52 protein-coding genes are annotated in these 57671 nt (G+C 44.3%); 31 read left to right on the top strand and 21 right to left on the bottom strand.

What is annotated here, in order from left to right; translation table 11 throughout:
• Positions 1-207 precede the first annotated feature (207 nt).
• From GVN20_RS27865 to GVN20_RS27890, 6 genes are all read left to right on the top strand, one after another.
• Positions 208-2016, top strand: a complete 1809-nt coding sequence (locus tag GVN20_RS27865) for an ABC transporter ATP-binding protein (RefSeq protein ID WP_166561489.1) — start codon at positions 208-210, stop codon at positions 2014-2016.
• A gap of 102 nt (positions 2017-2118) precedes the next feature.
• On the top strand, positions 2119-2457 hold the full coding sequence (locus GVN20_RS27870; RefSeq protein ID WP_114460824.1) for a phage holin family protein: 339 nt from the start codon (positions 2119-2121) through the stop codon (positions 2455-2457).
• Between the two features lie 306 nt (positions 2458-2763).
• The gene (locus GVN20_RS27875) at positions 2764-3447 is read left to right on the top strand and encodes a hypothetical protein (RefSeq protein WP_166561490.1); all 684 of its coding nucleotides are present in this window, start codon (positions 2764-2766) and stop codon (positions 3445-3447) included.
• 272 nt (positions 3448-3719) lie between these two features.
• On the top strand, positions 3720-4088 hold the full coding sequence (locus tag GVN20_RS27880) for a nuclear transport factor 2 family protein (RefSeq protein WP_166561491.1): 369 nt from the start codon (positions 3720-3722) through the stop codon (positions 4086-4088).
• A gap of 345 nt (positions 4089-4433) precedes the next feature.
• Positions 4434-5555, top strand: coding sequence for a serine hydrolase (locus GVN20_RS27885; RefSeq protein ID WP_166561492.1), 1122 nt, complete (start codon positions 4434-4436; stop codon positions 5553-5555).
• A 116-nt stretch (positions 5556-5671) separates the two neighbouring features.
• A complete protein-coding gene (locus GVN20_RS27890) occupies positions 5672-6040 on the top strand; it encodes a hypothetical protein (protein WP_166561493.1) in 369 nt (122 codons plus the stop codon).
• 84 nt (positions 6041-6124) lie between these two features.
• Here GVN20_RS27890 and GVN20_RS27895 read toward each other — a convergent pair whose 3' ends face one another.
• The 7 genes from GVN20_RS27895 to GVN20_RS27925 all read right to left on the bottom strand — a co-directional run bounded on the left by GVN20_RS27895 (position 6125) and on the right by GVN20_RS27925 (position 13356).
• Positions 6125-7996 (bottom strand): asparagine synthetase B, encoded by a 1872-nt coding sequence (locus tag GVN20_RS27895; protein WP_166561494.1) that lies wholly within the window; start codon positions 7994-7996, stop codon positions 6125-6127.
• Positions 7997-9994 (bottom strand): YcaO-like family protein, encoded by a 1998-nt coding sequence (locus GVN20_RS27900; protein ID WP_166561495.1) that lies wholly within the window; start codon positions 9992-9994, stop codon positions 7997-7999.
• Complete coding sequence (locus GVN20_RS27905; protein WP_166561496.1) at positions 9994-10131, bottom strand: hypothetical protein; 138 nt, start codon at positions 10129-10131, stop codon at positions 9994-9996. The genes GVN20_RS27900 and GVN20_RS27905 overlap by 1 nt, the downstream gene beginning before the upstream one ends.
• Before the next feature lie 253 nt (positions 10132-10384).
• On the bottom strand, positions 10385-10987 hold the full coding sequence (locus tag GVN20_RS27910; protein WP_162794133.1) for a hypothetical protein: 603 nt from the start codon (positions 10985-10987) through the stop codon (positions 10385-10387).
• 323 nt (positions 10988-11310) lie between these two features.
• Positions 11311-11847 carry a DinB family protein gene (locus GVN20_RS27915; protein WP_166561497.1) on the bottom strand — a complete coding sequence of 179 codons (537 nt, stop codon included), beginning with the start codon at positions 11845-11847 and terminating at the stop codon, positions 11311-11313.
• A gap of 5 nt (positions 11848-11852) precedes the next feature.
• Entirely contained in the window at positions 11853-12761 is a 909-nt protein-coding gene (locus GVN20_RS27920) for an alpha/beta fold hydrolase (RefSeq protein ID WP_166561498.1), read from the bottom strand.
• Between the two features lie 4 nt (positions 12762-12765).
• A complete protein-coding gene (locus tag GVN20_RS27925; protein WP_166561499.1) occupies positions 12766-13356 on the bottom strand; it encodes a TetR/AcrR family transcriptional regulator in 591 nt (196 codons plus the stop codon).
• Positions 13357-13516: 160 nt separating this feature from the next.
• Here GVN20_RS27925 and GVN20_RS27930 point away from each other — a divergent pair, with 160 nt between their 5' ends.
• The gene (locus GVN20_RS27930; RefSeq protein WP_206023391.1) at positions 13517-14833 is read left to right on the top strand and encodes an amidohydrolase family protein; all 1317 of its coding nucleotides are present in this window, start codon (positions 13517-13519) and stop codon (positions 14831-14833) included.
• Positions 14834-15022: 189 nt separating this feature from the next.
• Positions 15023-16309 (top strand): citrate synthase, encoded by a 1287-nt coding sequence (locus GVN20_RS27935; RefSeq protein WP_166561500.1) that lies wholly within the window; start codon positions 15023-15025, stop codon positions 16307-16309.
• 83 nt (positions 16310-16392) lie between these two features.
• Here the strand turns inward: GVN20_RS27935 and GVN20_RS27940 are convergent, their stop codons facing one another.
• The gene (locus GVN20_RS27940) at positions 16393-17736 is read right to left on the bottom strand and encodes an amidohydrolase (RefSeq protein WP_166561501.1); all 1344 of its coding nucleotides are present in this window, start codon (positions 17734-17736) and stop codon (positions 16393-16395) included.
• A 93-nt stretch (positions 17737-17829) separates the two neighbouring features.
• Here GVN20_RS27940 and hisB point away from each other — a divergent pair, with 93 nt between their 5' ends.
• Together hisB and GVN20_RS27950 are read left to right on the top strand one after the other, a co-directional pair.
• Complete coding sequence (gene hisB / locus GVN20_RS27945) at positions 17830-18951, top strand: bifunctional histidinol-phosphatase/imidazoleglycerol-phosphate dehydratase HisB (RefSeq protein ID WP_166561502.1); 1122 nt, start codon at positions 17830-17832, stop codon at positions 18949-18951.
• A 342-nt stretch (positions 18952-19293) separates the two neighbouring features.
• Positions 19294-19674, top strand: coding sequence for a DUF3127 domain-containing protein (locus GVN20_RS27950; protein ID WP_166561503.1), 381 nt, complete (start codon positions 19294-19296; stop codon positions 19672-19674).
• 88 nt (positions 19675-19762) lie between these two features.
• Here GVN20_RS27950 and treA read toward each other — a convergent pair whose 3' ends face one another.
• Together treA and GVN20_RS27960 are read right to left on the bottom strand one after the other, a co-directional pair.
• Positions 19763-21280 (bottom strand): alpha,alpha-trehalase TreA, encoded by a 1518-nt coding sequence (treA, locus tag GVN20_RS27955; RefSeq protein ID WP_166561504.1) that lies wholly within the window; start codon positions 21278-21280, stop codon positions 19763-19765.
• A 39-nt stretch (positions 21281-21319) separates the two neighbouring features.
• Positions 21320-22576, bottom strand: a complete 1257-nt coding sequence (locus GVN20_RS27960) for a sugar MFS transporter (protein ID WP_166561505.1) — start codon at positions 22574-22576, stop codon at positions 21320-21322.
• A 254-nt stretch (positions 22577-22830) separates the two neighbouring features.
• Here GVN20_RS27960 and GVN20_RS27965 point away from each other — a divergent pair, with 254 nt between their 5' ends.
• Complete coding sequence (locus GVN20_RS27965; protein ID WP_166561506.1) at positions 22831-23682, top strand: AraC family transcriptional regulator; 852 nt, start codon at positions 22831-22833, stop codon at positions 23680-23682.
• 22 nt (positions 23683-23704) lie between these two features.
• Here the strand turns inward: GVN20_RS27965 and guaB are convergent, their stop codons facing one another.
• Positions 23705-25177, bottom strand: a complete 1473-nt coding sequence (gene guaB / locus GVN20_RS27970; protein ID WP_166561507.1) for an IMP dehydrogenase — start codon at positions 25175-25177, stop codon at positions 23705-23707.
• 121 nt (positions 25178-25298) lie between these two features.
• Complete coding sequence (locus tag GVN20_RS27975) at positions 25299-25478, bottom strand: hypothetical protein (RefSeq protein ID WP_166561508.1); 180 nt, start codon at positions 25476-25478, stop codon at positions 25299-25301.
• Between the two features lie 69 nt (positions 25479-25547).
• Here GVN20_RS27975 and tyrS point away from each other — a divergent pair, with 69 nt between their 5' ends.
• The 5 genes from tyrS (at position 25548) to GVN20_RS28000 (ending at position 30470) form a co-directional block, all read left to right on the top strand.
• The gene (gene tyrS, locus GVN20_RS27980; protein ID WP_166561509.1) at positions 25548-26852 is read left to right on the top strand and encodes a tyrosine--tRNA ligase; all 1305 of its coding nucleotides are present in this window, start codon (positions 25548-25550) and stop codon (positions 26850-26852) included.
• Positions 26853-27078: 226 nt separating this feature from the next.
• Positions 27079-28533 carry an RNA polymerase factor sigma-54 gene (gene rpoN / locus GVN20_RS27985; protein WP_166561510.1) on the top strand — a complete coding sequence of 485 codons (1455 nt, stop codon included), beginning with the start codon at positions 27079-27081 and terminating at the stop codon, positions 28531-28533.
• 101 nt (positions 28534-28634) lie between these two features.
• Entirely contained in the window at positions 28635-29273 is a 639-nt protein-coding gene (locus GVN20_RS27990) for a hypothetical protein (RefSeq protein ID WP_229599217.1), read from the top strand.
• Between the two features lie 55 nt (positions 29274-29328).
• The gene (locus GVN20_RS27995; RefSeq protein ID WP_166561511.1) at positions 29329-30111 is read left to right on the top strand and encodes an enoyl-CoA hydratase/isomerase family protein; all 783 of its coding nucleotides are present in this window, start codon (positions 29329-29331) and stop codon (positions 30109-30111) included.
• A 65-nt stretch (positions 30112-30176) separates the two neighbouring features.
• Complete coding sequence (locus GVN20_RS28000; protein ID WP_166561512.1) at positions 30177-30470, top strand: putative quinol monooxygenase; 294 nt, start codon at positions 30177-30179, stop codon at positions 30468-30470.
• A gap of 4 nt (positions 30471-30474) precedes the next feature.
• Here GVN20_RS28000 and GVN20_RS28005 read toward each other — a convergent pair whose 3' ends face one another.
• The gene (locus GVN20_RS28005; RefSeq protein WP_114463510.1) at positions 30475-30993 is read right to left on the bottom strand and encodes an acyl-CoA thioesterase; all 519 of its coding nucleotides are present in this window, start codon (positions 30991-30993) and stop codon (positions 30475-30477) included.
• A gap of 215 nt (positions 30994-31208) precedes the next feature.
• On the opposite strand from GVN20_RS28005, the gene GVN20_RS28010 reads away from it, so the two are divergent.
• The 3 genes from GVN20_RS28010 (at position 31209) to htpG (ending at position 35330) form a co-directional block, all read left to right on the top strand.
• On the top strand, positions 31209-31508 hold the full coding sequence (locus GVN20_RS28010; RefSeq protein ID WP_114069652.1) for a muconolactone Delta-isomerase family protein: 300 nt from the start codon (positions 31209-31211) through the stop codon (positions 31506-31508).
• 66 nt (positions 31509-31574) lie between these two features.
• Complete coding sequence (locus GVN20_RS30075; protein ID WP_166561513.1) at positions 31575-33362, top strand: MutS-related protein; 1788 nt, start codon at positions 31575-31577, stop codon at positions 33360-33362.
• A gap of 129 nt (positions 33363-33491) precedes the next feature.
• Positions 33492-35330 carry a molecular chaperone HtpG gene (gene htpG / locus GVN20_RS28020; RefSeq protein WP_166561514.1) on the top strand — a complete coding sequence of 613 codons (1839 nt, stop codon included), beginning with the start codon at positions 33492-33494 and terminating at the stop codon, positions 35328-35330.
• Positions 35331-35427: 97 nt separating this feature from the next.
• On the opposite strand, the gene GVN20_RS28025 is transcribed toward htpG, so the two are convergent.
• Entirely contained in the window at positions 35428-35877 is a 450-nt protein-coding gene (locus GVN20_RS28025; protein WP_166561515.1) for a GNAT family N-acetyltransferase, read from the bottom strand.
• A 45-nt stretch (positions 35878-35922) separates the two neighbouring features.
• Positions 35923-36987, bottom strand: coding sequence for a ferredoxin--NADP reductase (locus tag GVN20_RS28030; RefSeq protein WP_166561516.1), 1065 nt, complete (start codon positions 36985-36987; stop codon positions 35923-35925).
• 179 nt (positions 36988-37166) lie between these two features.
• Here GVN20_RS28030 and GVN20_RS28035 point away from each other — a divergent pair, with 179 nt between their 5' ends.
• Positions 37167-37493 (top strand): iron-sulfur cluster assembly accessory protein, encoded by a 327-nt coding sequence (locus GVN20_RS28035; RefSeq protein WP_114069641.1) that lies wholly within the window; start codon positions 37167-37169, stop codon positions 37491-37493.
• Between the two features lie 121 nt (positions 37494-37614).
• Here the strand turns inward: GVN20_RS28035 and GVN20_RS28040 are convergent, their stop codons facing one another.
• Complete coding sequence (locus GVN20_RS28040) at positions 37615-38958, bottom strand: FAD-binding protein (protein ID WP_166561517.1); 1344 nt, start codon at positions 38956-38958, stop codon at positions 37615-37617.
• Between the two features lie 13 nt (positions 38959-38971).
• The gene (locus tag GVN20_RS28045) at positions 38972-39613 is read right to left on the bottom strand and encodes a DUF1080 domain-containing protein (RefSeq protein ID WP_166561518.1); all 642 of its coding nucleotides are present in this window, start codon (positions 39611-39613) and stop codon (positions 38972-38974) included.
• Between the two features lie 387 nt (positions 39614-40000).
• On the opposite strand from GVN20_RS28045, the gene GVN20_RS28050 reads away from it, so the two are divergent.
• The 8 genes from GVN20_RS28050 (at position 40001) to GVN20_RS29975 (ending at position 48411) form a co-directional block, all read left to right on the top strand.
• Entirely contained in the window at positions 40001-42970 is a 2970-nt protein-coding gene (locus GVN20_RS28050; RefSeq protein WP_166561519.1) for a 3-coathanger stack domain-containing protein, read from the top strand.
• Positions 42971-43266: 296 nt separating this feature from the next.
• Positions 43267-44070 (top strand): ParA family protein, encoded by an 804-nt coding sequence (locus GVN20_RS28055; RefSeq protein ID WP_114069637.1) that lies wholly within the window; start codon positions 43267-43269, stop codon positions 44068-44070.
• Positions 44071-44173: 103 nt separating this feature from the next.
• Positions 44174-45094, top strand: a complete 921-nt coding sequence (locus GVN20_RS28060) for a ParB/RepB/Spo0J family partition protein (protein WP_166561520.1) — start codon at positions 44174-44176, stop codon at positions 45092-45094.
• Positions 45095-45147: 53 nt separating this feature from the next.
• Positions 45148-45783 (top strand): DUF5683 domain-containing protein, encoded by a 636-nt coding sequence (locus GVN20_RS28065; protein ID WP_166561521.1) that lies wholly within the window; start codon positions 45148-45150, stop codon positions 45781-45783.
• 73 nt (positions 45784-45856) lie between these two features.
• The gene (gene dapB, locus GVN20_RS28070) at positions 45857-46576 is read left to right on the top strand and encodes a 4-hydroxy-tetrahydrodipicolinate reductase (protein ID WP_166561522.1); all 720 of its coding nucleotides are present in this window, start codon (positions 45857-45859) and stop codon (positions 46574-46576) included.
• A 39-nt stretch (positions 46577-46615) separates the two neighbouring features.
• A complete protein-coding gene (gene lepB / locus GVN20_RS28075; RefSeq protein WP_166561523.1) occupies positions 46616-47755 on the top strand; it encodes a signal peptidase I in 1140 nt (379 codons plus the stop codon).
• A 300-nt stretch (positions 47756-48055) separates the two neighbouring features.
• Complete coding sequence (locus tag GVN20_RS28080; protein WP_166561524.1) at positions 48056-48289, top strand: DUF433 domain-containing protein; 234 nt, start codon at positions 48056-48058, stop codon at positions 48287-48289.
• Positions 48286-48411: a hypothetical protein gene (locus tag GVN20_RS29975; RefSeq protein ID WP_255455474.1), complete on the top strand. Its 126-nt coding sequence runs from the start codon at positions 48286-48288 to the stop codon at positions 48409-48411. Before GVN20_RS28080 ends, GVN20_RS29975 begins: the two co-directional genes overlap by 4 nt.
• A gap of 358 nt (positions 48412-48769) precedes the next feature.
• Here the strand turns inward: GVN20_RS29975 and GVN20_RS28085 are convergent, their stop codons facing one another.
• Both GVN20_RS28085 and GVN20_RS28090 read right to left on the bottom strand, forming a co-directional pair.
• Positions 48770-49903, bottom strand: coding sequence for a hypothetical protein (locus GVN20_RS28085; protein ID WP_166561525.1), 1134 nt, complete (start codon positions 49901-49903; stop codon positions 48770-48772).
• Positions 49904-49980: 77 nt separating this feature from the next.
• Entirely contained in the window at positions 49981-52329 is a 2349-nt protein-coding gene (locus GVN20_RS28090; RefSeq protein WP_166561526.1) for a prolyl oligopeptidase family serine peptidase, read from the bottom strand.
• 225 nt (positions 52330-52554) lie between these two features.
• Here GVN20_RS28090 and GVN20_RS28095 point away from each other — a divergent pair, with 225 nt between their 5' ends.
• Entirely contained in the window at positions 52555-53841 is a 1287-nt protein-coding gene (locus GVN20_RS28095) for an acetyl-CoA hydrolase/transferase family protein (RefSeq protein WP_166561527.1), read from the top strand.
• Positions 53842-53918: 77 nt separating this feature from the next.
• On the opposite strand, the gene GVN20_RS28100 is transcribed toward GVN20_RS28095, so the two are convergent.
• Together GVN20_RS28100 and GVN20_RS28105 are read right to left on the bottom strand one after the other, a co-directional pair.
• The gene (locus GVN20_RS28100) at positions 53919-54710 is read right to left on the bottom strand and encodes an NIPSNAP family protein (protein WP_166561528.1); all 792 of its coding nucleotides are present in this window, start codon (positions 54708-54710) and stop codon (positions 53919-53921) included.
• A 145-nt stretch (positions 54711-54855) separates the two neighbouring features.
• On the bottom strand, positions 54856-55212 hold the full coding sequence (locus tag GVN20_RS28105) for a helix-turn-helix domain-containing protein (RefSeq protein WP_166561529.1): 357 nt from the start codon (positions 55210-55212) through the stop codon (positions 54856-54858).
• Between the two features lie 155 nt (positions 55213-55367).
• On the opposite strand from GVN20_RS28105, the gene GVN20_RS28110 reads away from it, so the two are divergent.
• Both GVN20_RS28110 and GVN20_RS28115 read left to right on the top strand, forming a co-directional pair.
• Complete coding sequence (locus tag GVN20_RS28110; protein ID WP_166561530.1) at positions 55368-56381, top strand: aldo/keto reductase; 1014 nt, start codon at positions 55368-55370, stop codon at positions 56379-56381.
• Positions 56382-56459: 78 nt separating this feature from the next.
• Positions 56460-57641: a PQQ-dependent sugar dehydrogenase gene (locus GVN20_RS28115; protein WP_166561531.1), complete on the top strand. Its 1182-nt coding sequence runs from the start codon at positions 56460-56462 to the stop codon at positions 57639-57641.
• Positions 57642-57671: the final 30 nt, after the last annotated feature.

Consider the following 57671-nt stretch of genomic DNA (forward strand, 5'->3'; position numbering starts at 1 on the left):
CTGTCAAACAACTACCCCAAAATTGTACTTTTTCCAACAATTTCAATGAACTTCAAAGATATGTGCGGCGGGCCGCTCGGATCCCTTTGGGCACACGGGTTTTCACGGATTAAATCCGTGTCATCCGTATGCCATTTAACAGTCTGAAAAAAGCAAAATAAGCTCAGTCAATACATTAGCAGTTAAAGCATAAAATTAACCCAAAAAATGGCAAAAGGAAGAGGAACGGGCGTGGAATTGTCGCCCGAAGATAAAAAGCGAAAACTCAACAAAGAAAGTCTGTCGAAAGCCCTCAAGATATTTCGATTTATTTTACCCTATAAAAACACATTTCTGGTAGGAATCCTTTTCCTGCTTCTCTCGCTCACGACCAACCTTATTTTCCCCAAATTGATTGGCGAAATTGTGGCGGTGATTGAAGGAAAATCGACTTATGAGCTCAATCAGGTGGTTCTTTTTCTGATTGGTATTTTGGTGCTGCAATCGCTCTTTTCGTTTGGGCGTATTTATTTTTTCTCCATCGTGAGCGAGAAAGGCATGGCCGATATTCGACGTACTTTATACGGCAAAATCGTATCGTTGCCCATTCCTTTTTTTGAACAACGCCGCGTGGGCGAACTCATGAGCCGCATCACCTCCGATGTGCAGGCGTTGCAGGATGTGCTATCATTTACCTTGGCCGAATTGTTTCGTTCATTGGCAACGGTGGTGGTGGGTATCGTAATTATCTGCTTTATTTCTTGGAAACTGACCATTTTTATGTTGGCTACGTTTCCCGTGGCTATCGTAGTCGCCATGATTTTTGGGCGCTACATCCGCAAACTCTCCAAGAAAGCCCAAGACGAACTGGCCAACGCCAACGTCGTGGTGGAAGAAACGCTCCAATCCGTGACAATCGTAAAAGCTTTTACGAATGAATTTCTCGAAATCAACCGCTACGGCGACGCCCTTTCTCGCGTTATTACGGCCTCGTTAAAAGCGGCCCGTTTTCGCGGTGGATTCGTTTCATTCATCATTTTTGCGCTGTTTGGCGGCATCGTCGGGGTGGTGTGGTACGGTGCTACGCTGGTACAAAGCGGTGAAATGCCCTTTTCTGAATTGATGACCTTCATTTTCTACACCATGTTTATCGGTGGTTCTATTGGCGGTTTGGGCGATATGTACGCCCAGATTCAGAAAACTTTGGGCGCTTCGGAGCGATTGCTGGAAATTTTGGACGAAAAATCAGAAGTGGATGTGCACCAACGGGTACAACCGATTACGGTAAACGGCAATATTGCTTTTGATAACGTACAATTTGCCTACCCTACCCGACCCGATATGCAGGTATTGAAAGGCGTCTCGCTCAACGTACCTGCTGGTCAGAAAATCGCGTTGGTAGGTTATAGCGGCGCTGGAAAATCAACCATCGTGCAACTTTTGATGCGTTATCATACCCCGCTGGGCGGCAAAATCTCGGTAGATGGGCAGGATATTCAGACCTTTGATATTACGGCTTACCGCCAAAACATCGCCGTGGTGCCTCAGGAAGTCATTTTGTTTGGCGGCACCATCCGCGAAAACATCGCTTATGGAAAGCCCAACGCTACCCAAGAAGAGATTCGGGAAGCCGCCCGCAAAGCCAACGCCCTCGACTTTATTGAATCTTTTCCCGACCAATTGGAAACCATCGTGGGCGAACGCGGCATCAAACTTTCGGGCGGTCAGCGTCAGCGGATTGCCATTGCAAGGGCCATTTTGAAAGACCCCAAAATCCTGATTCTCGACGAAGCCACCAGCTCGTTGGATGCCGAGTCGGAAAAATTGGTACAGGATGCCCTTGACCGTTTAATGCAGAATCGCACCACCATCATCATTGCCCACCGACTGGCCACTGTTCGCAACGTAGATTGCATCTATGTCATCAAAGAAGGCACCATCTTTGAGTCTGGCACCCACGAAGAACTGGCCCTGAACGAAAACGGCCTGTATGCGGGCCTGATTAAGTTACAATTTGAACTGGTCGACGGCGTTTAGTGGAAATACCCGACAATTGTCCTTTGGATTTTCGGGAGTATTTCTAATTTTACAACCGAAAATCTTTCCTTATTCATTTTCAAACCAAACCTTTCCTCTTTTATGATAAATCTGATTGTACGCCTCATTGTAAGCACTATTGTGGTGATAGCCGCCAGCCGCGTGCTCCAGGGCTTTTACGTTGACACCACCCAAACCGCCATTATTGTTGCCATCGTGATGGGATTGCTCAATACGTTTATAAAACCGATATTGCTCTTTTTCTCGTTGCCCATCACCATTCTAACCCTTGGTTTGTTTTATTTCGTCATCAACATCCTGATTGTTTATCTCTGCGATTATCTGGTAGACGGCTTCAGCGTTTCTAGCATTTTGGCCGCGTTATTGTTCAGCTTAGGACTGTCGTTGGCGCAAGCCATTGTTGGCATTTTTCTGGACTAAAAGCGTACGTTTCAATATAAAAAGGGCCTGATTTTATCGAAAATCAGGCCCTTTTGGTTGAACTTGGTGGGGTAGGTTTCTTAAAACCGCCCGTGAGGTTGCTCACAACCTTGTTTCTGATGGCGTAAGTAACTTTTGATGCCGTTGCTGGTGTTCACATCAAAAACTTATACGGCATATCTATTTGAGAATGTACAGCTTTTCAATGTTGGACTTTTGTAGAAAATTACTTGTTAAAGAGTTAGGCAGGTTTGTTGGTAATAACATTAATAATGGCTAATAACCTAATAAAATTACTCTATTTTTATGAACTATAATAATTCAAATTGGTACTTGATGCAATACTCAATAACTCCAACAATAGTTGGGGTTAAAGATGGAATGCCACAGGCAAAAATAGAAAAAGAGGGATTTGCCAAAGAATCAAGTTATGAAAATATAATTAACTGGTTCTCATCTTTTGAAAATAGATTTAAAATTCCAATCTATAGAATGTATTTTGAATGTATAAAAATGAAAAAATTTGCTAAATTGACCGATTTTATCTCATTAAATTACATTAGTACTTGTGTTCAATTTGCTGTAAGCCCTAAAGCCGTACATACATTAAAGCAATATGAAATAAATTTTGAGTTGTATGATTGTCAAATTTATTATCGAAATTCAATTATTAATGACTACAAGGTGCTTTATTTACCTTTTCTTGATTTAGATAATTTTGATATAGAGAACTCTGTTTTTTATACAGGTTCTTTTATAACGAAAGATAAACAATATTTAAAAATAAAAAATAAAGAAGATTATTTAAGTGTTAAATATGCAAAAAAAGCCGAAAAATTAAAGTTAGGAAAAATTTTTGATGAAAACACTGACATGTTTAATTCTATTTTCGGAGGCATAATTGTTTCTAAGAGATTAAAAGATGCTATTCTTAAAATAGGTATAACAGGAATAGAATTTAACTTACCTGATAAGCCAATGATTGAATAATTTAAAAGGAAAAATTATTTAATTCTGACTCTTTTGTTTGTGTTATCATAAACAACTTAAAACTACCGAAAATATATCGCTTTAAACGTTAAACTTTTGTAGTGCTTTACCTAATAAATACTGATAGTCAGGTTGTTGGTGATAACACCAACAATGGCTAAAATAAACAAGGTTTATCAGTTTGTCTACGAAGTATTGCGTATATACAGATATTAGCGGTCATTGTAACAAACGACAGATTGCCGACAAAAAACCAATTGACATTACAAACTATGACACAAGATGAACAAATAATTGAATGCGAAACAAGACTTTTAGAAGCATTAAAAACTGGTGACATCCAAGTTCTCGATGAACTGCTACACGACAATCTAATTTTTAATATTCCAACTGGACAGGCAATTACCAAAGAAATGGATATTGAAAATTATCGTTCGGGTATTATGACAGTTTACGATATTTCGACAAGTGACCGAACCATAAAGACAGTTGAAAATGTTTCGACCGTTGTAGTTACTGTTTATTTAAAAGCAAAATATGCTGACCAAATTATTGACGGAAAGTTTAGATATTTAAGAGTATGGAAATTGACTAATAATACTTGGAAAGTAATTGCAGGAAGCGGGTTTCAAATTCAATAGAATAACCGACACGAAATAACAACGAACCGCTAACACGGGTTTTGTGTCATGCGGGGTGTCGTGCTTAAATCCAATTTCAGTTTTCCAATTGGGTGCTGGGTTGACAGTTTTGTGCTCCGAAATCCCGCCAGAACGCAAAGCCCGAAAACGTTGGTGGTAATTTTAGTGTAAATCTCAGTAGATCAGTGGAAAACACAACAAACTCCTTTCAACACTAAAAACATACCGTTTATCACATTTTTAAATAATGCAAGATACTATGCAATGCAAGGTATCATGCTATCTTGTACCTTTGCTTTTCAACTACATTTATCTATTAAAGATTTAAAGCAAAAGTATAACGCAATGAAAAACTTATTTAGCGGTTTGAAAGTAAACATCGCATTCCTATTCCTAACAATAGGAAATATTTCCTTAGCCCAAACACGAATTCAAAAGATAGACAAACTACTTGATTCACTTATTTTACAGCAGAAATTTAATGGCAACGTTTTAATTGCAGAAAAAGGAGAAATTATTTACAATCGTAGTTTTGGACTTGCAAACGAAACAACAAAGGAAAAACTGACTCAAAAATCAATTTTTGAGCTAGCTTCTTGTTCAAAGCAGTTTACCGCTATGGGTATTATAATTCTTAAAGAAAAAGGCAAGTTAAATTTAGACGATAAAATTTCAAAATACATTCCCGAACTATCAAACTATAAAGGAATATCAATAAAAAATCTATTGCACCATACAGGGGGACTTCCGGATTATATGCCACTAATGGATAAAGTTTGGGACAAAACCAAAATAGCAACGAACAAAGATATTATTGATTTTTTCAGTAAGTACAACCCGAAAGCTTTGTTTGAACCAAATACTAAGCATGAATATAGTAACACAGGGTATGCTCTACTTGCTACGATAATAGAAAAAGTATCAGGACAGACTTATGCAGAATTTATGAAGGAACAAGTTTTTAAACCTTTAAAAATGAAAAACTCATTTGTTTACAACAGACGACTCTCACCAAAGAAAATTAAAAATTATGCTCTTGGATATTTATTTATAAAAAGTCAAAATAAGTATGTTTTACCGGATGACTATGAGAAAACAAAAATGGTATATTGGTTAGACGGGGTTGTAGGCGATGGAACTGTAAACTCAAACGTTATTGACCTTTTAAAGTGGGACAGGTCTTTATATACATCAAAATTGGTTTCAGCTGAGAGTTTAAAAGAAGTTTTTGCAAATGGGTTATTAAATGATGGTTCAAGCGGAAAACATGGATTTGGTTGGAGAATGTTAGACACAAAAGAATTTGGAAGAATTGCAAAACATAGTGGAGGTTGGCCAGGATATATGACATACATTGAAAGAAACATGGATAATGACAAGACAATAATAATCCTTCAAAATCATTATAATGTTACAATGCCAGCAGACGAAATAAGAAACATTTTGTATAACATTGAAAAAAAATAAACGATAAATATAAAAAAATGCCACCAATAACTAAGAGCTTGTTTGGAAATAAATAAGTGATGGGAATCGTCTCATCTTTGTTGTGACCAAACAACAAAGTGATTTAAATACTTAAAATGAAGCTCATACAACTTTTTAAAGGATACGATAATGTCTTGTATATTCATGCAGTATCTCCCTCAAAATTTGGCTTGGTAGAATCTGAGCCATATTATTCAATCAATTTAGATATTGAAATGGAGCAGAACTTAATATTATCATATATTAATAATGCATTGATAGGTAGCTTAAATGAGAAAATATTTGCTGAAGATGTTAATCCAAGAGAACTTGATAAATTACAGTCTCCTTTTGATGCCGTTGTTGGTGTTATCACCAACAATTTAAATCTATCTAAAACATTACGCTATCAAACGTTATGGCATATCTATTTGAAAATATATAACTTTTTTGATGTTAGGCTTTTGTGTAAAATCGCCTCATAAAGAGTGAGAAGTGGGTTGTTGCGGGGCCGCCCGGGCGGTGATAACACCAACAATGGCTAAAATTTTGAGTGGCAATAATTCTCATCAATAAGTTTGCAATTGATTTTTCCACATTTGAAGAAATAGCAGTCGTTGAAATTTCCTGATTTTGTTAAAATCAAAGTTTTGATGATTCATATTTTGCAGGCCTTTTTTGATGAGGAGCAATTTTTCTTTTGTAACAGCGTCAAAGTCATTTTCCTGCATACACGCGTTGGTCATGTCCGCAAGGATGAGCCAAATGGTTTTAGCAAAAAGTACCTTCGATTGCCTTAACCTGATTTTTTCGGGCAAAATCCCTGTCATTGCCCGTCGGAAATGATACCGCGTCATGGCTTGAGGGCTTATTCTCATTCTGCCGGGCACCATCAGACTCAATTCTATAAAATCTTTATCAAGAAAAGGATGCGCATATTCAATCCCAAAAGCCGCTCCGGCCAGATTAAGTATTTCGTTGGTATCAATGATTCCGGCACAGCAAATACGGCTGAAATGCTCCCGTATATCGCCCGTAAGCGTTTCTGGAACATAGTTTGTCAACTGCGCCGGGGCCTTCGTTCCCGTTCCAAAAATCATTTTTTTTACTTTGCCAAAACCGAAAGAGGCCATTATCCGCATTAAATCAACGAATGAAACGGTTTGATGATGCACAACTGCAACAAGCAATTGCCCTACCGCTGAAAGTCCGCCTTCTGCGTAATTTTTATGAAAAGCTCGTTTGACAAGGTACACTCTTCTGACGCGTGTGGTTTTACGGTCACCTCCGATGGTCTCTTCAAATGCTTTGAATTTTAAGTTAAAAATAAGCGAAAAAAGATAAAATAAGCCCGTATCCACCACGGTATCGCCTTCATGCCCCGTCAGAATGGTCGTCACTCCCTTCTTTTTGAATTCTATCAGCTCCGGAAGGATTTTGGCACACATTGGTATGGTGCTCAAATCCGGTCGGTCAATGTGCATTTGAACCTGATCTATGCTTGCTCGCGAAACAACACTTCGCTCTATCTGATGATGATTTTGGAGGTTGTTTTGGACAACTTCCATGGTATATTCTCTCTCATCGGCTTCATCAACTTTGGGATAAAAATGCACAGAGAACAGGTTTTCTTTGGATAAATATCTTTCGGCCACTTTATACACCGAGCTTGAGTCGAGCCCTCCGCTTACCTGTACGCCCGTGAGCGGTTGTAATCGCCTGCTTACCGCTCTTTCAAACCTTTTGCGGTATTCTTCAATAATCAAAGATTCGGTGTTCAAATGACTGAACTGTTCAGGGTCTATTTTCCAATAGAAGGTTTCTTTGGATTGGTGCAAATCCATGTCTATCTCTAAAACAGTAGCCGGAAGTACCGAAAAAATATCCTGAAAAAAAGTCGTTTTAGAATAACCCCTGTGGTCGCTGGGCCATTGAAGATATTCTTCAAGCTTTTCTTCATTGAGTTCCGAAGAAACTTCATTGAGCGAAAGCAGGGCTTTGGGTTCTGAGGCAAAAGCCATAAACTCCCCCTCCCGGAAGCTGTAATAAAGCGGACGTACGCCTAAATGGTCTCTGATGAGGAACACTTTTTGCCGAATTTCATCCACAATAAAGATGGAATAATCTCCCGCCAAACAGTCGACAAAATTGATACTTAATTTTGAATAAGCCCTGAAAATCAACTCATTCTCACTCATTTTCAGGGTCGCTGTAAGCCCGATATTTTCTAAGATTTCGGCTTGATTATCAATCCGGGCGTCAGAGATGACCGAAACGCCATCCTGATAATAAAGTGTAGCTCCCCGGCAACTACTAAGCTGTCCTATACTAAAGACATCATTGGTTTTGAAAGTAGCTTGCCCGCGGTGAGACAAACAACGGCTCATGCGCTCCAATTCATTGGACTTGATGCCTCCAACGATGCCAATGATGCCTTTCATTCAGAACAGATTAAAAGTCCTGAGAGATTCTTCGGCAGGAACGTAGCCGTAGAGGTCACTGACCACATCATACAATCTGCCAGGCGCAAAGCGAGTATCCAAATCCCTCATGCCGGGTACAATTGCCTTCACCACGGGCAATAAAACATCGCTCCGGGATAGGTCTTTATAGTATATATTCAGTCCTCTTTTTCTTATCTCCGTTTCTACAATTTTTAGCTCTTCGGTGATATCCAAGTTATCTTTTTCAAAAGACCAAACGGGTTTTTGCGGGGTATGATGATTCAATGCAGTGGCTATGTCCTGCATTTGTCCGTCGTCTAAACGGGTCTTTTTCGACAAATGACGAACATAGAGCTGATTGAGCTCGCCAAAAGCCTTTTCGCAGGCTTTCTCAAAACTGATGTTTGAAGCACAGGCCAATACATAGGTGCCATCGAGATAGGCTGACACTACCGCGACCGTCGGGATGGAAATATCTTGGGTAATGTCAAATAAATATACTTTTTTGCCCAATCGCTGGTGCTCCGCAAGGGCCAAACTCACTATCTCCAAATGGTCAATATACGCAAGATCAATGCCCTGGCACGGCAATCTATTGTACCACCATATCGCGTAGGCATCTCTTTCAATCAGTTCATAGAGCGCATACAGCTTTGCCATATCAAGGGTAGAACCTGCCGCAGTACCGTTGGTGATCCATTTAAAAAACGTTTCAGAGGCGGTATCTTCAGCGGGCCGTCCCAGATACAGCAGGAAAGTAGGTATGCATCGGGGTGTGTCATCGACGCTGTCCGTTACATTACTCCACGCAATGGGGATATTTTCATCAAATTCCACTAACAATTCGTCCGCATGACTGCGGGCATTTTTCTGGCGGTATTGCGTCGGGCTGTAAAGAAGTATCTCGTTGGGGTGAATGGCCCTGTGCTTCAAGTCGTTGTAAGCGGCAATGATATACTCATCTTCATGTTCACGAAAAACCTGTGCGTATCTTTCCAACGTCTCACAAAAAGCTTTGGCTTCGGCCTCTTCTTTAGTTAAGCCATTGCCGCTTGCCCTTGTTCTTGAAAAGAATATTTCAGCATTTATTTGATTAGACCTGAAGATCACCCCTCCAGTACTTACCCACCCTCCCAGGGGTGTTTGTTGCGATGTGAGCTTATCAACCAACCCCAAAGGTGCTTCAAGGTGAAACGAAAGTTGCTCAAAAACAGCCTGAATATTAGCCGGCTTTTGGTGGGCATCAAGTATTTCGTACGTTCCTTTGGCAAATGAGCGAAAGAGCGGAGGCGATAGATAGGCGCGTTCGATGGTCAATCTTTCGTGGTCGAAAATCAAAAGGGTATTTTGGGATTCATTGGAATCAATAAAGGTAGGCAGGTAATCCAAAACCATCACCAATGAAGCCGTAGACAAACAATCGTTCAGCGAAAGAGGATAGTTGCGCAAAGTCAGCAATTGACTGAAAAAGACTCTTTTGATTCTATGAAGAAAACAGAAAAAAGCCCCCGTTTCTGAAGTATCAAAAACGGGGAACAGTTTCAATTCATTGGCAAAAGCCCAAACAACGGTAAACTGTTTACTCTTGATTTTTGCAAATTCAACACTTTGTAAATGATATACATCCGAAACAACAAAAACCGTCAATGCATGCTGGTCAGCGGTCATCTGAACCCTTTTTAATTCAAGCTTTGCCATTTTCTCTCTGAGAGATGTGTCTTCGGGAAATTCGATGGCAATCGTTAAAAAAGCGTTGTCAATGATAATTTTATCCTGCACAAACCCATAAAAAGCGCCCAGTATTTCGGGCAGTGAGTACGTATTTTGATAGGCTTTTCTTAACCCGTCGAGGGTGACTTCTTCACTACCGAAAAAATCACATAAAATACGATACTGTACAGAATTGCTGTATGTTTTTTGGGTATGACCATCATACAGTACAAAGGACTTGTTGTTGAATCCCAATAAATAAAAAGAGGAATTCCATTTCATCATCAGCAAACTGATAAACCTGTCATTCCATCGGCATCGCCACTGCCAGTGGCTGAAGTTAAATTTTTGACGTTGCCTAATTTTTTCAACTTAGGAGTTTGGTACTTCTTTTTTGTGTTTAAGGTTTTGCGGGTTTTCATAACAAAAAATATACTTATTGGGATATTAACTAACTAAAACCGTAAATATAGGTATATTCTCTCTTATAAACCATAAGAAGTGTACAACTTGTTTTTGATAAAATTATCTATAAATGATTTACGAAAGACAATAGGCAACTTTATAGGCTATAACAACAAAAAACCCGTCAGATATTCTGACGGGCTCTCGCAAAATCGAATTGTCAAGATGGAGTGGTTATAGTAATTTGTTGATGAATGAAGACATTATGAGTTATTTCACATTAACGAATTGCTTGAAAGATTTATCGGCTACTACAAATTCAAAAGAATACTCGCCGCTTGGCAAATGTCCCAAATTGAAACGTGATGCGGTAGATAAATAACCTTTGTAAACAACTTCTCCCGCACGGTCAGCAATGATTACTTCCATGTCGGCTACGTTCTTCACCACGGTTGATACTTCAAAACGGTTGATTGCAATCATTTCAACTTTAGGAGCCAACGACTCTTTGTAGCTGTTTTCGTTGATTTCAATGTTACCGTTTGAGATCGAAAGTTGCTGAGAAGACCAGAAATTGTTGTTGAAGCAATTCAAGGTATACTCACCGCTTGGCAAAGCGTTCAGGTTAAACTGAGTCGCTACGTTTTCGCCACCTTTGATCTCGCCTTCGTATATCAGTACTCCTTCTTTGTCTCTTAACTCTACATCCAGAATTCCAACGTTAGGTTGGTTGACGCGAACTTCTACTTTCTTAGCGTCGCGTTTTACGATTTTCACGTCTTTTGTGAAAAGGTGACTCTCGGCCATTGCGTTTCCTGTGCTTACAAAAAACATGGCGGCAAATATTGACAGAAGCATTGTGTTCTTTTTCATTGTTTTATTGTTTTTGTACCATCTTGTCTCACCAGCTGTGATGACTTCGTTTTGACAATGCAAAGGTGTGAGGTTTTAAATTACAAAAAAATAGGGCAAAAACCCCCTCTTGTTAAATTCATATACCCAATTTCAACCTTTTCTCAGAATAGTACAAATCTTAAAATAATACAACCAGAAAATTCAAACCTCGCTGTGTTCCGTCCAATTATTTTTTTTGCAAAAATGAAAAGTTCTTTAAATAGTACAACGAAAATAGAAAAAGTACAACTATTTAAAGTCCTGTTCACTAACCAAAATGTGCAAAAACGTCATTTTGACAATTAAAATTGAGGCGCCAAGTTCACCCTACTCACCATAATTTGGTGATGGTGACGGATATGATAGGCCGTAAAAAGGAGCATCTCCCGCACCGTAAGGGGTCCCATCAAAGGGTGCGGAATCACGTGTTCTTCCAATGCTTGCTCATCCCACTCGGAAAGGTGCGCAATGAGGGAGAGATAATCCTGCTTAAATTCACTCGCCAGCGCCACGGCGTCGGGCGTGGGAGTCAGGGGCGCAAACGCCCCTGCGGCTCCTTGGCGGCCGTTCAATGCCGCATGATAGGCCCCAACAACCTCCTCGTAGGAGCGCGAAGGATGAGCGGCAGGCCCCCATTTTTCTAGAAAATAGGTTTTGGGGCGACCAAAAAGGCGGTTCAGGGGCTGAACCGATTGCGATAAATGCTGCACATTCTCGGCCGCCGACCACACATTTTCGGCAGGCTTAAAATAAAAAGCCTCAGCAGGGCTGGCATAGGCAAAAGCGACAACTTCGTTTACGCCTTCGTTCAGGAAATCAATCAAGGTAGTTTTGTTCATGGCCGTTAAAGAGTAGTTTTTTTGAATGCGGGATTGTTATAGGTAAGTGTCGTGGAGACCATTGCTTCCAAATCTGCCACGACTTTGGTCCAAAATTGCGTTTTTAGTTTTCGGGAAAACAACCCGAAATGACCGATTTGCTTCAACCCAAAATCAGCGGGACGAATGGCTTCGGTCATGATGTCAGCTTTTCGAAAATGGCGAAGCAGAGCAGGCACTGTTACGGCGTTGGCAATCGGGTCGTCGGTGGTCCAATAGGCCTTGATGGGTAAAGCAAGTTTGTCGTAAGCATTATAAGGAATACTTTTGTCCAGAAAATCAAACAGATAGTTTTCGGAATTGCACCATTCACGCCATTCCAACATCAACGCTCCTGGCAAATCTTCCATAATTTTCATTTTTTTGACTGGGACATACCCCAGAAAAGGAACCGTCAACGCGGGCAAAATATTAAAAAAGAAATACGACTTGAGGCGATACGGAAAAGTATGACGCCACCAAGTGCCCGTCGAAGCCGTAATCATGACCATTCCTTTCAGAACGTGGTGGTTGGGCATCAGGCCTACAAGCTGCCCCCCAATGCTGTGGCCTATCATCAATTTGGGCCAGTCGGGATACCTTGACTCCAGAAAATCAAGTACGGCCCGCATGTCAATCGCCCAGTCTTGCATCGTAATGGCGGCAAAATCTTCTTTATCAGACGGCCTCGAATCTCCCATGCCACGGTATTCCCAGAGGCAAACGATGAAGCCGTTTTCGGCCAAGTACCGCGCAAAATTTGTATAAAATCCTTTGCGCATCCCCGTTCCGATGTTAAACTGCACCACGGCTTTGGGCGCGCCGTGGTATTCATACAAGATGCCCGCCAGTTCAAATCCATCGGGCGTAGGGATGTTTATTTTGAGCTCTTTCATTCGTTTATTGTTTTTCAGTAACGTTATTGCTTTCTGCCGCATCAAAACGAGCCATGGCGCGCTCCAGCACATCTTGTAAATAATGGGAGCTGTCGGTCAGCTTCACCATTACCCAAGCACCTTCGTATTCGACCATGGCCTGTTCGGCCATTTGTCGCGCTTTTTTGGCGTCATATTTATATGAGTATAGGTGCGCGAGCGCATCTAAGTATTCTTCAAAAAAAGTACGCATAGCGGGTCGGAATTCATCCGTAACGAGTGCCGTTTCGATGGCCATGTTTCCCATCAAGCACCCGCCTTCCGTGCTTGATACCACCCGGATTTGCTTGGCGAGCATTTTTTCGAGGCGCTCGCGCGGCAAAAGCGTTTCATCGTAGGCAATCACAAAGATTTTTGCTTTAAAATAAGAATGAACGGCCCCGAGCACTTCTTTCATCAAGGCTTCTTTTCCGCTGAAATAGTGGTAAAAACTTCCTTTCAACAAACCGCAAGCTTCCGCCAAATCGGCCATGCTGGTGCGGTGATAGCCCCTCTTTTTAAAGAGCAAAAGCGCTTGGTTGACGACTTCCTCTTTGGTTACTTTTTGAATCGGCATCGTAAGGTGTATTCAGTTTCGAAATACAAAGTTGGAGATAATTTTAATTTTACCAAACAAACGTTTGGTAAAATATTTTCTTCAAACTTTCTTCTTCCATTTCGGTTCAGGATAATGAGTCCTTGAGTACCTTTGCTTACTTAACCCCCTCTTTACGCACTTGAAACAATTACTCGCATTTATTGGATTTTTATTCTTCATTCAGGGGAATGGTTTCACCCAAAAGTTGTATCTGTTAAAACCCGACCGTGTTTTTGACGGAACGGCCATCTACGAAGGTTGGAGCGTACTGGTGCAAGGCGAAAAAATCATCGCCGTGGGCGAACCCAAAAACGTAGAAGAGGCCGCTAAAAATTTACAAACGTCGGGCAAATCTGCCCCCCAAATCATTGATTTGAAAGGATGTACCTTACTGCCAGGCTTTATCGAAGGACATTCACATTTATTTTTACATCCTTATAATGAAACCACTTGGGACGACCAAGTGCTGAAAGAGGCGCGTTCGTTGCGCACCGTGCGGGCTACCCTACACGCTAAGCAAACGCTGATGGCAGGTTTTACCACCGTTCGAGATTTGGGTACGGAAGGTGCCGAATTTGACGATGTGGGACTCAAACAGGCTATCAATCAGGGAATCATCCCCGGTCCACGCATGGTTATTGCCACCAAAGCGCTCATTGCTACGGGCAGCTACGCCCCAAAAGGATTCAGCCCCGACATTGAAGTACCCCAGGGTGCCGAAGAAGCCGACGGCCACGACCGCCTCATCCAAGCCGTGCGTCGGCAAATCGGGAAAGGTGCCGATGTGGTCAAAATTTACGCTGATTATCGTTGGGGGTTAATGGGCGACGCCCGCCCTACTTTTTTGGTAGACGAAATAAAACTTATTGTCGAAACCGCCCGCAGCAGCGGCCGTCCCACCATCGCCCACGCGGGCAGTACGGAAGGAATGCGGCGGGCTATTTTGGGCGGCTGCGAAACCCTCGAACACGGCGACGCAGGCACGCCTGAAATTTTTTCGCTCATGCACGAGAAAGGCGTGGCTTTGTGCCCTACCTTAGCAGCAGGCGATGCCGTCAGCCAATACCGAGGCTGGAAAAAAGGCATTGAACCAGAGCCTGAACGCATCAAAAACAAACGGATTACCTTTAAGCAGGCACTTGACGCGGGCGTAACGATTTGTTTCGGCGGCGATGTGGGGGTGTTTTCTCACGGCGACAACGCCCGCGAAATGGAAATGATGGTCGACTATGGCATGAAGCCCCTTGACGTACTGCGCTCGGCCACGTCCGTCAATGCAAACGTATTTCATTTGAGCCAATTAGGAAACGTCAAAACCAACTTTTGGGCCGATCTAGTTGCGGTAGAAGGCCGTCCAGAAGAGCACATCAGCGATGTTAGAAAGATAAAATTTGTGATGAAAAATGGAGAGATTTTTCGCAATGAACCCAGTCTTAGCCCGAAGTCTGCTAAATAATAGTGGCCCCAAATGGGTTAAAAAACCTTTAAGTAAATCTTTTGTTTTCGAGCTATTTAGCCCTCGTCTATTTCTTTTTAACAAGAAATTTTGAAATAATTACCCTATAAAGTTTCATAGAAAAAAGTTTTTTATGAAAATTGTACCTTTATCCCAAATCCATCGAATATTTTAACCTACCACCACTGTATGTCAGATAAAGCCCAACTCATAGTAGACGGAAAAACGTACGAATTTCCGACCACCCAAGGAACTGAGCAAGAAAAAGCAATTGATATTAATTCATTAAGGGATTCAACGGGCTATATTACCATTGATAGTGGATACAAAAACACCGGAGCCACCAAAAGTGCCATCACTTTTTTGGACGGTGAAGAAGGCATTTTGCGCTATCGTGGCTATTCAATTGAAGAATTGGCCGAAAAAGCTACTTTTTTAGAAGTGGCCTATTTGTTGATTTACGGTGAATTACCGACCCAATCTCAATACGAAAACTTCGAGCACGAAATCCGGACGCATACGCTAGTCAACGAAGACATGCGCAAGATTTTTGAAGGCTTTCCTGTCAATGCGCACCCGATGGGCGTTTTGTCTTCATTGGTAAGTGCCATGAGCGCTTTTTATCCTGATTCTTATGACGATAAGGCCCCCGACAGCACCGAAACGCACATCATTCGATTGATGGCAAAATTGCCAACGATTGCTACTTGGTCGTTCAAAAAATCACAAGGTCATCCCGTCAATTACCCTAAAAACGACTTGGATTATTGCTCAAACTTCCTTCACATGATGTTTGCGTTGCCAGTTGAAGAATACAAAGTAGACCCTGTGGTTTCTAAGGCATTAAATAAATTGTTGATTCTTCACGCTGACCACGAGCAAAACTGCTCGACCTCGACCGTCCGTTTGGTAGGATCGTCAAAAGCCAACATTTATTCTTCCATTTCGGCGGGTATCTGCGCCCTATGGGGACCACTCCACGGCGGCGCCAACCAAGAAGTAATCGAAATGCTGGAAGACATCAAAGCCGACGGTGGCGATGTAGCCAAATACGTAGACATGGCTAAAAATGCCAAAACTAGCGGTTTCCGTTTGTTTGGTTTTGGTCACCGTGTTTATAAGAATTTTGACCCACGGGCCAAAATCATCAAAAAAGCAGCCGACGATGTATTGGCAAAATTAGGCGTTAATGACCCCGTTTTGGAAATTGCCAAAGGATTAGAGGAAGCCGCATTGCACGACGAGTACTTCGTAAGCCGTCGTTTGTATCCAAACGTTGACTTTTATTCAGGAATCATTTACCGGGCTCTCGGTATTCCCACCAATATGTTCACGGTGATGTTTGCCTTAGGGCGTCTGCCGGGCTGGATTGCACAATGGAAAGAAATGCGCGAAAACAAAGAACCCATCGGTCGTCCGCGTCAGATTTACACTGGAGCAACATTGCGGTCTTTTGTTCCGATGAATGAAAGATAAATCATAAACAAGTGTAAACAGCAAGAGCGCCAGGGAAACCCTGGCGCTCTTACTGTTTATAAAATCAATAAAACTAATAGAAGCTATTTGCTTACTTTCTTCGACTTTGCGCTTGTGGGTGTGGGTTTTGAGTTCATTTCCATGTAATCCACTACCAAATGACTCAGGGCTTTCACGCCCAAGGTAAAGCCACTTTCGTCAATGTAAAAATCAGGGGTGTGGTGAGGGGCTACGTCGTAAGGACTTTTGCCTTTGGCCATACCGCCCAGAAAAAAGAAGAAACCCGGGATTTTCTTTTGGAAATAACTAAAATCCTCCGCTCCTGTTGCCACGGGAGAGATTATCACATTTTCCTTTCCCGCGAGAGCTTCAAGCGTTGGAATCATCTTGTCGGTCAGTGCTGGGTCATTGACCGTGGCTGGATAACCAATGCCAATTTCTACGTCGGCTTTTGCACCCGCACTTTCGGCAATGTGCGTAGAAACTTCTTTGATACGACGATGGACCAACGCCTGTTGGGCATCCCCGAATGTCCGAATCGTGCCAATCATTTCCAGAGATTCAGGAATAATGTTGTAGCGAATTCCGCCGTGAATGGCTCCCACAGTGACCACGGCAGGGTTTTCGGTAATATCCACATTCCGACTTACGATGGTCTGCAATCCCATCACAATCTGAGAAGCCGTCACGATGGGGTCAACGCCCGACCAAGGCGAAGCGCCGTGCGTTTGTTTGCCTTTGAGTTTAATCGTCAACTGATCCACGGCGGCCATCGTAGCACCGGGGCGGTAGCGAATCTTACCTACTTCCGTTTGCGAATTGATGTGCAACCCAAAAATAGCGTCCACTTTTGGATTTTCCAGTGCTCCTTCTTCAATCATTCGGTTGGCACCAAAGGTCCCACCTGTGTAAACGCCTTCTTCCGCTGGTTGAAAAATAAGTTTAACGGTGCCTGCCAAATCCTTTTGCATTGACGCAAACACTTCCGCTACTCCCATCAAAATCGCGACGTGGCTATCGTGGCCGCACGCGTGCATCACGCCCGTTTTTTGGTTGTTAAATTCCGTCATCACCTTCGATTTGAACGGCACATCTACCCTTTCGGTCACGGGAAGGCCATCCATATCGGCCCTTAAAGCCACTACTGGGCCAGGCTTCCCACCTTTGAGAACCGCCACAACGCCCGTTACCGCCACTTTTTCACGGACTTCGTAGCCCAATTTACGCAGATGTTCTGCCACAATATTGGCCGTTCTGAACTCTTGATTCCCCAATTCGGGGTGCTCGTGCAAATCGCGACGCCACGCAATGACTTTACTTTCTATGGCGTCGGCCGATTGATTAATAACGGGTTTGAGACCGCTTTGGGCAAAGCCTGTCGAAAGGCTCAATCCCGCCACAAGGCTATACAGGATAGGTCTGTTCATGAAGTGATTAGTTGAGGTTAACAAAATTTTTAGGCAATTTATAAAAATTCGGGATGGGATGTTCGATATTCGCGGTTTAAACCATTGAGAGTAATGCAAAAACTTCTTTTTATAGACCGCGACGGAACCATCATTGTGGAACCTCCCGTCGATTTCCAAGTTGATTCATTAGAAAAACTGGCGTTTTTACCCAAAGCGATTTCCAATCTACGGCGTTTGGCCGAGGAGACCGATTTTGGTTTTGTCATGGTCACCAATCAGGATGGCTTAGGAACAGATTCTTTTCCAGAAGATACTTTTTGGCCCGCCCAAAATAAAATGCTCCAAACGCTGGAGGGCGAAGGAGTATCGTTTCAAAAAATCCACATTGACCGCAGTTTTCCGCACGAAAACGCCCCCACGCGCAAACCCGGCACGGCGCTCTTGACCGAATATTTCAGTGAAGCATACGATTTGGCCAACAGCTACGTCATCGGTGACCGCCTGACGGATGTACAGTTAGCGGTGAATTTGGGCGCAAAAGCGATTTTTCTGGCCGCCGAATGGCCCAAAGATTTGCCCAAAGAACTGAATGACGCCATTACGCTCGTCAGCACCGATTGGGATAAAATCTACGAACACCTACGCTTACCCGCCCGCATTGCTTCGGTAGAGCGCAACACCCGCGAAACCCAAATCAAAATTGAACTAAACCTCGACGGCAACGGTCATTCAACCATCCATACAGGCATTGGTTTTTTTGACCACATGCTCGACCAGCTCGCCAAACACTCGGGCGCAGATTTAAAAATAACGGTGGAAGGTGACCTCCACATCGACGAGCACCACACCATCGAAGATACCGCACTTGCCCTTGGCGACGCCTACCGCAAGGCCATTGGCGACAAACGGGGCATCAGTCGATACGGTTTTTTGTTACCGATGGACGAAGCGTTGGCGCAAGTGGCCATTGATTTTTCTGGACGCCCTTGGCTGGTATGGGATGCCGAATTTAAACGAGAAAAAATCGGTGAAATGCCTACAGAGATGTTTTATCACTTCTTCAAGTCTTTTTCCGACACAGCCCTGTGCAATCTCAACATTCAATGCAGCGGCTCCAACGAGCACCATAAAATCGAGGCCATCTTTAAAGGCTGGGCCAAAGCCATCAAAATGGCGGTAAAACGTGACTTAAAAGCGCTGGATGTACTGCCCTCCACCAAAGGTGTTTTATAATTCATAAAAAAAACGCATTATGTTTGGGGCGAAAGCCCTTACATTCTTACTTTTGTAGGGAATACAAAAAAGGTTTCACTAAATTAAATTCAACATAATGGACTTAAGAACGATTGGTACAATTATATTTTACGTTGTGTTGCTTGGAATCGCGTTTTGGGTGGGAAGTCTTTTGGAAGGCCAAGAGCGTAACTACAAGAAATTCTTCAAAGACTAGGTACATTCGTACAAAGCTGAAAATGCTCCTTGTACGTTGAAAAGAGCGAGCGATTGGAAACATCCAATGGCTCGCATTTTTTTATAAGCAACTTTAAATCGCATCGGCGTTCCGATATACTAATCATGGACATTAAAGGAAGAGTCATTCAGCTATTGGCCTTACAAACGGGTGAAGGCAAAAACGGCACGTGGAAAAAGCAGGATTTTGTGATTGAAACCGACGGACAATATCCCAAAAAGATATGTATTTCGGCGTGGGGAGACAAAATCAACGAAAGTGCTTTGCAGGTGGGCAACGAAGTCAACGTTTCGTTTGACGTGGAAAGCCGCGAATACAACGGTCGTTGGTACACTGACGTTAAAGCTTGGAAAATTGATGCACTCAGTGCGGGTGGTTATGAGTCGGCTCCGGTTGCTTCTGGCACTGGTAGCACTTCTGCACGACCTACCACAGAACTCCCTTCTACATTCCAAAGCGGCGACGAAGACAATTTGCCGTTCTAATCAACGGTACAAAGCCTTGGCAAGTTTGTCTATTAAATTTGCCAAGGCAAAAGAAATCAGCGAAAAAATCTTCTCCGCTGATTCGCCATCACTCCTTCATTTTTAAATACACTCCGTTGGTCCAACCAAAACCATCTTGGTTGGGGTATTCGCCGTCCTGCGCAGAAATATCATCCGTCAGCACGTTGTATTTTTCCATCATTTTGCCCGTTTTGGCATAATAAGTCTCATTGTTGTTCATCCAGTTGTTTTTGACTCTGTTGGCCAAGGCATCAAATTGATAATTCTTAAGTCCCTGATAAGCAATCCATTGTAGCGGCGCCCAGCCGTTGGGCGCGTCCCACTGCTCATGCGTAAATTGGAGCGTGGTCAGCAATCCGTTTTTCTGTAAAAATTTTTCTTCCAATACCTGTGCCACCCGTTTCGCCTGTACGGGGGTGGAGAGAGAAAAAAACAAAGGGAAGGCGGCCGCCAAAGTATAGTTATCTTTTTGTCGGGTTAGTTTCCAATCATAATCGAAGTAAAACCCCGTCGCTTCATTCCAGCAAAAAGCTTGAATGGCAGCCTGACGCTGCGCTGCTTTTTCTTTATATCTGTCGGCTAAAAGCACATTTCCCCCTAATTCATAGGCGCGTTGTAATCTTTTTTCAAGAAACCACAGCAGGCAATTCAAATCAACGGGAATCAGGTCAGTGGTATGGATGGTTTGCATGGTTTGGCTATCCTTAAACCATCGGCTGCTAAAATCCCAGCCCGACTCGGCAGCGGCCCGGAGGTGTCGATACACTTCTTCGGGAGATTGGTCATGCACCTGCGCGGCCAATGCCACGTCTTCTTTGTAGGCTTCGGGCCGGGGCAACGAAACATCGTCCCAATACCGATTCAGAATGCTCCCGTCGGGCAGCCTCACCACGCGATTTTTTACCATTAGGGTAGGCGACAATTCTTCGTAGCCACGCATCCAAAACGCGTATTCTTCTTGCAATTGGGGCAAATAATGTTGCCACACTTGTTCTCCTTTGCTTTCGGCCAACAGATTGACCATCAAGGCAAAAAAGGGCGGTTGCGACCGACCCAAATAATAGGTGCGGTTTCCGTTGGGAATAAACCCTATCGTATCAATCAAATGCGCAAAGTTGTTGACCATACTTTCGACCAATGCTTCCCGCCCCGAAACCTGCAAACCCAACATCGTGAAATACGAATCCCAGTAATAAATTTCCCGAAAACGCCCGCCCGGCACCACGTAGCTAAACGGAAGCGGAATGAGCGAGCCTTGCGCTTCGGTGGTGGACGGTTGACGGGTCAATACCTCCCACAAATCATCCAAATGCTGTTGAATAGGTTTAGTAAGGTCGCTTTGATATTCGATGACTTGTTCGGTAGGAAGGATAAAATATTGTTCAATAAAAGCTTTTAAATCAAAATTCGCTTCATTTTTTCGGCGATGATAACTATCGAAAATCTGAGCCAACGGCTCTTTGGCAATGGCGTCCGAAAACGTCTTGGAGTCGGAAAATAAAGAACTGCGCTGCACCACATCAAACAACGTCTGAAAGTTTTCCGCAAGGTCACGGTCTGCAATTTGAGTTTCGGATAAAGTCATTCTTAATCAACGGTTTTAACAAAAACAATCCATGTTTGCTCAATGTCCACCCACCGAGCTGATTTCGACCGTGGCGTTTTTTCCCTGCAAACGGCTGAATAAAATCAATGCTAGAATCAACAATCCGATAGGAATCAGTGAAAAGTAAAAGGCCGTTTGCCCGCCGTAATGTTCAAATACATAGCCCGTAATCAGCGAACCCGTGGTTCCCCCCAATGCCGAAAATATCACAATCAAACCCGACATCAGACCGTGTTTTTTTAAAGGCAATGAGCTCAATATCAAAGAATTGATGGCTGGGTAAATAGGTGCTAAGAACAACCCTATCATGGGAAAAATAAACGCTGCCAACGGCGCATTCCCCCATCCCGTTACCCCACTCGTTGGGGCATTTTGGGCCAAAGGCAGTGCGACCAACACCAAAGCAGCCGAAACGGCAAGACACCCCGTTAAAACAAATAGCCAATTGAGTTTTTTTAATAACACTCCCGCCAAAAATCGCCCCAAGGCCGTAGCAATGGCCAACAGGCTTGCCATTTGAATACTCAGCGCATTGGGCAAATGAAGCACTTTGCTGTTGAACGTTGGCAACCAACTCATGATGCTCTGTTCTATCAAAACATACGTAAAAGCACAAATGACAAATACCAATACTAAAGGCAGAATCATCAGGCGAAACATCTCGGCAAAATCGTCGGTAAAAGGCTTGGAGGCATCTATTTTCAACGATGATTCATCCAGCGGAGTCGACAACAACAAAACAAAAGCAACCAAGGCAATTCCTCCTAAGAGGTAATATACTTTCAGCCAAGCGGTTGGGGTAGAATCGTCAATAAACCCACTGAATAAGAAGTATCCAGCCAAAATACCCACCATAAAGAACGACTCGATAAAATTCATGAGGCTGATATGCTCTTTTTTGTCGGCCGTAACCAATCCGATGGTACCGTATACCGAAACCTTAATGAGTGCAAAGCCTGCTCCCGCAACCGCAAAAACCACTTTGGTCATGCCAAAAGAATGAATGGATGGCATCAGCAAACAAATAAGCGCATTGAACCCCAAGGCCACAAGCATGGCGTTTTTATATCCCAATCGGTTGATGTAAGAAGCAATTAAAAAAGACACCCCTGCGATACTTAAATCCTTAAACGCCTCCAGAATAGAAGCCGAGGTTTCGGAGACGTTGTAGGTACTCTGGACTTGTAAAATGACGGTGCCGACACTATTGAGCAGAATGGCAAAAACAAAATAATTCAGAAAAATCGAAAGCTTTACTTTCCAATACGATTGCATAGGGTTTAGGTTAAAAAGATGGAAGTGGAAATTGGGAATCTAGATACGAAACGGGTTGTCGGAGGCTTATAAAAAAAGAAGCGGGACAAAGCCCGCTCTTCAATCATCATAGGGAAGCGAGATAAAGCCAAGACAATTTTTTCATGACAAAGTTCTACTTTTATCTCAAAAAAAAATAGGCTTCTATTGCGCACTTTTTATCCTAGATTAAGATTTTTTACCCTATTTTTGGCACAAATAGCTTAACACAGGCGATGAAAACCGAATTTGAAGTCATTCGTCCCGACGAAGGGAGCTCGTTTCGCATCCTCCACAACGTTGTTTTGCCAGAGCTTTTCAGGTGGCAATTCCATTATCACCCCGAATACGAAATTGTCTGTGTCTTCAACGGCTCTGGCCGCCGGCATGTAGGAATGCATTTGAGCCATTATGAAGACGGCGATTTGGTGTTTATCGGCCCCAACGTCCCGCATTCGGGCTTTGGTCAGGAAGCCGTAGGGCCGCACGAAGAAATCGTGGTGCAATTAAAAGAAAATTTATTGGGCGAACATTTTTTGGAAATGCCCGAAATGAAAGCCGTAAAACGGCTTTTTGAGCGTTCTCATTTTGGAGTGTGCTTCCATGGAGATACCAAAATTTACGTCAAACAACGGCTCAAAAAACTACTTGGCCTCCCACCCTTTGAACGGTTGATGGAGTTGGTCAATATTCTTCAAATATTGGCCACAACTTCCGAATCTTCCCTATTAAATACCGAAGGAATCAAACTTGAAGTGAGTCCTAAAGATGAACTTCGTCTGAATAAAATCTTAAAATACGTTGAAGAAAACTATCAAAAACCCATTGATATTCAAGAAATTGCCTCTATTACCCATTTAACCGTTCCTTCTTTTTGTCATTATTTCAAAAAGATGATGAACATAACTTTTACCGACTTCGTCAATCGCTATCGCGTCAATCAAGCGTGTCGGCTACTTTCGACTGGCAAAAGCATTACGGATATAGGCTACGAAAGTGGTTTTGGAAACGTGGCCTACTTTAATCGTGTTTTTAAGGCCCACAAATTGCAAAGCCCTTCGGAATACCGAAAGGCTTTGCAGAAATAATGGTTTTGAAAAATTATGCTCCCTACTTGGTGGTATAGTTGGGCGCTTCTTTCGCAATTTGAATATCGTGGGGGTGGCTTTCGCGCATCCCTGCCGCGCTGATTCTGACAAATTGGGCTTGTTTGAGTGCATCAATATCGGGGGCGCCACAATATCCCATTCCGGCTTTCAGTCCTCCTACCAATTGGTAGACGATGTCTGACACTTTGCCTTTAAACGGTACGCGACCCACAATTCCTTCAGGAACCAGCTTTTTGATGTCATCTTCCGCATCTTGAAAATAACGGTCTTTAGACCCATCTTCCATGGCTTCCACTGAGCCCATGCCTCGGTAAGATTTAAAGCGGCGTCCTTCGTATAAGATTTCTTCGCCGGGTGCTTCGTCTGTACCAGCCAGTAGCGAGCCAATCATTACGGTACTTGCGCCGCCCGCGATGGCCTTCACTACGTCGCCCGAATACCGAATACCGCCATCGGCGATGACCGGAACGCCCGTACCTTCAATTGCCTTCGCTGCCTCATAAACAGCTGAAAGCTGCGGCATCCCGATTCCCGCAATGATCCGGGTAGTACAAATACTGCCAGGCCCTACACCTACTTTGACGGCATCGGCACCCGCCTCTACCAATGCTTTGGCCGCCGCACCCGTGGCGATATTTCCGACAATTACGTCCAATTTAGGGAATTGCGCTTTTACACCTTTCAACGCCTCAATCACCCCAAGCGAATGGCCGTGGGCAGTATCGATGCTTACTACATCAACGCCCGCTTTAAGCAACGCTTCCACCCGGCGAATCAAGTCGGCCGTGACGCCTACCGCCGCCCCTACGCGCAAACGTCCAAGGGAATCTTTACAGGCATTGGGGTGGTCTTTGCGCTTGATGATGTCGCGGTACGTGACCAATCCTACCAGTTTATTGTCTTTGTCAACAATCGGCAATTTTTCAATTTTATATTCTTGAAGTGTGCTTTCGGCTTCTTCGAGGCTGATGCCCTCACGAGCAGTGATGAGGTTTTCCTTGGTCATTATTTGGGCAACCCCTTTTGCCATATCTTTCTGAAAACGTAAATCACGGTTGGTGACAATTCCGATGAGTTTACTGTTTTTGTCAACTACAGGAATACCGCCAATTTTAAATTCGGCCATGATGCGCATCGCATCTCTAAGGGTAGCGTCTTCGTTGAGGGTGATTGGATCAACAATCATTCCGCTTTCAGAACGTTTCACTTTACGAACCTGAGCGGCTTGATCTTCAACGCTCATATTTTTGTGAATCATTCCGATTCCTCCCTCCTGTGCCATGGCAATGGCTAACTGAAATTCGGTAACGGTATCCATCGCTGCTGAAATCAGCGGCACGTTAAGACGGATGTGACGGGTAAGTTGTGATTGCGTGTTGGTATCGCGCGGGAGTACTTCGGAGTAGGCAGGTACGAGGAGTACGTCGTCGTACGTTAGAGCTTCGTAAAGGAACTTAGTTGTGTCTGAGAGCATAGCAAATAAACGATTCGTTATTTGCCGCGTAAAATTATGAGAAATTTTTGGGAATGTAAAATCTGAATTGTTTTTAACAAAAAAATAAAATAGTGAATTAGAGACATAAAAAAGTGATTTGCTATTTATTCAGGCCTACTTTGTGATATGTATCCTTCATAACAATCTCAAAATCATCGATTTTAATCTTGCTTTTGAGGTCATCATAATTATCATTAAACCACGAAGCGGAAACAAACACCACTTGTTCTTCATCCAAACGCCCCACAATGCTTTCGACCAAATATGCTAGGCTGACCATCGCGTCTTGATTTTTAAGTAAAGATAGTAAAATACCATTATTTTTGCGGCTTCAATGGTAAAGACAACAATGCAAAAGAATTTTATTGAAGAACTTCGTTGGCGCGGAATGCTCAACGACATGATGCCCGGGACGGAAGAGCAATTGCAAAAAGAAATTACGGCTGCCTATATTGGTTTTGACCCCACTGCTTCGTCGCTGCACATTGGAAATTTAGCTACCATTATGTTGCTCAAACATTTCCAGCTATGCGGCCACAAGCCCTATGCCCTCGTAGGTGGTGCCACAGGCATGGTCGGCGACCCTTCGGGCAAAGCCGCCGAACGGTCGTTTTTGTCGGAAGAAACCTTGCGTTACAACGAGTCGTGTATCAAAAAACAACTGGAAAAATTCCTCGACTTTGATGGCGGCCCCAACTCGGCTGAAATCGTAAATAACTACGACTGGTTCAAAGGCATTAGCTTTTTAGATTTTTTACGCGAAGCGGGAAAATACATTACCGTCAATTATATGTCGGCCAAAGATTCAGTCAAGAAACGCCTCGAAACGGGCATTTCTTTTACCGAATTCAGCTACCAATTATTACAGGGCTACGATTTTTATTGGTTATACAAAAACAAGCACGTTCGGCTGCAAATGGGCGGCTCAGACCAGTGGGGCAACATCACCACGGGTACGGAGCTTATTCGTCGCAAAGAATCCAACAACGACGAAACCTCCGAGCATCGGGCGTTTGCGCTTACTACGCCGCTTGTCACCAAAGCCGACGGCACCAAATTTGGAAAAAGCGAGGGCGGCAACGTGTGGTTGGATGCATCCATGACGTCTCCTTTCCAATTCTACCAATTCTGGATTAACTGCACGGATGCCGATTGTCCGCGTTTGTTGCGGGTATTTACGCTTTATTCAAAAGAGGAAATCGAAACCTTTGAACAGCAACACGCCGAAGCGCCTCATTTACGAATTATGCAGAAAGCCTTGGCAAAAGATGTTACGATACGTGTTCACTCGCAACACGACTATGAGATGGCCATTGCGGCGTCGGAAGTGCTGTACGGAAAAGGCACCCTTGAAACCCTTCAACGCATGGATGCGGCAACCTTCACATCCGTTTTTGAGGGCGTTCCTCAAACCATTATCAAACGGAGTGAATTAGAAAATTGCGCGTCTGTTACCGATTTATTGTCTACTACGACCCACAATGAGATTTATCCTTCCAAAAGTGAAGCTCGTCGTGCTATTCAGGGAAATGCGGTGGGAATCAACAAAACCAAAGTAACCGACGCAAACGCTCAACCCAACTTTGTGTTGCTCCAAGACAAATATTTACTGGTTTCAAAAGGGAAGAAAAACCACCTCATTTTAGTAGAGTAAAATAGTTTTACAAAAAATATTTTCTCAAAAACGCCTCTTTGAGGCGTTTTTTTTGTCACTTTATTAAAAAACAACGTCAAAAGGCAACAAAAATTGGGTATATTCTTTTTTTACAAAAAATATTTTCGACATTTATAAAAATTTGGCACGACTATTGAGAACGTCATTTTGTTAGTAAATCATCTTCTAAACAAACGCATGGCCAATCTCTATAACCTTTAGTATCATGCAGAAATTAAGCCTAAACCAAACGCTACAGCAAAAACTGTCGCCTCAGCAGATACAGTTCATTAAGTTATTGCAAATTCCTACGGCGGAGTTGGAAACGCGCATTGAAGAGGAGCTAGAGATTAATCCAGCGTTGGAAGAAGGGATGGAAGAAGATATGCTCTCAAAAGATGAATACAATAACGATTCGGAAGATGATTACGCTGATGATTATAACCACCGCGACGACATCAGTCTGGATGATTATCTTCATCATGATGAATACGCAGGTTATAAAATGTACAGCGACGGCAACCACCCCGACGAAGATCGGGATATGCCGATTGCAACGATGAGTACACTTCATGATGCTTTGATTCAACAATTCGGTTTTTTACGGCTCAATGAGCGCCAAACCGTTATTGGTCTACAATTGTTGGGAAGCATTGAAAACGACGGTTACATCCGTCGCTCGTTGCAAGCCATTGTCAATGATTTGGCCTTTTCACAGGGTTTTTATTCTACCATTGAAGAAGTTGAAACCGTTTTAAAGAAAATTCAAACGTTTGACCCTCCTGGCATTGGAGCACGTAATTTGCAGGAATGTCTGCTACTTCAACTGGACCGTAAAGACCCTTTAGATCCCAACGTAACGTTTGCCATCAAGATAATTGAAGACTTTTTTGAAGAGTTTTCGAAAAAACACTACGAAAAAATCCAAAAACGGCTTGGCATCAACGATGAACAAATGAAAAATGTGATTTATCTCATCACCAAGTTGAACCCAAAACCAGGATCGGTAGAGGGTGAAGATGGGCTAGCGCATTATTTATTACCTGATTTTTGGGTGAGCAACACAAACGGCAAATTGGAAGTACATCTTAACTCCAAGAATGCCCCCGAACTGCACATCAGCCGTTCGTTTGCCGATATGCTTGATACCTACGATAAAAGCGACAAAACAAACCGTCATATCCGCGAAACGGTAACCTTCGTCAAACAAAAATTGGATGCGGCCAAATGGTTTATTGATGCCATAAAACAACGTCAGAATACGCTTCAGCGGACGATGAACGCCATCGTCAATTACCAATATGAATTCTTTCTCGACGGTGACGAAACTCGCCTAAAGCCCATGATTCTGAAGGACATAGCCAATCGAATTGAAATGGATGTTTCGACCGTGTCGCGCGTGGCCAACAGCAAAGCCGTACAAACTGAGTTTGGCGTTTATCCCCTGAAATATTTCTTTTCCGAAGGAATTTCGACCGACTACGGCGAAGATGCCAGCAGCCGGGAAGTAAAATCTATACTGAAAGAGTTTATCGAAAACGAGCCCAAAAGCAATCCACTTTCTGATGATAAATTAGAAAAACTCCTCAACGACCGAGGGTACAACATTGCCCGACGAACGGTGGCTAAATACCGCGAGCAGCTCAACATTCCAGTAGCCCGATTGAGAAAGCAACTTTAGAGATTTAGTAGTAGTTATCTGTTAATAGTGTAATTTTACACCCTGATAGGTTTGGCAGTACCCAAACAGTAATCAGTAACAGATAACCACCTACGCTACCCTTGAATACACGCCTTGCACAGGTCATTTCTGTCCTGTTTCACCCATTGTTGATGCCCACTTTCTTGTTGGGCCTGTTGTTTTTTTTCGCACCTGATGTTTTGGGTATCGACGTACTCGCCCCTTCTATCCGTATCACCCTGTTGGGGTTTGTCAGCATGACTACCTTTGTGATACCCTCCTTGGGAATTTACTATCTCTATCGTGCCAAATACATCAAAAGTCTGCACTTGGATGACTTGGCCGACCGTCGGCTTCCGTATTTTCTTTCGACACTTTTTTACGCTTTTGCTACTTATTTTTTCAGTTTCAGCATCCCACCGTTGTCAGAAATTGCCCCCGAAATCGGTATCGTGTTAGGAAGTATTACGGTCTCAATTGGAATGGTGGGGCTGATTAGTCTTTATTGGAAAATCAGCGCCCATTCAGTCGGTATAGGTGGGATGTTGGGAGCGGTGTTGGGCATCATTGTAAAATTTGGTCATACCAATCTCATGTATTCGTTCATTGTCCTCATTTTGATGACTGGATTTTTAATCAGTGCTCGCCTCAAACTCAACGCCCATACCCCTGCCCAAGTGGCGGCTGGGCTTTTTTTGGGCGTTTCTATAAGTTTGGTGACAGTTTGGTGGTTTGTATAACAAACCTCTCGTTGCCAACGTTTTACTATTGCTTTATCCTATAAATAACCTATCGATGACCTTCGACAATATTTTGTTTGAACTATTTGGCGGCGTAGCTCGCATCACTCTCAACCGCCCCCACGTTTATAATGCCCTCAGCCCAGGTTTATTAAAGGATGTTACGGCGGCAATCAATGCCGCTGCCGAAGACGATACCGTCCGGGTGGTGGTCATTACGGGAGCGGGAGAAAAAGCCTTTTGCTCAGGAGCCGATTTAAAAGAAGGAATGGCAGGGGCTAAAAGTCTGGGCGATTCACTCCGTACCAACTACAATCCCATGATTCTGGCCATTCGTTCCATTCCCAAGCCCGTTATTTGCCGATTAAACGGCGTAGCAGCGGGGGCTGGATGCTCCTTAGCGCTCGCTTGTGATGTGGTCATTGCCGCAGAAGACGCCTATTTAAGCCAAATTTTTGTCAACATTGGCCTAATGCCCGATGCAGGCTCAACATTCTTTTTGCCACGATTGGTCGGAATGCAACGCGCCTTTGAGTTGGCAAGTACCGGGCGCAAAGTTTCGGCAGTAGAAGCCGTTCAGATGGGGCTTATTTCCCGGGCGGTTCCCTCAAGTGAGTTGGATTTGGTCGTGAGCGAAGTCGTAAGTTATTATCGAAATGCCCCCACCAAAGCGATTGGGGCCATGAAACAGGTCCTTAATCAATCAATTAACTCCAATCTGGAGCAAATGCTTGAACTTGAAGCCGAGCGTCAAGATGACCTAAGCCGTACTTACGACGCCTCCGAAGGAATTATGGCGTTTTTACAGAAAAGAAAGGCTGTTTATCGGGGAAAGTAAACGCCGAAAGAAACCTGAAGTGAAAAGCTGGAATCCAAGTATTCATTTCAAAACCTCTTCAAAACATGCTTATCCGAATTGTCCGTATGACTTTTCAGCCCGAAAAAGTCGGTGAATTTTTAGACATTTTTGACCGCTCAAAACACAAGATTCGTGCTATGCCTGGCTGCCGCCACCTTGAGTTGCTGAGTGATTATGATCATCCCAACGTTTTCATCACCAACAGTCATTGGGATGATGTTACCGCTTTGAACAACTACCGTAATTCAGAATTATTCAAAGAAACATGGGCAAAGACCAAGGTACTTTTTTCTGAAAAGCCCTTGGCCTTTTCGTCCCGAAAAATAGGAACGGTTTGATAGCTTATTCGCCAAAAAGTGCTTTCAACTCGGTAGCTTCGGATGGCTTCATACGCCCCGCCAATACCAACCGCAACTGACGACGGCGCAAAGCACTTTGAAACAGTTCTTTTTCTTCTTCGGTTTCAGTAATTACGGGCGCTACTTCAATCGGGCGACCACTTTGGTCAACGGCCACAAAGGTGTAGAAAGCAGCGTTAGTATGAATGGCTTTTTCACCTGCTGAAAGATTCTGCGCGCTTACTTTGATGTGTACTTCCATGGAAGACGTAAAAGCGCGCGTTACCTGTGCCTCAAACGTTACAATATTTCCGAGTTTAATGGGTTCAGCAAACGACACATTATCTACCGAAGCGGTAACGACCGTTCTGTGGGCGTGTTTTTGGGCGGTAATGGCCGCGCAAATATCCATCCAATGCAGCAAGCGCCCGCCCATTAGGTTGTTGAGGGTATTGGTATCGTTGGGCAATACCATTTCAGTCATAATAGTGTGAGATTCGCTGGCTTTTCTGGGCAGTGGCATGAAAAATTCAATGGTTTTAGTGGTTGACAACGCAAAACAACAAAAAAATAAATGATTATTTCGGTCTGCGAACGTAATTCTGACGAAGCAAATAGAGACATACGAACCATTTCATTCGTACGGCTGTTACGTTGAAGTCCACGTATTCTTGCCCTAAACAATACAAGGTGGATTAATAAGGCAGTTTATAATTCGCCCCAAAACTTGCATCCAATATGAGCCAATTTATGGTTGAGTTTATTCTTCCTGAGGAAACAACGGAGGAATTTATCGCAAAAATCCCTCGTCAACGATTGAAAATCAATAAGTTGATGGAAAAGGGGAAAATAACATCGTATTCACTCGCTTCCGACCGCTCCAAGTTGTGGTGCGTTATCAAAGCCGAAAATGACATAGAAGTGATGGAGATTATTGCCGAGTTTCCGCTGATTGGCTATATGCAGGCGACCATTAGCGAATTGATGTTCAACAATACCGCTACCGCCGTAAAACTGCCTCTTTATTCGCTGAATTAAGCCATTTTATCGCCAGAGTTCTGATAATCCGAAAGGGTATTGCTACCTTTGCGGGCAAAAACAGCCGTGACCCCTTCCGAAATTTTCCTCCATCGTCAAGCTCAATTTAAAGTCCAGGCTGACGATTTTCAAAAAACCTATAATCAACTCTCGACCATCCGCCTCATAGTGTTTATTGGGGCAATGGTGGCCGTTTGGCAATCACTCACTTTTTCTTTGTGGATTCCCGTCACGGCGGGGGTTGTGGGTTTGGTCATTTTTGCATTTATTCTACGTAAGCATCAAGCTACCAAACATCAACTGAAGCTGCACCGCGCCTTGGCCGCCCTCAATGCCGACGAAACAGAGCGCCTTTCCCTGCGTTTTTCTCGCCCACAGACGGGTGAGGAGTTTGCCATCAAAAACCACATTTATAGCAACGACCTCGATATTTTTGGGCCTCATTCTTTGTTCAGGCTGCTCAACCGCGCGCATACGCGGGTAGGGATGCAAACTTTAGCCAATTGGCTGCTCGCCCCCGCCGACCCCATCGAAATTGCGGTGCGACAGGTAGCGATTAAAGAGCTTGCGCCCTTGTTGGATTGGCGTCAAGAACTAGAAGCGAATGCCTGGTTGGAAAAACAAATTGCCGAGCCAACTGATTTTTTGGAACATTGGCTTCAAGCTGGTGAAAATGAGTCTATCCTGAGATGGAAAAAACTCCGATGGCTGCCGTTGCTCACCATCGGCTTTATTATCGGGGCATTTGCAGGGTTTATACCTTGGTCAGTCGTACTACTTTTGTTAGGTTTTCACAGCTTTATTTTAAGTAAATTAAACCCTTCGGTCAAAGCATACGCGGAGCAATCTCAGGGAATCGTAGACACCCTGAAAGCCCTAGGTATATTACTCAAAAAAATTGAAAATCAACCTTTTCAGTCGGCAAAACTCAAACAGCTTCAATATCAGTTACAATCGGGGAGCACCACCGCATCTAAACAAATTGACACCCTCGCATCTGTCACCGAAAGTCTCAACTTTCGACTTAATCCTTATTTTATGCTGGCCGTTGGATTGCCATCTTTGTGGGATTTGCAATGGATGACGAAGTTAGAAGCCTGGAAAAAAACGCACCGCCACGACCTTGCCAAGTGGCTCTCGGTAGCGGGCGAGATGGAGACCTTGTGCAGTTTGGCGGGTTTTTCCTACGCCAACCCTCAGTATCCGTTTGCGGAAATTTCTCCCGAATCCTTTGAATTTAAAGCACAACAGGCGGGGCATCCGCTAATACATCCGGACAAAAGGGTTTGTAATGATTTTGAGCTTAGCCACGTGGGGCAAACGGCCATCATTACGGGGTCCAACATGTCGGGGAAAAGTACTTTTTTACGAACACTAAGCCTCAACACGGTACTTGCACTGGCAGGCTCTACGGTGTGCGCAACGGCTTTGACGTGCTCGCCCGTTCGGGTATTTACGAGTATGCGAACGCAGGATTCACTCGAAGAAAACACCTCTTCTTTTTATGCCGAACTCAAACGGTTGGAAGCGTTGCTGCAACTCGCCAAATCATCCCATATCCCTGTTTTTTACTTTTTGGACGAAATCCTGAAAGGCACAAATTCGGTCGACCGTCACAAAGGAGCCGAAGCCTTGATTCGACAACTCCATTTACTGCACTGCTCAGGGTTTGTTTCTACGCACGATTTAGAACTAGGGATGATGTCGTCGGTGCATGATTACATCCACAATTATAGCTTCTATTCGACGTTTGCCGACGGTCAGCTTCACTTCGATTATCGCCTGCAAGAGGGCGTTTGTCGGGAGTTCAACGCCACGGCCTTGATGCGCCAAATTGGGATTGAGATTCAGTAATACTTCCTTTTATGACCGCTTATTTCTGTAGAATTGCTTATTTCTGACAATCTGTCAGAAATTTATGCCTTGGAATAAAAATTGACCGGTTGTCAATCGTCATAACATTTAATCACTTAAACATTGATTATGGAAGCAACTACATCAGCGACCGAAAAAGGTCAATTGTCGATTCATACCGACAATATTTTCCCAATTATCAAAAAATTCCTCTATTCTGATCACGAAATATTTTTGCGTGAGCTGGTTTCTAACGCCGTAGATGCCACCCAAAAACTCAAAAAACTGGCCGGTTTCGGTGAATTCAATGGTGAATTGGGCGAGCTGAAAGTAACGGTAAAACTGGATGAAGAAGCCAAAACCATTACCATCAGCGACCGAGGTATCGGGATGACGGCCGACGAAATCAAGAAATACATAAATCAGATTGCGTTTTCGGGAGCCGCCGAATTTGTGGAGAAATACAAAGAAAAAGAAGACACGCGCGGCAACATCATCGGAAACTTCGGACTGGGATTTTATTCTTCGTTCATGGTGGCGCGAGAAGTAGAAATCATCACCAAATCTTTTCAGGAAGGCTCCGAGGCCGTTCGCTGGACCTGCGATGGTTCAACGGAATTTAGCATCGAACCTGCCCAAAAAGAAGACCGAGGCACCGACATCATTCTGCACATTGCCGAAGATTCGGAAGAATTTTTGATGAAATACCGCCTCAACGAGATTTTAGAAAAATACGGCAAATTCTTGCCCGTTGAGATTGAATTTGACGAAAAAATCATCAACAATCCCAACCCAATCTGGACCAAGCAACCCTCTGAACTGAAAGACGAAGATTACATTTCGTTCTACAAGGAACTACACCCGATGAGCGAAGATCCTTTGTTCTGGATTCACCTCAACGTAGATTATCCCTTCAATCTTACGGGCGTTTTGTACTTCCCGAAACTCAAAAACGACTTCTCAATCAAGAAGGAAAAAATCCAACTCTATAGCCGTCAGGTATTTATCACGGATGAAGTAAAGGATGTGGTACCCGATTTCTTACAATTGCTCCATGGCGTGATTGACTCACCGGATATTCCGCTCAACGTATCTCGCAGTTATTTGCAGTCGGATTCAAACGTCAAGAAAATCAACGGATATATTACCCGTAAGGTAGCCGATAAGCTTTCGGAAATCTTCCGTAACGACCGTGAAGGCTTCGAGAAGAAGTTTGACGACATCGGACTGTTTGTAAAATACGGTATGATTTCAGACGACAAATTTGGCGAAAAAGCCAAAGAATTCTGCCTCGTTAAAAACCTCGCGGGCAAGCACTTTACGTTTGAAGAATACACCGAAAAAGTCAAAGAAAATCAAACCGATAAAGGCGGCACCGTAGTGTGGCTGTATGCAAGCGACGTACAAAAGCAAGATACGTACATTCAATCTGCGCAAAAACGCGGCTACGATGTACTGATTTTTGACAGCGTCATTGACCCACACTTTATCAACGGTATTGAGTACAAAATCGAGAAAACCAGCATCAAACGTGTCGATGCCGATACGTTGGATAAACTGATTGAGAAAGAAATCAAGCTCGAAAGTGTACTTTCAAAAGACGACGAAGAGCGTGCTAAAAAGCTGTTTGAAGAAACCCTCGGCGGTGCTCCTAAGCTCACGATTACGGTTGAAGCCATGCCAACGGACGAAATGCCCGTCGTCATTACGATTCCCGAGTTTATTCGTCGTATGAACGATATGGCGGCTACTTCGGGACAAAAATCAATGTTTGGCGACATGCCAACGATGCTCAACTTAGCAATCAACGCCAACCACCCTGTTACGCAAAAAGTCTTGAACGCCCCTGACCCATCAGAGGCCTCTGCCTTGATTCGTCACACTTACAACTTGGCGCTATTGTCGCAGGGAATGTTGTCGGGCAGCGACCTGACGGCCTTCGTTCAGCAAGCCGTTTCGAGATTGTAATTCACACTTCTTTATAAAAAAGCCGCGACGCACCCATTGTGCGTCGCGGCTTTTTCTGTATTGATAAAAATTTGCTAATGACTTAGTCGGAGCATATCTACTCCAGTTCCAACACCGCTGAGTACAAATCGATGCCTGGAGCCCAATAGTCGGGCTGTTGAGAAAGGAGTTTAAAACCGAGTTTTTCGTAAAACCCAAAGGAGTGCTGCGAAGTCTCTACCAAAATCATTTTGGCTCCACCCGAGGCTTTAATCAGATCAATTCGATATACCGCAAGGGCTTTTCCTACACCTGTTCCCTGAAAATCGGGACGTAAAAATGCCCACGAAAGCCCTCCCTGATGGTCGGAAGAGCGAATCCAGTATCCTCCGCCACCTACGATTCGGCCATCGACTACAGCCACCACATAATCGTCGCCGAATATATCGAGGTATTCCAAAAAATCCCCCAATTCTTCCGGGGCAAAATACTTTGGAGTGTTCTGTAAAAAAATTTCTTCCAACTCGGTACGGTCACTGAGCTCATAGGTGCGAAACGTAATATCCATCTTTAAAACAGTTAATTCATGTATTACGGCAAAAAAAGTGCCGGGTTACTCGATTTCCACCACGACATCTTTCGACAACGGATGCGCCACGCAAGTAAGAATATAGCCCGCCGCCAGCTCCGACTTGGTCAGTCCGTCGTCTTCGTCTAAGTGCACCTTGCCCGAAGTGCATTTGCCCATGCAGGCCGTACACATCCCCGCCTGACACGAATAAGGCAGGTCAATGTCGAGTTCGAGCGCCGCTTCCAGAATCGTTTGGTGCGGCTCTACTATAAATTTATACTCACTGCCTTCGTACAAAACGGTAATTTCCTGCGCTTTGAGGCTTCCGTCGTCGTCCTGCTCCACTACCTCCCCCACCGTATGGGCCGTTCCAAAGCTTTCTTTATGAACTTTTTCGTCGGGCACTTTCAGCAATGACAACGCCTCTTTTGCTTCCACCATCATCCCCTCTGGACCACAAAGATAATACTCCGCCGCCGTGGGAACAAAGTCTTCCACTTCTTCCAATAACTTCAAAATATGCGGTCGATTCAACCTCCCTTCATGGCCTTCCCAACCATTTACAGGCTGACTGAGGGTATATTTTAACACAAACCGAGCACCAAACTGCTGCGCCATTTCGGCTAGTTGCGACTTAAAGATAATCGAAGATTCATCGCGGTTGCCATACAAGAGTATTACACGACTTTCGGCTTCTATTTTCAAGAGAGATTTAGCAATCGACATCAAGGGCGTAATACCACTCCCCGCGCCTATCAGCACCACAGTGCGGGCGTTGCGGGCATCTGGCTCCACCATAAAATGCCCCATGGGTTCTATCACTTCAATGAAATCGTCGACTTTTACGTGGTCGATGAGCCAATTAGAGACCAAACCACCCGGTACCCTTTTGACCGTTACGGCGGGGGCCGTGTCGGTGTGGGGCGAGCTACTCATGGAGTAAGAACGCCGCACTTTTTGCCCGTCGACGGTCACCAGCAAAGTCAGAAACTGCCCTGGCTTATACTTTATCATTTCACTCAACGGATGCCAAAACGCAATCGTAACGGCTTCCGCTGTCTCTTTTATGACTTCTTTTACTTTCAGATGATAATACTTTATTGACATGTGTATTTAATATATGCTCTCGCTTTTTAACCCTCAAAGTTACAATTTGTTTTTCCAACAACCTTTTATAGTTTCAAAAACCACCGTAAGAATCCCTGTTGATTTGAAACTTTTAAACCCTTGAATTGGTTTTTAAGGGTAGTAAATAATAAATTTATTTTTCTGAAATATAAGACACAATGGTCACGGTAACTGATAAAGCAAAAGATAAAATCTTTGAATTGCGCAAAGAAGAAGGGCGTCCCGACGATAGCCACATCCGGGTGGGTGTGCAGGGTGGCGGTTGCTCAGGCTTGATGTACAACCTCGAATTTGATTCTCAGAAACAACCCACCGATATGGAGTTTGTCGATAAGGGCATCAAAATTGTAGTCGACAAAAAAAGCATTCTGTACTTGGCGGGCACCGTATTGGACTTCTCGGATGGACTCAACGGAAAAGGTTTTCAGTTTGTCAATCCCAACGCCAGCCGTACATGCGGCTGTGGCGAAAGTTTTGCCGTCTAGCTTTTTCTGAATTCAATATCTCTTTCAACAAAAAAGACGTCGAGTAATCGACGTCTTTTTTGTTCCGTTTTGCCCAAATCTGACGCCCTCGCCCAGTCTGATTATCGTCTGACTTTCACCTCTACGCTTCGCCAAAAAGGTTTGTTTCAATAAACTCATTCCTGAACTTTCCATCGGGGTCATGCTTGGCCATCAGGGCTTTGAATTCAGGCAATTTTTCGATTCTCGATTGCAATACCGATGGCTTCAAAGTAAATAGTTTTCCCCAATGCGGCCGTGGATTGAACGGCGCAAGCGCTTCTTCAATCAGCGGCAACAATTGCATTACTTCAGGAATCTCTTGTTTCCAAGTAAAATGAAACGCCACACAAGTCTTTTTATAAAACGGACTCATAAATAAATCATCAGCGGCAATGGCCCGTACTTCCGTAATCATCAAATGAGGCGAGACCTTTTCATTCAATTTTTCAATGGCCATAAAGCCTTCGTAGGCATGCTCAAAAGGCACAAAATACTCAGACTGCAACTCTTTACCGCTGCTGGGGGTAAAGCCCATTTTAAAATGCGGCATCCGCTCATACCACGGGCCTTCTACGCCCATTTGGTCGGTGCAATTGATGGGGTCGAGGGCTTCGATGGGGTGGAGGTTTTTGGTAGCCAAGGTTGCGCCAAAATACGTGGAAGCTGTGTCTTTCATGTCTTCGGCTTTGCTTTTTATCCACACTTCGCTGACGTTCTTTTTGGTCCAATCCGTAAACAAACTCACGCTGTACCCACCCGACATTATCGCCTCAAAGTTTTTTTCCAACTCCGCCATCGGTAAATTTTGGTAAACAACCTGCTTCATTTTGAAGGTCGGTTGCAGGTCAAGTGTCATTATGGTCACAATGCCAATCGCGCCCAAGCCAACCACTGCGGTCAAAAATTCATCTCCGTCTTTGTCGCGCGACAAAGTCACCACTTCACCCTTGCCATTGACCATTTCCATGGCCGAAACCGCCGTGGCTAAACTGCCGTTTTTGATTCCCGAACCGTGCGTAGACGTAGCACACGCCCCCGCCACCGAAATATGCGGCAGCGACGCCAGATTGGGCAAGGCGTAGCCATTGTCATCTAAGTATTTACACAATTCTCCGTACTTGATACCCGCCTCCACCGTCACGGTGTTCTTGTCTTTATCTAACGAAATAATTTTGTTGAATTCTGCCGTGGAAATTTGATTTTCGGTACTGTCCGCAATTTTATTAAAACAGTGTTTGGTTCCTAAAGCCCTTACTTTTTTACAGCTTTTAATGGCTTCTTGCAATTCGGCCACCGTTTTTGGCGTGTGCAAATTGTCGGTGCTGTAAGTCAGGTTACCCGCCCAATTGGTACGGGCTTCGGCTTTTTTACACGAAATTAAGTGATTCAACATGGTCCCAGTAAGTAGCACAGAGGAGGTTTTTAGGAAAGTACGTTTGTTCATGCTAGAGGTTAGGTTAAGGTAGTTCTTGGATAATTATATCCTTATAAGCCACTTCCGCTTTTCCGCCGCCGTGGATTTGCAACCCAATCAGGCCAGATTGCGGAATACTCTCGTCGGGTTCGGTATAATCTACGGTCTGCTGACCATTTAAAAAGATACGGATTCGGCGATTTTCGGCCCGAATTTCAAAGTCATTCCAAGCCCCGGGCTTCAATATTTTTTTAACGAGGGCAGCATCTGGGCCAATCAAGGTTTTATTTCTTCTTGATTCGTCGTACAAACTTGCCCAATAATTATCTCCCAAATCGGCCTGATAACCAATCATTTCGTAGGCGGGATTGGTCAATCGCTTGCTGCGAAACTGTACTCCAGAATTGATAAAACCCTCCGTACCCGACAATTTGAATTTGAGTTTCAAGATAAAATTCGAAAAGCTACGTTGGGTACAAAGAAAGTCATTGTGAGGCACTTTGGTCACGAGCGAGCCACCCACAAGCGCCCCGTTTTCAATCCGCCAAGTAGTGATGGTATCGCCTTCCCAGCCCTTAAAACTTTTACCATCAAACAGCCGAACCGTTTTTTGGGATGGAATCAGAAAAAGGTTAGTAAGGGTAAGGATACCCGCTAGTGAAAAAATCAGGAGATACTTTGCCATGAGAGATGCCTTGTTTTATCTATTGTTTTAAAGGCAATTTGGGCTTTATCTACTTTCCGGAGAGATTGCAACAACTCGCTGTTTCCAAAATCAACAAGATTGCAAAACAAACTCTGCTTTCTTGGCGTAATATCCAGGTTTTAACAACTTTAATGGTAAAACAATGACAGCCATGGTTTTCGATTAAACGGTTGGGAAATTAATACAAACTATCTATACCTTTGCTTAGTAGTCAGTTTCTACGATTTCACCGCCTGAAACCTGCGGTTTATTTCCGAATATCTCCCCTACTTTTTTGCCCAAGGCAAACGCATTTTAAAGCCACGCTCACCAGCGGTTATTGGCAACAATACTCATTTTTCCATGTTTTTTAATTATTGTTTAGCCATGAAAACACATTTCCTTTTAGCGGTATTCTCCCTTTCTTCCCTCTTACTCCGCGCCCAAACCTTGCCCAATCCCATTCTGTTTTGTACCCAAGTGCCTCAACCGTTTGGTTTTGCCACCAGCTTAGAGACCTTTGGCAATCATCAGGCAAGCACCTTTTCGGCCCCGCGAGGCGGCGACCTTTATATTCGCTATCCCGACGGCTCGCTGAAGAATCTGACCCAAACGGCAGGTTACGGGCAAACGGGAATGCAGGGCGCTACGTCTATTGCAGTACGTGACCCATCTGTGCATTGGAGTGGCACCAAAGCAGTGTTCAGCATGGTTATCGGCTCGGCTACGGCCCGTTATCAGGTTCAGAGCTACCGTTGGAAGTTATACGAGATTACGGGGTTAGGTAAAAATGATAACCCTGTGATTACGCTCGTGCCCAACCAACCAGTGGGCTACAACAACATTCAGCCGATTTATGGCACCGACGACCGCATCCTTTTTACGACAGATATGCCCCTCGGCGGGGCTGCGCACCTGTATCCACAGCACGACGAATACGAATCTTCCCCCATTGTGTCGGGGATTTGGCGGCTCGACCCCAATGCTTGTTCGATGACCGACGGGCTCGAAATGTTGACTCATTCGCCATCGGGAGATTTTACGCCAAGCATTGACCACGCTGGGCGCGTCATCTTCACGCGGTGGGACCACCTTCAGCGCGACCAACAGGCCGATGCAGACATCATCGACAACACAGGTTACGGCACTTTTAACTACGCCGACGAAACCGCCAACGCCACCAAATCGTCTATTTTACCCGACGTAGAAATCTTCCCTGAGCCGCGTCCTGGCCGAACCGATTTACTTTCGCTGCCACAGTGGGCCAATACCAATCCCCAAAACTTCAATATTTTCAATCCTTGGATGATGAACGAAGACGGCACCGAAATGGAAATGCTCAACCACTTGGGCCGGCACGAAATGGGGAATTATATGACCCAAAATTTTACCAATGACCCCAATCTACACGATTTCTACACGCCTATCAGTCCGACGCCGATTCGGGCGATGTTTCATATTCGCGAATCCCCCGTCACGCCCGGTCTTTATTACGGAATCGAAGCCCCCGAGTTTGGAACACACGCCTCAGGAATGGTGGTAAAAGTAAACGCACCGCCCGGAATGCACCCCGAACAAATTACTTTTACCTACGTTACGCACCCAGACACGCGCTCTCCCGACGAAACACCGAGCGCAAACCACAGCGGTATGTATCGCACTCCCCTGCCGCTTTCGGATGGACAGGTCATTGTATCGCACTCACACGCAACAGATTACGATGAAAACATAGGCTCTCCTGGCACTCCGCTCAGCAAATACGATTATCGCATTCGTCTTTTGGAAGCCACTGGCAGCTATTTTAAAGCCTCGGCCACGGCTTTGACGGGAGCGGGCATCACCAAAACCGTATCTTGGTGGAGCCCCGATGAGTTATTGACGTATTCAGGAGTACTTTGGGAAACCTACCCAGTAGAAGTAAAAGTTACCCCTCGTCCAACAACGCCTACCCTCCATTTGCAAACCGTTGCCCCTTCTGAGCAGGCACTTTTTGCGGCGGCGGGCGTGAATTTGCACGATTTTCAAAAATTTCTCCGTCGCAATAACCTATCCGTCCTTGCCATCCGTGACGTGACCAGCCGGGACGACGCCGACCAACAACAACCGTTTAATTTAAAGGTGTCGGGCAGCGCCCACCAAACCATCAATCCAATCAGCCCCTCCCCTGTTTATGAAGTAAAACACCTCCAATTTTTACAAAACGATTTGTTGCGCGGTATCGGCGGAATGGCAACACCCAAACCCGGGCGAAGAGGCATTGCCAAGTTTTTGCATGACCCCACGTCCGTAGTTTACAATCCGCCAACCACCGGTGCCCAAGGCAGTGCCAATATCCATCCCGACGGCTCCGCCGCCATGATTGTACCCGCCAAACGCGCCCTGACTTGGCAACTAACCGACGTCAACAATAGGGGAATTGTACGGGAACGGTTATGGATAAGCACCAAAGCAGGTGAAGTACGAACTTGCACGTCCTGTCACGGCGAAAGCACGTTGAACCAAGCTGGCTCACCCTCACCCGCCAATGCCCCGCAGGCTTTGACTACCCTACTGAATTACGTAAAAGGAATCGACCGCGACAACGACGGCATCAAAGACATTTACGATGCTTTTCCTACCGACGCGGCACGGCATATTGCTGAGCCTGTAAATGAGCAGTTTGTTGCCAGCTTAACCCATTGGATTAACCAAAACCTTGACAACGATGCCGTTGTGTGGACTACGGAAAGTAACACCTGTCATGCCAACGCTGCCGTAATCAATAACCGAGCCGCCGATAATACTGGAAAGGTAGACCGACTCAAACGTTTTGTTGATCTTTCCAACATGGATTCTGCCAGCCTTACTTTTGAAGTAGCCTATGCCCGTTATGATGCTGTAAAATTCGATAAACTTAGGGTTTGGGGCATTTCGTGCGACGGAACCCAACAACTTCTTTATGATAAATCAGGAAGTACGCTGGCCACCGCTCCCGACCAAACAGGGCTTTTTACCCCTGCAGATTGCAGCCAATGGCGCAAAGAAACGATTAATCTATCAGCCTATGCTGGAAAAACCCTAGAGTTGGTCTTTGAGGATGTGGGCGGATGGGGCAATCGGCTGTTTTTGGACAACATTCTCATTCAGGAAACGGGCGTTTCTCCTCCCTGCCCCGATACACGCCTTGTGTTAGGAACCATCACCACTGGAAAATACGACGCAGCTACAACAATTGTCACTCAAAACGGTGGGCCAACAACGGTTTCAACTAGCACAAATGTACTGTTCAACGCGGGAAAATCGGTCACTCTTCAACCGGGTTTTGAAGCGCAAAAGGGCAGTATTTTTAAAGCATATATTGACGGATGCGGTTATTAAATGTTAAATCATCCCCGAAAGCGGGCAGAAAGTACTCCCAGTGATGGATTATTAAATGATTGTTAAAATTTACACGTTTCCAAATGAGCCTCACTACCACTCATTTAGGTCATTCTTTCATTTATTATGTTTAATTAGGAAGTAAGTCCCTTCAAAAAATCAAAACCGTTGCTTTGCTAAGGGTTAAGTGCCAACTGCTTACTACCAAATCGTGAAACATTTAACATTTTTTACGTGGAACAGTTTGGCAGAGTCCGAATAAAGATGGATATTTGAAGGCGGTAAACCTAACAACAATGGGCAAGATTATAGCAATAGCCAACCAAAAAGGTGGCGTCGGTAAAACGACCACTGCCATCAACCTGGCAGCAAGTTTAGCAGTACTGGATTTTAAAACCTTAATCGTAGACGCTGACCCTCAGGCCAACTCTACGTCGGGCTTGGGTTTTAACCCCAAAGAAATCGAATACAGCATTTACGAATGTATGGTAGAAGGCGTCATTCCTCAAGAAGCCATCGTAGAAACCAACTTCGAGAATCTGTACCTTTTGCCTTCTCATATCGACCTTGTAGGAGCGGAGATTGAAATGATTAATCTCAAAAACCGCGAGGAAAAAATGAAGGAAGCTTTGTGGCCCATCAAAGAAGACTACGATTTTGTCATCATTGACTGCTCTCCCTCACTGGGTTTGATTACCATCAACAGCCTCACGGCCGCCGATTCGGTGATTGTACCCGTACAGTGCGAATATTTTGCGTTGGAAGGTCTGGGTAAATTGCTCAATACTATTAAAATTATCCAAACCCGACTCAATACCAATTTGGCCATCGAAGGCATTCTACTGACCATGTATGACATGCGCGTACGCCTTTCTAACCAAGTCGTCAATGAGGTGACAGCGCATTTCAAACACATGGTTTTCAATACTATCATCCCCCGGAATATCCGTCTCAGTGAATCTCCGAGCTACGGTGTTCCTACCATTGCGCAGGATTCCGACAGCAAGGGCGCGGTCAGTTATCTCAACCTTGCCCGCGAAATTTTAAGTAAGAATGGGCTGCTTGAACAGGACGAACAAACCGTACGAAAAGCCAATTAATTTCCTAGCGGGCTGTTTTGTTCCGCATTATTGGCATAAGTAACAGGTTTACAAAAAGTTACGTCTTTCATTCAACCCAACATTCATAAAAAATCTTCTACACATGGAAAATATTGGAAAAGCGGCTCCTAAAAAAATGACAGGACTCGGACGTGGTTTGGGTGCATTACTCCATGACAGCGATAACGTCAACCGTTCAACTCGTCCTCTGCCCTACGACAATGTGAGCATGATGAGCGAAATTCACGTTGAGCAGATAGATGTAAACCCTTTTCAACCTCGTACGCGTTTTGATGAAGAAGCCCTCAATGAACTAGCGGAATCTATTCGTATTCAGGGTATTATCCAACCCATCACCGTACGTCAGATTGGCCGAGACCGCTACCAGTTGATTTCGGGAGAGCGACGTTTGCAGGCTTCAAAGCTAGCAGGTCTGACCCACATTCCTTCGTACATCCGGACGGCCAACGACCAGCAAATGCTGGAAATGGCCTTGATTGAAAACATACAACGCGAAAACCTCAACGCCATCGAAATTGCCCTGAGTTATCAGCGACTGATCTCTGATTGTGGTCTCAAGCAAGACGAATTGGGTGAGCGCGTCGGCAAAAACCGTACAACGGTCAACAATTACATTCGTTTGCTCAAACTCCCGCCCATGATTCAGGCCGCCCTGCGCGACGACCAAATCACGATGGGCCACGCCCGAGCCATCATCAACATTGACAATCCAGACGTACAGCTTAAACTGTTTCGTAAAACCATCGAAGAAGCTTGGTCGGTACGCAAAGTAGAAGATGCCGTGCGGAGTCTCCAGATGGAAACGCCCGACCCTAACTCCCACGACCGTCGCCCGAGTGTGGTAAAGCAGGAAATGCGGTCGTTGCAGTTTAAACTTTCTTCGTATTTTGGTTCAAAGGTTTCTATTAAAACCGACGACAAACAAAAAGGAGAAATAAAAATCCCTTTTACTTCGCAGGATGAGTTGGAACGGATTTTAAAGGTTTTAAAATTTGAATCGTGATACGGTCGGGATTATTGATCATTTGCTGGTGTGTGGTGGGGTTGTCAGGAGTAATGAGCCAGCAAGTTAAAACAGACTCCCTGCAAAAGCGCTTTGCCCGTTTGGCAACACTTGCCGATACCCTGCGCCCTGATTCACTCAAAAACGCTCAGGGACTGAAAGATACCCTGGCCAAAATCGTGGCCCCAGCCAAGCCTGCTGCCAAGCACAGCCCCCGTAAAGCCGCTATGTATTCGCTCGTGGTGCCAAGCCTTGGACAGGCGTACAACAAACAGTATTGGAAAATGCCTTTTGTGTACGCGGGTTTCGGAACGGTCATTTATTTTATCCGTTATTTCAATATTCGGTACCACGACTATCTAACGCCCTACATTGACAGTTATAATCCTGTAACAGGCGCGGCATTACGGACAGAAGCACCTGTATATATTCGGGGTCAAAAAATAACGCGTACCCTAACGATTGAGCAGATTACGAAAGGGAAAGATTTTTATCGTCGCTACCGGGATTTGAATTTTGTGATGCTAACGGCCGTTTGGGCGCTTAACATCATCGAAGCCAACGTAGCGGCTCACTTAAAAACCTTTGATATGTCGGAAGATATATCGTTTCGAGTTCAGCCCGATGCTGGCTATAATTCATTTACGGGGGGCATCATCGGGGCTAAAATAGTGATACCGATTAAATAATAATTTGCTGATTGCTCATTCATTCACCTTTAACGCATACCAGTGCTTTGGCACAAAATAAATTTTCAAATTAATGAATATTCTTCTTCTGGGCTACGGCAAAATGGGCAAAGTAATCGAACAAATCGCCCTGAGTCGCGGTCACCAAATTGTCGGAAAAATTGACGTTACCAATCGCCACGAGCTGGATACTTTCAGCCGAGACAATGTAGATGCCGTCATTGAATTTAGCGCCCCCGAAGCCGCCTACGAAAACCTCAAATGGTGCATGAACAAAGGCTTGCCCACCGTATGCGGCACCACGGGTTGGCTGGATCACCGCGCCGAAATCGAACAACTTTGCCAAGCGCACGGAGCCGCTTTTTTCTACGCCTCCAATTACAGCATCGGCGTCAACTTGTTTTTTAGATTGAACAAGTACTTGGCCAAGCTCATTGCGCCCTATCCACAGTATAGCGTTCATACCACCGAAATTCACCATATCCATAAGCTAGACGCGCCCAGTGGCACAGCCATTACGCTCGCCGAAGGCCTGATAGAGCACCTCGCGGCCAAAACGGAATGGGCCAATCAGGCCGATGTTGCCGAAAATCAAATCCCGATTGTATCTTTGCGCGAAGGTGAAGTGCCTGGCACTCACGTTATCCGCTATGACTCTGCCGTTGATAGCATCGAGATTCAACACGTGGCCCATAGCCGTCAAGGATTTGCTTTAGGGGCCGTCGTCGCCGCTGAATGGCTCTCCCCTCGCAAGGGAGTCTACGGCATGGACGATTTACTCGGCGAAGACTAAGTTTTTCATTCACCAAATTTGCATTCAATACTACCGGAAATGTCAAAACCCAACCCCAAAAAATCTGCCTTTAGAGAGTGGCTTGATTCCATTGTTTTTGCCGTCGTGGCAGCTACCTTAATCCGTTGGTTATTTTTAGAAGCCTACACCATTCCTTCGTCTTCGATGGAGAAGAGCCTGTTGATTGGCGACTTCCTCTTTGTGAGTAAACTGCATTACGGTGCCCGCACCCCGGGAACGCCCTTGCAAGTGCCACTGACCCACCAAACCATCTGGGGAACTAATATTCCGTCTTTTTCGACCCTGATTCAACTTCCAATGTACCGCCTGCCGGGCTTTTCGGACGTAAAACGCAACGATGTGGTGGTATTCAACTATCCCGGCGACCCCGATGAGCCGTTTGAAGATCCCGCACAGGGCAACGGCGGCTACAAAGCATTCCCTGTTGATTTGCGTACCAACTTCATCAAACGCTGTATTGCCGTCGGTGGCGACTTGGTTGATATTAAAGGCGCCGATGTGTACGTGAACGGCAAACCCGCCGAAGTTCCCGCTAAAGCGCAGTTTTACTACCGCATGTGGTCTACGGACTTATTGGATGACCGTTTCTTTGAAAATGAAGACATTCAGGATTACAGCTCGTACCCCAGCGATTCTTTGGCTCCCAACAAATTTTTATACCAGATTCGCACGACCCCACAAATTGTGGAAGGTTTGTTGAAACACCCATTTATTAAGGACGTAAAACACGAATATCGCTATGCCCCTACAAGCACCGAAATGGGGCTATTTCCAGCGGGTGCCAAGCAAAATCCTGACTTTTGGGGCCCGATTCAAGTTCCCAAAGCAGGCCTGACCATTCAACTCGACTCGGCTAATGTGTCAAAATATGGCCATGTGATTAAGTTCTTTGACCACAATGACGCCTCAAAAGTAGTCGTGGACAAAAACTCCATCAGCATCGACGGCAAAGCCATCACAAGTTATACTTTCAAGCAGGATTATTACTTTATGATGGGCGATAACCGCTATGAATCCGCAGATTCACGCTTTTGGGGCTTTGTGCCCGCCGATCACATCGTCGGCAAAGCGGTCTTTATCTGGATGTCCATTGACCCCAATCCAAAGTCAATTCTCAACAAAATTCGTTGGAATCGTTTGTTTAGAATCATTGATTAAGACTTTCTGTTTGTACGAAGAGCCGCAACGTGTTGCGGCTCTTTTTTATGCCGTACATTGGGTTGTAAGCAACCCAAACGTTGGTTTTGAGAAACCAGCTCCACGGCCAACAATGCAACGTTTGTGTAGAAGGGCGAATCGCCGATACGATTCTTACAACCTAAAATTTTTCTAATCTTTACTTTGGAAGGGAGGTCGTTGGGGAAAACGCACCAACAATGGCAAAAGATAACGGCAACAGGGTCAGGGATGCACCAACCAGATAAAATCAGTATATATGTTCGAAAAAATCAACCAGCTATGAATGCACTGTTAAGTCGTATTACAATCAACCCCGATATATGTCACGGAAAACCAACTATTCGTAACAAACGCTATCCTGTAGAGCTCATTTTAGATTTACTCTCGGCAGGAAGCACTCACCGGGAAATACTGGATGATTATCCCTCTCTGGAAAACGACGATATTTTAGCATGTCTGACTTACGCAGCTAAACTTTCAAAAGTCAAAAGCATCCAAAAAGTATTGGTATGAAGTTTTTGGTAGATGCACAATTGTTGGATTTGTTTCGCAAGAATTTTCAGCAGATTGTGGGACTTTTTGGCTATTGCAATTTTGTAGAAATGGACAATATTGAACTCATTGCTCACGAATGAGTTGATAAAAGGAATTTTGAAGGCTGTAAAACAGATGGTTTGGCAATTACCGTGCTATATATAAATACTCTTTTTATATTACATTCTGGGTGGCCTTCGGAAGACCCCGCACAACGGATGTTTTTGAAAGCCAAAACAAAGGAGTTTGGAAGGCTATAAAGCAGATGGTTTGACAATCACCGTGTTACAAACACTATGTTTATTTTTGGCTCAGAGTGGCCTCGAACAACGGAGGGTTAGGGTCGGGGTTGTCTTTCAGAACATCCCAAATAACGGAGGAGATGATGATTTACTGAGTTTAGGCATCTACAAAAACACTACCATTGTAAGTATGGCACAATTTATCCAACTCCTTGCACTACTTTGAGATTGAACTATCGATGAGCACATCACCTATAGATTTATTTTCTACTTCTGTTATTTTATTGTCATCAACCCAGATATAGCTTAGGTCTAAGTAATTAAAATTCATTTCATTAATTGTAAAAGGATTTTTCACTAACCAGTGCTCGGTAACATTTGAATATGATGGATAGATTGAGGTGATAAACACACCAGTTACGGCATTATAAGATTGATTTGAATTTTTGCAAAAAACTCCATCGAGGCTTGTCTGAAAATATTGATTTTTTTCATTTCTTTTTTCAAATTCCTGATTCCTAAAACTTCCAAATAAAGCATTATATACATCTTCCGTATAAGTTTGTTTGATACTTAATGAGTTAATACAAATAATATATGGTCTATCCAATATTCCATATCGGTTTGCTTTTTCTTTTATTGCATATTTTATAGCTTCTTCGCATCCACCTGCATAACCACCTCCTAATGGTGAAATTATAGGCTTATCTAAATCAAAATCAACTTTCCATAATGTTATTGAGACCTTTATATCTTCATCTTGATAGATAATTTCTCGCTCATAACGACCTAATGATGGATGAAGATTTAAAGCATAAAAGTCTCCATTGTCATCTATAAACTTCTGAAAGTAATCTCTAATTTTCCGTAACCTTGCTTGCTTATTTGAAAGAAAATTTATTTGTCTAACACTTATACCATATCGCTTAGAACTAATAAGGTTTAAAGCATCCAATACTGCATTTTGCTTATTTTTTAGTAATCTTACTTCATTAGATTCATCGAAAGAAACTGTTGCTTCTAAGTAAATTTCAAAATCGCCTTTCTTTGCCAAAAAATCTGGGTTTTTAGTTGAATTCGGTACAGTTGGGTGAGTAATTAATGTAAAACCTTGTTGGTAAAATAATTCATGGATAAATAACTCAAAAAAAGCTGGTTCAAACTGGCTTTGCAAATCACGTTTCAATTGTTTTTTCCCTGCATCAGGGTATCTGTCAAACCAAGTATTTAGCCTTTCGCGTACTAAGATAAATTCATTAATAGCTGATTCATCATAAAATTCATAACTATTATGCTGGTAATCTGCATATTTAAAGTTGTTTCTGTCTTTATCTTCAAAAAGTTTTTCCATAGTTTAATTACTTAATAATTTTTCGATGGTTTGCGTTTAAACGCAAACCATCGAAACTTAGCGTTTTTAACACCAATCTACTTCAACTTCTCCTGAAACAACTTCAGAATGCGTTTATATTCATCCATCCAACTGGTTGGCTCCACAAAACCATGGTCTTCCATTGGGTAGGAAGCCATTTCCCAATTGTCTTTTTTCAGCTCAATCAAGCGCTGTACCAAACGGTATGAATCCTGAATATGCACGTTAACATCGACCATGCCATGACAAATTAATAAATGATCTTTCAATCCTGCCGCGTGATAAATAGGCGAGCTGCGACGATACGCCAATGAATCCGTAGCGGGTTCGTTGAGGATATTGGCCGTATAAGGATGATTGTAGGCCGCCCAGTCGGTCACGGGACGCAAAGCAGCTCCTGCTTTGAAAACGCCTGGCTTGGTAAACATGGCCATCAAAGTGATAAAACCACCGTAAGAACCACCGTAAATACCGATGCGGTTAGCGTCAATTCCGTGTTTTTCAACCAAGAATTTTGCCCCGTCAACGTTATCGTCCAAATCTTTTCCGCCCATAAATCGATAAATCCCCGTGCGTACATCGCGGCCATAGCCCGCCGACGCGCGGTAATCCATGTCGAGCACGGTATAGCCCAAATCCACCAACAGGTTATGAAACATATACTCTCTGAAATATTGACTCCACCATTTATGGGCATTTTGAAGGTAACCTGCCCCATGAACAAACACCACCGCCGCTCCATTTTTCTTTTTGGGAACGTACAAACGGGCGTAAATATCGACCCCATCACTGGCCTTTACGGTCACAATTTGGGGTTCGCGCCACTGATACGAGCTAAACTCAGGGGAAAGTGATTTCGTAAGTTGCGTAGCCGTAGCGTTGGGCTGCGCCTCCTGAAGGTACAATTCCCAGGGTTTTGTGGCAGAAGAATATCGAATCAACAACTTCGACTCATCGGGCGAAAGCGTGGCATCATTGGCTCCCACCATGCCCGTCAGCTTGGTACGCTCCCCGCCCGTAACGGCCATTTTATAGAAATGCTGCTCACCAGGATGTACTTCATTTGACTGAAAATAGATGGTTTTCTTATCTTTTGAAAGCTGCGCTTGCTGCACCTCAAACTTCCCCGACGTGAGGGTTTTGCGCTCACCTGTGCGTATATTAACCGAGTACAAATGCGAATAGCCCGTGGCTTCGGAATGAAAAATAATGGTCTCGTTGTCGATCCATTCCAACCAAAAACTACCCGGGCCACCCACCCATGCTTCGTCGCGCAGGTGGTCAAGGACTTTAAATTTAGCGGTTTCGGGGTCGAGAGAAGCAATCCAACGGTCTTTATTGTCTTGTGAACGCATCATGGCAACCACATACTTGCCATCTTCCGACCACCGAACGTTGATAAACTGCACTTTGCGGGCGGCGGCTTTTTTAGATGTATCGGCTTTGTATTCTTTCAGGTATTCAGGTTTTACGTTGATACCCGTCAGGTCTTTGGTCGATGCTTCAAGTACGGTATCTTTCTTAATGTTGTAGATAAACAACTGAGAGTTGTTTTGGGAAGCGCCCACTTTCGTGCGGGCGGGCAGGTTTTCGGTGTAGCCAGATTCGGTTACATAACTCGGCACAACGGTTGATTTGGCGCCACTCCCCCCTTTGGTCGAACGGTAAGTGATAAACTCCGCCGTGGGAGACAAGAGGATATTATCCAAGATAGCATCGTTGGTATAAATTTCTTTCGGGCGTTTCGGTTGGTTTGATTTTGTAATTTTATCCGCTTCCTTTTTCTTATCATCCCGCTCTTTCAAAACCTCAAACAATGCCAATTGGTCTTTTTTCAGCCACTTATCCTGCTCGTTTGCGGCCGCGTCGGCTTTCTTTGTTCCCGGCAAAAAATTTGTTAGTTGAATCAACTCTCCCGTGAGTAAATGTTGCGAAAACAAGTTTTGTCCGCGTCTAAAAATAGCTTTGCTGCCATCGGCGCTAAACGTAACGTTTGATTCTGCGTCTACGGTATTGGTCAGCTGCCGGGTTTGGCCAGTTTTCACGTCAATCCAATAAATATCCCCATTTTTTATGAATAATTTTTGGGTGAAAGCACGGTTATAATCGCCCGATGCTGTCGGCAGCAAACTGCGCTCCAGCGGCGTTACTTTACGGGTTTGCTTAGTTGACAGTTCGCACACGTAGAGTGAGTCCCCCGTGTTTTTTTCAGGATTCCAGTTAAAGAAAATTTTGGTGCCGTCTTCGCTCCAGTAGGGATTGGAAGGAGCGACGCCCATCCATTTGGGGTCGCGCATGATTTTTTCCACCGAAAGCGGCGCAAGGGTCTGGGCTTTGAGCGCGACGTTTAGGGTACAAAAAAAGGCAAGAAACAGGTGGGTTCGCCAAAGGTAAAAGTATCGCATAAGTAAGTAAAATGAAGTGTTTATGTTTGAAAATACAATTTAAAAATCAAAACAAATAAATACCGCCCACAAAACGATGGAATGAGGACGTAGCCTTGGTTTAAAGAGATAAAAGTAGTTAAAATCGCATCTTTTGCCGATATTTCCCCCTTTATTTCCTGATAATTATCATTTTTTCAAACCATTACAGCGCCTACAATTGCGCCAAACCAAACGGCCCACCCCATGCGCCCAAAAATCAGCTACGTTTCTCCGCAAGAGGCTCTTTCGTGTGTTCAATCTGGCCATCGAGTCTTTGTTCATGGAAGTGCACAAACACCTTCGTTTCTTTTAAAACACCTTGCTCAGGAAGCCCCTCGTTTACAAGATGTTGAGGTTGTTTCTATCACCGTTTACGGCAATGTATACATTGATAAACCCGAATTCCAGGGTCATTTTCACATCAATTCACTTTTTGTTTCGGAGAGCATTCGCAAGGCCGTCAATGAAGGGCGTGCCGATTATGTTCCCGTGTTTTTAAGTGAAATCCCAGAGTTGTTTAATCAAGGAATTTTGCCCCTTGACGTTGCCTTGGTGCACGTGTCGGTACCCGACCAACACGGCTACTGCTCGTTGGGACTTTCGGTCGACATTGCCCGCTCGGCTGTCAACAACGCCCGTTACGTCATTGCTCAGGTAAACCCCAACGTTCCGCGTACGCAGGGCGACGGCATGATTCACGCCAGTAAATTTCACGCGATGGTTTATTGTGAAGATGCCCTCCACGAAGCCAATTTCAGCAGTTCAGTTTCAGAAAGTGACCAAAAAATCGGGCAATACGTTGCCGAATTGATTGAAGACGGTAGCACCCTCCAAATGGGTATTGGCTCCATTCCTAATGCGGTTTTGCAGTGTCTATATAACCACAAAAATCTGGGCGTACACACCGAAATGTTCAGCGATGGGCTGATTGATTTGTTCGACAAAGATGTTATCAACAATCGATTTAAGGTAATCATGCCCAACAAAACCGTCACGGGTTTTGCCTTAGGCACCAAGCGTCTGTATGATTATGTCAATGACAATCCTGCGTTTTCGTTTCTTGACATTGATTTTGTAAACGACCCGTATATTATCAAACAAAACCCCAAAGTGGTGGCCATCAACAGCGCCGTAGAAGTCGATGTAACGGGACAAATCTGTTCCGACTCGATTGGAACGTACCAATATTCGGGCGTGGGCGGCCAAATGGATTTTATGCGCGGAGCCGCCCTTAGCCAAGGCGGGAAACCCATCATTGCGCTTCCCTCCCGCACCCAAAAAGGTATTTCACGGATTGTGCCTTACCTTAAGCAGGGTGCTGGGGTAGTCACCACCCGCGCCCACGCGCACTATATCATTACTGAATACGGGGTAGCGTATTTGTTCGGAAAAAACCTCCGGCAACGTGCCAAAGCCCTCATCAACATAGCCCACCCCGACGACCGTGAAGACATTGAACGCCAATGCTTTGAACGATTTAAAACGTTGTAAATAATGAATTACTATAATACAAAAGCAGCGCCAACCGTGTCCGATTGGCGCTGCTTTGATGTATATAAGAAATGTTGTTAAATGTCAGAATAGTCGGTTGGATAAAAGAATCGGGTGTCATTCTTAGAAACATTTTTTTGGTATTCGGGCATCGCCGCAAGTTTTTTCCAGTAAGCATCGGCACTGAATGCTTTCCAATGCTCATCGCGGGAAGCGCGGTTTTCAAAAGTGGTGAGGTACATCAGATTGGGCATCCGACTACCCGATACGACTTCGGCATAAAACACCGCGTTAAAGCCAAGACGCTTGAAGAGACCAATTTCGTCGCCGTCGTTAAACATCTTTATTTTGTTCTTAGATATTTTTTCGGTGTGGCCTTCGTAACTCCTTAATTCATAGACTCTTTCTTTGGGCGCAGAAGTGAGTTGGGGCATGGTAAATTGCAGGCTTTTATCAAACGCATTCAATAAAATTGATTCAATTCTATCATACGGCGGCTCACTGAATACCGCGTCGTGGTAGGCTTTACCGTCGTTCCAATACGCCTTATCTTTCGCCAGTTTTTGTTCTAATGTAAAAAAATCATCGCGTGAGCGGAAAGGGATAAAAACATAGATAAGTTTTTCGTCGGTCGGCTTGGCCGTTTCGGGGTTGACGATAGGTTTAAAAACCCCCACTTTACTGATACCGATTCGATGCAGGGCGGGCAAGTACGCGTCTTTTAAAAACGCATCTACCTTTTTCTCCTGCTCTTCCGTTTTGAGGTGATAAATTTTAATTTGGTAAAAATCCCGTTTTGCAGCGTTCGCCGAAATACCAAAACTCAGAAAACACACTGCCAACAACAATGGCATAAATAACTTAGACATACAGAAAATGATTTTTGGGGGTTACGTTGTAATTTGGGTCAAAGTAACGGCTAGTTTTTCAGTAAAGCCACTGTCAAAAGCATCTCCCCTAACTCATAATTTTCGAAGCTGTCGCTACATGCGTTATTCCGAATAAATGATAGAATTACGAAGGAAATTCCATTTCATTCTCAGCAAAACTGCACAAACCGCCCAGCAACTCGCTCAGTTTTTCGCCCGTTTCGGTCAAGGTATATTCTACCCGAGCCGGAACTTCGCCCAAGTGATTGTTTCTAACAATGAGTTTATATTGTTCAAGAAGCTTGAGGCGGTCAGCCAAAATATTGTCGCTGATGTGCTTTAAATCCTCTTTCAGGCTTGAAAATCGGCTGTTGCCTTCTTCAATGCTAAACATAACCTCCGTTAGCCACCTTTTGCTCAGAAGATGAATCAGCTCATTGAGCGCACATTTATCTTCCAAAAACGTCTGATTATAATAATTGGTAGAGCTTAACTTTCTCATCGCTATCACTAACTTTTTAAGGAGTTGTTCAATATTACCTAAACTATTGTTCAAAGTTAGATTTAAACGTTCATTTGTAAACTGATTTTTATCGAAAATAGTAAATAAAAACGGCAACCTACCTGTATACATGTTTTGTTATTAATACTATTTCTATGAACTATCGAAAAATTGGCACCTCAAACAAACAAAATCAAGCAGGTCTTGATGTATCCGTGATTACCTTTGGCGCTTGGGCCGCTGGAGGATGGATGTGGGGCGGAACTGAGCGAAACGAAGCCGTAAAGGCCATCAGAGCATCTTACGACGTGGGCGTCACTTCCATTGACACCGCTCCTATTTATGGGCAAGGGCTCAGCGAAGAAATCGTGGGCGAAGCCATCAAGGGTATTCCGCGCGACAAAGTACAAATCCTCACAAAATTTGGGATGCGCTGGGACTTGGCGAAGGGAGATTTTGCCATGCACAGCAAAAAAAACGACGGTCAAGCCATTGATATTTACCGGTATGCGGACAAAGAGAGCATTGTCAAAGAATGTGAAGACAGCCTGCAACGCTTGGGCACCGATTATATTGACCTGTATCAAATTCACTGGCCAGACACCACAACACCCATCGGTGAAACCATGGAGGCCGTTTCGCGGTTAATAGATCAAGGAAAAGTGCGCTACGCGGGTGTTTGCAATTACAACGCCGACCAAATGCGCGAAGCCGAAAAGTTCATCCCTCTTGCTTCCAACCAAGTGCCTTACAGCATGGTGAAAAGAGACATTGAAAAGCAAACGGTTCCGTATTGCATCGAACACGGAAAAGCCATTTTGGCCTACAGCCCGTTGGAACGTGGATTATTGACTGGAAAAATGAAACCCGGCCACCAATTTGCGGCCGACGACCACCGAGCAAAGCTGTTTTTTTACAAGGATGAAAATCTCAAACGGGTTGATGCATTTTTGGATAAAATCAAACCTCTGGCCGATGATAAAAAAGCAACGATTGGACAATTGGTGCTGCGTTGGACCGTCGAGCAACCGGGCATTACCATTGCGTTGGTCGGGGCGCGTGACGCCAAACAAGCGCTCGAAAATGCCGCCGCCATGGACATCCATTTGAGTAATGAAGAAATTAATTTTATCACTGGGCATTTAAACCACCTCGAATTGGTTCAATAACAAAGGAGGAAGGAGAATCCACGGCCCTATTCTATTTTTAACATTTCAACCTATCGTTTTTTTATTCATTTTCATTTTATGACGAACAACAAAACCTTACTCAAAAAGAGCCTTCCCGTTGCGTTGACAGGCTTGATTTTAACCGCTTCCGTTGCTTTGATGAGCAATAGCGGTATCACGGAGGGTACAAATTCTGTACAACAAATAACCGAAGCCAACTTGAAAGTAGACACCGTTGCCAGAGGGTTGACCATGCCATGGGCAACCGCTTTTCTGCCCAACGGCGACTTGCTAGTGACCGAGCGCGTCGGCAAATTACGTCTGGTGAAAAATGGTGTTTTGGACCCGCAAGAAATTACTGGCTTGCCATCCATTCTTTACAAAGGACAAGGCGGCTTGCTCGACGTAGCGTTGCATCCCGATTATGCTGCAAACGGCTGGATTTATATTAGTTATTCATCACCCAAAGCAGCAGGTGAAGAAGGCGACGAGGGCGGCGCAAATACTGCATTGCTGCGCGCCAAGCTGAAAGACCACGCCCTAACCGATATTCAGTACCTGTTTAAAGCCCTCCCTAACGTAAAAGCCAATGTACACTTTGGTGGCCGCATTGTGTTTGACAAAAAAGGCTATGTGTTTTTGTCGCTCGGCGAACGCGGACAAAAAGAAAACTCACAAAATCTGAGCAAAGACCAAGGAAAAGTGGTCCGCCTGCACGAAGACGGAAAAATCCCTACCGACAATCCATTCGTAAAAACCGCTGGTGCACGTCCCGAAATCTGGACCTATGGCCACCGCAATCCCCAAGGAATGACGATTCACCCCACCACGGGCGTTATTTGGGAGCACGAACATGGTCCGCAAGGAGGTGATGAGCTGAATATCGTAGAGCGGGGCAAAAACTACGGCTGGCCTGTGATAACGTTCGGGATTGACTACGACAACAGCATTATCTCCAAAGATACCGCCAAAGTAGGTATGGAGCAACCCGTTACGTACTGGAAGCCTTCGATTGCGCCGTGTGGAATGACGTTTATCACGAGCGATAAATTCAAAGAATGGAAAGGCGACCTGATTGTTGGCTCACTTAAATTTGCGTACCTCCAACACCTCGTGGTAAAAGGCAACAAAGTAGTAAGCCGCGAAATCATGTTCGAAAAACTCGGACGCGTACGTGACGTGCGCCAAGGACCCGACGGCAATATCTACGTAGTGCTTGAAAACTCAGGCAAAATCGTTAGAATCAGCCCCAAAGCGTAAATCGTTTTTATTAGCATAACTTACTTAGAA

It is taken from the genome of Runella sp. CRIBMP, from assembly GCF_009905605.1.
Classification (GTDB): domain Bacteria; phylum Bacteroidota; class Bacteroidia; order Cytophagales; family Spirosomataceae; genus Runella.

Bases quoted from the DNA above. Each gene is read 5' to 3' on its own strand.
- GVN20_RS27905 (WP_166561496.1), bottom strand. From the start codon at position 10,131: ATGAAAACCCGCAAAACCTTAAACACAAAAAAGAAGTACCAAACTCCT.
- tyrS (WP_166561509.1), top strand. From the start codon at position 25,548: ATGCAAAAGAATTTTATTGAAGAACTTCGTTGGCGCGGAATGCTCAAC.
- GVN20_RS27915 (WP_166561497.1), bottom strand. From the start codon at position 11,847: ATGAACAAAACTACCTTGATTGATTTCCTGAACGAAGGCGTAAACGAA.
- GVN20_RS28100 (WP_166561528.1), bottom strand. From the start codon at position 54,710: ATGTCTAAGTTATTTATGCCATTGTTGTTGGCAGTGTGTTTTCTGAGT.
- GVN20_RS27875 (WP_166561490.1), top strand. From the start codon at position 2,764: ATGAACTATAATAATTCAAATTGGTACTTGATGCAATACTCAATAACT.
- GVN20_RS28045 (WP_166561518.1), bottom strand. From the start codon at position 39,613: ATGGCAAAGTATCTCCTGATTTTTTCACTAGCGGGTATCCTTACCCTT.
- GVN20_RS27940 (WP_166561501.1), bottom strand. From the start codon at position 17,736: ATGAACAGACCTATCCTGTATAGCCTTGTGGCGGGATTGAGCCTTTCG.
- GVN20_RS27910 (WP_162794133.1), bottom strand. From the start codon at position 10,987: ATGAAAAAGAACACAATGCTTCTGTCAATATTTGCCGCCATGTTTTTT.
- hisB (WP_166561502.1), top strand. From the start codon at position 17,830: ATGCAAAAACTTCTTTTTATAGACCGCGACGGAACCATCATTGTGGAA.
- GVN20_RS27900 (WP_166561495.1), bottom strand. From the start codon at position 9,994: ATGATGAAATGGAATTCCTCTTTTTATTTATTGGGATTCAACAACAAG.
- GVN20_RS27885 (WP_166561492.1), top strand. From the start codon at position 4,434: ATGAAAAACTTATTTAGCGGTTTGAAAGTAAACATCGCATTCCTATTC.
- GVN20_RS28065 (WP_166561521.1), top strand. From the start codon at position 45,148: ATGAGCCAGCAAGTTAAAACAGACTCCCTGCAAAAGCGCTTTGCCCGT.
- GVN20_RS27865 (WP_166561489.1), top strand. From the start codon at position 208: ATGGCAAAAGGAAGAGGAACGGGCGTGGAATTGTCGCCCGAAGATAAA.
- rpoN (WP_166561510.1), top strand. From the start codon at position 27,079: ATGCAGAAATTAAGCCTAAACCAAACGCTACAGCAAAAACTGTCGCCT.
- htpG (WP_166561514.1), top strand. From the start codon at position 33,492: ATGGAAGCAACTACATCAGCGACCGAAAAAGGTCAATTGTCGATTCAT.
- GVN20_RS28010 (WP_114069652.1), top strand. From the start codon at position 31,209: ATGAGCCAATTTATGGTTGAGTTTATTCTTCCTGAGGAAACAACGGAG.
- GVN20_RS28055 (WP_114069637.1), top strand. From the start codon at position 43,267: ATGGGCAAGATTATAGCAATAGCCAACCAAAAAGGTGGCGTCGGTAAA.
- lepB (WP_166561523.1), top strand. From the start codon at position 46,616: ATGTCAAAACCCAACCCCAAAAAATCTGCCTTTAGAGAGTGGCTTGAT.
- GVN20_RS29975 (WP_255455474.1), top strand. From the start codon at position 48,286: ATGAAGTTTTTGGTAGATGCACAATTGTTGGATTTGTTTCGCAAGAAT.
- GVN20_RS28000 (WP_166561512.1), top strand. From the start codon at position 30,177: ATGCTTATCCGAATTGTCCGTATGACTTTTCAGCCCGAAAAAGTCGGT.
- GVN20_RS28050 (WP_166561519.1), top strand. From the start codon at position 40,001: ATGAAAACACATTTCCTTTTAGCGGTATTCTCCCTTTCTTCCCTCTTA.
- GVN20_RS27890 (WP_166561493.1), top strand. From the start codon at position 5,672: ATGAAGCTCATACAACTTTTTAAAGGATACGATAATGTCTTGTATATT.
- GVN20_RS28090 (WP_166561526.1), bottom strand. From the start codon at position 52,329: ATGCGATACTTTTACCTTTGGCGAACCCACCTGTTTCTTGCCTTTTTT.
- GVN20_RS27935 (WP_166561500.1), top strand. From the start codon at position 15,023: ATGTCAGATAAAGCCCAACTCATAGTAGACGGAAAAACGTACGAATTT.
- GVN20_RS27920 (WP_166561498.1), bottom strand. From the start codon at position 12,761: ATGAAAGAGCTCAAAATAAACATCCCTACGCCCGATGGATTTGAACTG.
- GVN20_RS28040 (WP_166561517.1), bottom strand. From the start codon at position 38,958: ATGAACAAACGTACTTTCCTAAAAACCTCCTCTGTGCTACTTACTGGG.
- GVN20_RS27965 (WP_166561506.1), top strand. From the start codon at position 22,831: ATGAAAACCGAATTTGAAGTCATTCGTCCCGACGAAGGGAGCTCGTTT.
- GVN20_RS27960 (WP_166561505.1), bottom strand. From the start codon at position 22,576: ATGCAATCGTATTGGAAAGTAAAGCTTTCGATTTTTCTGAATTATTTT.
- GVN20_RS28025 (WP_166561515.1), bottom strand. From the start codon at position 35,877: ATGGATATTACGTTTCGCACCTATGAGCTCAGTGACCGTACCGAGTTG.
- GVN20_RS28110 (WP_166561530.1), top strand. From the start codon at position 55,368: ATGAACTATCGAAAAATTGGCACCTCAAACAAACAAAATCAAGCAGGT.
- GVN20_RS27950 (WP_166561503.1), top strand. From the start codon at position 19,294: ATGGACATTAAAGGAAGAGTCATTCAGCTATTGGCCTTACAAACGGGT.
- GVN20_RS27975 (WP_166561508.1), bottom strand. From the start codon at position 25,478: ATGGTCAGCCTAGCATATTTGGTCGAAAGCATTGTGGGGCGTTTGGAT.
- GVN20_RS28115 (WP_166561531.1), top strand. From the start codon at position 56,460: ATGACGAACAACAAAACCTTACTCAAAAAGAGCCTTCCCGTTGCGTTG.
- guaB (WP_166561507.1), bottom strand. From the start codon at position 25,177: ATGCTCTCAGACACAACTAAGTTCCTTTACGAAGCTCTAACGTACGAC.
- GVN20_RS28030 (WP_166561516.1), bottom strand. From the start codon at position 36,987: ATGTCAATAAAGTATTATCATCTGAAAGTAAAAGAAGTCATAAAAGAG.
- GVN20_RS28060 (WP_166561520.1), top strand. From the start codon at position 44,174: ATGGAAAATATTGGAAAAGCGGCTCCTAAAAAAATGACAGGACTCGGA.
- dapB (WP_166561522.1), top strand. From the start codon at position 45,857: ATGAATATTCTTCTTCTGGGCTACGGCAAAATGGGCAAAGTAATCGAA.
- GVN20_RS27870 (WP_114460824.1), top strand. From the start codon at position 2,119: ATGATAAATCTGATTGTACGCCTCATTGTAAGCACTATTGTGGTGATA.
- GVN20_RS28085 (WP_166561525.1), bottom strand. From the start codon at position 49,903: ATGGAAAAACTTTTTGAAGATAAAGACAGAAACAACTTTAAATATGCA.
- treA (WP_166561504.1), bottom strand. From the start codon at position 21,280: ATGACTTTATCCGAAACTCAAATTGCAGACCGTGACCTTGCGGAAAAC.
- GVN20_RS28035 (WP_114069641.1), top strand. From the start codon at position 37,167: ATGGTCACGGTAACTGATAAAGCAAAAGATAAAATCTTTGAATTGCGC.
- GVN20_RS28080 (WP_166561524.1), top strand. From the start codon at position 48,056: ATGAATGCACTGTTAAGTCGTATTACAATCAACCCCGATATATGTCAC.
- GVN20_RS28005 (WP_114463510.1), bottom strand. From the start codon at position 30,993: ATGCCACTGCCCAGAAAAGCCAGCGAATCTCACACTATTATGACTGAA.
- GVN20_RS28095 (WP_166561527.1), top strand. From the start codon at position 52,555: ATGCGCCCAAAAATCAGCTACGTTTCTCCGCAAGAGGCTCTTTCGTGT.
- GVN20_RS27925 (WP_166561499.1), bottom strand. From the start codon at position 13,356: ATGCCGATTCAAAAAGTAACCAAAGAGGAAGTCGTCAACCAAGCGCTT.
- GVN20_RS28105 (WP_166561529.1), bottom strand. From the start codon at position 55,212: ATGAGAAAGTTAAGCTCTACCAATTATTATAATCAGACGTTTTTGGAA.
- GVN20_RS27880 (WP_166561491.1), top strand. From the start codon at position 3,720: ATGACACAAGATGAACAAATAATTGAATGCGAAACAAGACTTTTAGAA.
- GVN20_RS27895 (WP_166561494.1), bottom strand. From the start codon at position 7,996: ATGAAAGGCATCATTGGCATCGTTGGAGGCATCAAGTCCAATGAATTG.
- GVN20_RS27995 (WP_166561511.1), top strand. From the start codon at position 29,329: ATGACCTTCGACAATATTTTGTTTGAACTATTTGGCGGCGTAGCTCGC.